Below are 57,671 nucleotides of genomic sequence, written 5' to 3' on the forward strand. Positions count from 1 at the left end.
CACCATCATAAACGAATACATAATCACCAGTTCGTGTCCATTTACCAGTAACATCAACAATATCCTTAAACTCTAACTCTTTAGAATTAAAGAACTCAGTAACGGTCACATTATGTAAATCACAATCACCAGTGTTAGTAACAACAATCATGAAACTAACGGTATTGTTCACGAATACAACATTGTCCAAAGTAACTTTTTGAACAGTCATATTAGGTTTGTAAACATCAGTAGTATTGTTTCCTGTTTTATTGTCTGTTTCGTTTGAAGTAACGTTAACAGTGTTGGTTAAAGTACCATTCACCAATGCAGTAAATACAACAGTGAAGTTAGTACTGTTACCTTTTGCCAAAGCACCATCATAAACGAATACATAATCACCAGTTCGTGTCCATTTACCAGTAACATCAACCATATCCCTGAACTCCAATTCTTTGGAATTAAAAATCTCGGAAACGGTTACGTTATGTAAATCACAATCACCGGTATTTGTAACAACAATCATGAAACTTACAGTGTTGTTTACGAATACGACATTGTCCAAAGTAACTTTTTGAACAGTCATATTAGGTTTGTAAACATCAGTAGTATTGTTTCCTGTTTTATTGTCTGTTTCGTTTGAAGTAACGTTAACAGTGTTGGTTAAAGTACCATTCACCAATGCAGTAAATACAACAGTGAAGTTAGTACTGTTACCTTTTGCCAAAGCACCATCATAAACGAATACATAATCACCAGATTGTGTCCATTTACCAGAACCATCAACAATATCCCTGAACTCTAACTCTTTGGAATCAAAGATCTCGGAAACGGTTACGTTATGTAAATCACAATCACCAGTGTTAGTAACAACAATCATAAACCTTACAGTGTTGTTCACGAATACGACATTGTCCAAAGTAACTTTTTGAACAGTCATATTAGGTTTGTAAACAGTAGTAGTATTGTTTCCTGTTTTATTGTCTGTTTCGTTTGATGAAACGTTGACTTGGTTTTGTAAAGTACCGTTCACTAAAGCAGTAAATACAACAGTGAAGTTAGTACTGTTACCTTTTGCCAAAGCACCATCATAAACGAATACATAATCACCAGATTGTGTCCATTTACCAGTAACATCAACAATATCCTTGAACTCCAATTCTTTGGAATTAAAGATCTCAGTAACGGTTACGTTATGCAAATCACAGTCACCAGTGTTAGTAACAACAATCATAAACCTTACTGTATTGTTCACGAATACGACATTGTCCAAAGTAACTTTTTGAACAGTCATATTAGGTTTGTAAACATCAGTAGTGTTATTTCCTGTTTTGTTATCGGTCTCGTTAGAGGTAACATTAACAGTGTTGGTTAAAGTACCGTTCACCAATGCAGTAAATACAACAGTGAAATTAGTACTGTTACCTATTGCCAAAGCACCATCATAAACGAATACATAATCACCAGTTTGTCTCCATTTACCAGTATCATCAACCATACCATTGTATTCCAATTCTTTGGAATCAAAGATCTCAGTAACGGTCACGTTATGTAAATCACGGTCACCAGTGTTAGTAACAACAATCATGAACCTTACAGTGTTGTTTACGAATACTACATTATCCAAAGTAACTTTTTGAACAGTCATATTAGGATTATATGGAATATGAGTGTTCATGATAGTATAATTAGCCAAAGTACTGTTAACTACAGACTTAGTGTAATTAGCAACAGGCCTCTCATCAACAGTATAAACAATCGCTTTACCATCTTTATACATGGATAAATTACTGAAACTACCCATCCAATTATTACCTTCATTCAAAACAATAGTAGCGTTCTCAACACCATCAGCATATAACACAAAGGTCACATTCTTAGGTCTGAAACCATCATGATCATCACTATCATTCCAAACTTTAGTAACATTAACACTAGTGAAATTAACCACATAAGTGTTCATGATAGTATAATTAGCCAAAGTACTGTTAACAACTGACTTAGTGTAATTAGCAACAGGCAATTCATCAACAGTATAAACAATCGCTTTACCATCTTTATACATGGATAAATTACTGAAACTACCCATCCAATTATTACCTTCATTTAAAACAATAGTAGCGTTCTCAACACCATCAGCATATAACACAAAGGTCACATTTTCAGGTCTGAAACCATCATGATCATCACTATCATTCCAAACTTTAGTAACATTAACACTAGTGAAATTAACCACATAAGTGTTCATGATAGTATAATTAGCCAAAGTACTGTTAACAACTGACTTAGTGTAATTAGCAACAGGCAATTCATCAACAGTATAAACAATCGCTTTACCATCTTTATACATGGATAAATTACTGAAACTACCCATCCAATTATTACCTTCATTTAAAACAATAGTAGCGTTCTCAACACCATCAGCATATAACACAAAGGTCACATTTTCAGGTCTGAAACCATCATGATCATCACTATCATTCCAAACTTTAGTAACATTAACACTAGTGAAATTAACCACATAAGTGTTCATGATAGTATAATTAGCCAAAGTACTGTTAACAACAGTCTTAGTGTAATTAGCAACAGGTAACTCATCAACAGTATAAACAATCACAGTACCATTACTATTCATTGTTGGTAAATCAGTGAAATTACCAGTCCAAATATTACCGGTACCGTTTAAATCAATTCTGGCATATTCTTTACCGTCAGCATATAACACAAAGGTCACATTTTGAGGTCTGAAACCATCATGATTATCACTATCATTCCAAACTTTAGTAACGTTAATTGTTATTTTATTATAGACAGTCACATTAGCACTACTGTTAGTCTCATTAGTAACATTAGACCTAGCAGTAACATTATTAACCAAAGTACCATTAGTTAACGCTTTGAAGTAAATAGTGAATGTAGCATTCTCACCTATGCCAAGATTATCTTGGTAAATGAAAATATAACCATTTTTAATCCATTTAGTTTCATCAGTATGGTTTAAATACTCAAACTCAACTCCATCTAAATAAGATTCAGTTACTATCACATTTCCGAGAACACAATCACCATTGTTAACTACTGTAATATTGAAAGCAACTACATCACCGACATACAAGATATCAGTACTATTCAATGAAACTTTCAAAACAGTCATATTAGGACTGTAAACAGTAACATTTGCTGTATCATTGGTATCATTAGTAACGTTAGACCTAGCAGTAACATTATTAACCAAAGTTCCGTTAGTTAATGCTTTGAAGAAAATAGTGAATGTAGCGTTTGCCCCTATACCAAGATCATTTCCATAGAAGAAAGTCTTATTATCATGGGAAATGGACCAATAAGCGCCAACAAATCTTAGATACTCAAACTCATTAGCATCAAAGACTTCAGTAACATTCACATTACCTAATACACAATCACCAGTGTTCGTTACCGTAATATTAAACGCAACAGTATCATTAACAACAACGAAATCTGTAATGTTTAAACTTACTTTCTCAACAGTCATGTTAGGACTGTAAACGGTAACATTTGCTGTGTCATTGGTATCATTAGTAACGTTAGACCTAGCAGTAACATTATTCACTAAAGTACCGTTAACTAAAGCTTTGAAGTAAACAGTGAATGTAGCGTTAGCTCCAACACCAAGATCATTACCATAGAAGAAAGTCTTATTGTCCTGTGATACAGACCAATCAGCACCAACAAATCCAAGATATTTAAACTCAGAATCATTGAACACTTCAGTCACATTCACATTACCCAATACACAATCACCAGTGCTCGTTACCGTAATATTAAACGCAACAGTATCATTAACAATAACGAAATCTGTAATGTTTAAACTTACTTTCTCAACAGTCATATTAGGACTGTAAACAGTAATATTCGCACTGGAATTAGTTTCATTAGTAATATTGGACTTGGCTGTCACATTGTTTACTAAAGTACCGTTGGTTAATGTTTTAAACCAAATCGTAAATGTTGCATTTTCACCAATGCCCAAATCATTTAGATAAGTGAAAACATCACCGGACTTGTTCCACAATGTCTTATTAGTGTGGTCAAAGTATTCCAACTCATTAGGATTATAAAACTCATTTACGGTTACATTTCCTAAGATCTCATTTCCTGTGTTGATTACAGTGATATTGAATGCAACAATGTCATTTACATAAATTGTAGTACCATTCAATGCATCTTTTCCAACAGTCATATTAGGATTATAACTGTCAACGACAACTATAATTGTTTCATTGCTGATTTCTGTGTAATAGGTTGTTTCATTATACCATGCTTTGACGAGATATACTCCAACGCCCAAATCAGAAAGGTCGATTGAGATACTTCCATCAATGTCAGTTCTCGCAGAGCCGTTTCTAATTAGTTTGCCGGTTTCATTATCATATACTTCATAGTATACAACCTGATTGTCTTCCAGATCATCAATATATATGTTGGTTCCGTTGAAGTTTGAATATCCTAAAACTGGTGTTAAATCTTCATTAGGTGTTGTCCTGTCTTCAACTACTCCGTTATGATAGAATGGGAATGTGATGTTTCTTATTGTTATTTCACTTTCACCATCTAGGTTATGTATTGCATTTGCAATATTGTCTCCGCCTATATGGCTGAATTTAACAATTTTGTCATCTCCCACTTCATATACAGTACCATTTTCCGGAGCTGCAAGAAGATAATAGGAATGAGCTTGGTTATCATAGAATTTTGAATCATGCACGCTTAAACCGTTAGTATCGCCCACATAAATCGCTGAACCGTTAGTTGCAGTGTTATTGTAGAAATCTGCCTGAACGTCAACATAATTTGAACCGGTAATTAGGAGACCTCCTCCTATACCGTCACCATCGGCGATATCACCTAATGCATGATTGCTGATGAATGTTGAGTTTTCAACTGTTACCTCATAACCATTTACAACTTCTGCAAAACCACCTTTTGGAGCGGTATTGTTATATCCATAGATTTGGTCTAATTTCACGGTTACATCGAGACTAGCTATTCCACCACCGCTTGATTCAGCATGGTTGGATGAAATATTGTTGTTTGTGAAATATGTAATCTCTTCACCCCAACCTTCTACATAAGCTGCTCCACCACTTGTATGGGCTTCATTGAATGTGATATTGTTGTTGGTGAAATTTGAATTTTCTCCGAATACACCGATTCCACCACCGAAGTTAGCAGTGTTATCTGATATATTGTTGTCTGAAAATGTACAGTTATTTCCAGCAGCATAAATTCCACCACCGAAACCTGATGCTTCATTAGATGAGATAGTGTTATTTATGAAACTACATTCATCACCATCGACTGAAATTGCACCACCTGCACCTGCAGTTACATTGTTGTCTGTAAAAATGGAATTTTTAACAGTAACATTGTTTCCGTGAACTTGTGTTGAACCACCGTAACTTTTAGCGGTGTTGTTTTTTGATGTGATATTATCAAAAAAGGTAGAGTTTCCTAAGACGTATACAGCACCACCTTCGGATTTAGCCTGGTTATTTGAAAGGCTTACGTTAATAAAATCACAATTGTTTCCGTAAACGGCTAATCCTCCACCATTTACCTCAGCTGTGTTATTGTCCATGACACAATTTCTAACTGTATTGTCATCACCTTCAATACAAGAGGAACCACCAAATCTAGCTGTGTTATTTACAGAAGTTACATTATCAAATACATTATTGTTTCCTATAACATAAACTGCCCCACCTTGTTCAGTAGCGTTACAGTTGGAGATGGTAAGATTTTCAAAAGTACAATTGTCACCTCCAACGTTCAAACCGCCACCTCTCAAATCGGCTGTGTTATTGTCCAGGTTACAATTTGTAACTGTAACATTATTTCCTCTGATAAATGTGGAACCTCCACGGTAAGCGGAGTTGTTGTTTGAATGAGTGTTATTGATGTAACAGTCATTACCAACAATATCCATACCTCCACCAAGACCGGAAGTCTCAGGATAAGTTTCATTGAAGGTAGCTTTATTGTTGTTGAACTCACTGTCTAAAACACGTACACCAGTACCGTTAATGAATGCAGCACCACCACGCTGAGCAGTGTTGTTATCAGCAGTGACATTAGTCAAAGTAGTACCATTAGAATTAACGTAAATGGCACCACCCATAAGGCCTGCCCTATTGTTGGATACACTTACATTTTCAACAGCACAACCGTCACCTGCAATATTAATACCCCCACCACGTAAAGTAGCGGAGTTATTGTCCAGGTTACAGTTTTGAACGGTTACATTATCACCACGGATGAATGTTGAACCTCCACGATAAGCAGAGTTATTGTTACTGTTAACACCATCAACAAGGATATTGTCACCTACAATGTCAAATCCACCACCTAAACCGGAAGCATCAGGATTGCTTTCGTTGAAACTAGCCCTATTGTTGTTTAATTCACCGCCTCTAACGATAATGTTGGTACCATTAATGAATGCAGCACCACCACATTCAGCAGTGTTGTTATCAGCAGTAACATTAGTCAAAGTAGTACCATCAGAATTAACGTAAATGGCACCACCCATAAGGCCCGCTTTATTGTTGGACACGTCAACGTTTTCTATTGTACAGTTGTCTCCTGCAATATTTAAACCACCACCACGTAAGGTAGCGGTGTTGTTGTCCAGGATACAATCTTTGATAACGGTATTGTCACCACGTACAAATGTTGATCCTCCACGATATGCTGTGTTGTTTACGGAAGTAACGTTGATGAATTTACAGTCATTACCGAATACATCTATTGCACCACCGATACCTGAATTGTCAGGGTCGCTTTCATTGAAAATAGCTTTGTTATTACTGAATGTTGAATTTGAAACAGTAATGTTATCTCCTTCAATGAATACTGAACCTCCACGGCTAGCGGTGTTGTTGACTGAGTCAATTTCGTAAATGTTTAAATCACTTGATTTGATGTAAATTGCTCCACCTTCTCTGTCCGCATGGTTGTTAGACACTTCAAGGTCATAGACTTTACAGTTGTCACCAGCGATGTCAATTCCACCACCTCTACCGGAACCTTCGGTTCCGTTAAAAATAGCTTTATTGTTATCTAAGGTACAATTGTGAACTTCAGCATTGTCCCCTATAATAAAGGTAGAACCTCCTCTGGAAGCGGTGTTGTTAATGGATGTTACATTTCTAAATGTTGCGTCATTACCTCTAACGTATACTGCACCACCTTCGGAACCTGCATTGTTATCTGATACATCAACATCATATACAGTACAATTGTCACCTAAAATGTTTAGACCTCCACCACGGAGGGTAGCATTGTTTCCATCAAAAGTACAATTGTGAACAACAGTGTTGTTACCTTCAATAAAGGTTGATCCACCAAGATTTGCAGAGTTGTCGACAGAGTGAATATCATGAATGTTTAAATCGTTGGATTTAATGTACATAGCTCCACCTTCACCATCTGCATGGTTTTCTGAAACATCCAGGTCATAGACCTGACAGTTTTCACCAGCGATGTCCAGTGCACCACCTCTTCCGGAACCCTCAGTTCCATTGGACAGAGCTTTGTTTCCGTCCAGGGTACAGTTGTGAACCAGTGCGTTATCACCTTTAATAAATGTTGAACCTCCGCGAGAAGCGGTGTTGTTTACTGAGTAAACATCCTCAAAGGTTGCACCGTTACCCAATACGTAGACTGCACCACCGTCGGTGCCTGCCTTGTTGTTGGATACGTCAACATCATATACCTTACAATCGTTACCGAAAACGTTGATACCTCCACCACGCAAGTCCGCAGTGTTGTTTTTAAGTGTACAATTGTGGATTGTGATGTTGTTTCCTAGAACGAAGGTTGATCCACCTAATTGAGCTGTATTGTTGACTGAATTGATGTCGTAGATGTCAAGATTACTACTTCTGATGTAGACTGCTCCACCTTCTCCGTCAGCGTGGTTGTTGGACACTTCCAAGTCATAAACCTTACAGTTTTCACCGGCAAGGTCCAATCCACCACCCCTACCGCTTAATCCGGTAGAAGAAGAATTGTAAGCATTGTTTCCAACCAAAGTACAGTTATGCACATCTGCATTGTCACCTTCAACAAATGTGGAACCTCCTCTGTTAGCAGTGTTGTTGAATGAATATACATCAACGAATGTTGCATCATTACCTCTAACGTATACAGCCCCACCATCAGTTCCAGCACGGTTGTTTGACACATCCACATTGGTTACATTACAGTTGTTACCCATAATATTAATACCACCACCTCTCAGGGTAGCGTTATTGTTGTCCAGGGTACAGTTTGTTACTACAGTGTTTTCACCTCTGATGAAGGATGATCCTCCAAGGGAAGCGTTGTTGTTGTTTGAAGTGACATTTACAAACTTACAATTGTCACCCAATACATCAATAGCTCCACCTCTTCCGCTTTCTTCAGTGCCGTTATAAATAGCACTGTTATTGTTGAAAGTGGAATTGGCAACCAATGTGTTTGAACCTTCAATGTAGGAGGAACCTCCTCTTGAAGCGGTGTTGTTGTTTGAGGTTACGTTGATGAATTTGGAATTGTCACCAATAACCCAAATAGCTCCACCGTCGGTTCCTGCATTGTTGTTGGAGATTACTGAATCCTTGAATGTACTGTCACTACAGAAGATCGCAAGTCCTCCACCTTCAGAAGAAGCGTTGTTGTTGACAAATGTACAGTTGTCCACATATGTAACGTTCATCTTATAAAAGTCAACTGCTCCTCCTCTGTCAGCAGTGTTGTTGATACATACACAGTCATACATGTCCACTTCCTGAATTTCGAAAATGTGGATTGCTCCACCTTCAGCTCTTCCGTCATCTATATAACGGTCACCTCTAGCGTCGTTATTGGTGAAAGTGGAATTTCTGAATTCAAGCACAAGACCATATGCCAGACCTCTATCGGTAGCTACGTCTATAGCTCCACCGTTACCGTCACGAGCAAGGTTGTTGTCAAATTCAGACTCATATATGTTGAATGGACCTCTTAATGCTCCACCGTATGTAGCATTGTTATCCTTAAAGGTACTGTTATATATATCCATAACTGCATTACAGGACCAGATAGCTCCTCCACCGAAATTGATTTCTTTGGAAGTACCGCCTGTAACAGTGTTATTGATGAATGTGGAATTGTAAATTTTCCAGCCCCATCCTCCTTGGTTTCTAATAGCTCCACCACCTACTGAAGCGGTGTTATTGGAGAATGAACAGTTTCTGATAACACCATTACTGCAGTTACCGTTAATATAAATGGCACCACCATGACCGTTAGCGCCACCAGCTGTATCAATAAAACCATTTACAAATTCAATATTTTCCAAAACGACATTAGGAACATTAGCATTAATGGTGAATATTCTAGATTCACCTTCTGCATCCAATACAGTACCATCTACACCTATTATTGTCAATGGCTTATCAATCACCATAGTTCCGGATATGTCATTGTAATAGACATCATCCATTAAATAAAGTGTATCTCCAGGACTTGCCGCATTGATTGCAGCCTGAATGCCTGAAAAGTTGCCAGAAACTATATTGTATAACTTACCATTTTTCATTATGGACGGATTGTCCTGAGAATAAACGGCATAATTATAGTCGCCAAACGGAAGGTATGAATAATCATAGATGATTTGACCGTTTCCGTCTGTCGGTGCAGTAGTGTTATTAATCAAGTTACCGTTGGAATCATAGATTTCGACAGTGACATTCTTATTTGCCAAAGGAACTATACTGCCTTCAGATAAATTGATTGGAGTTTTGGTTTTACCATCCCAGTAATATAAATTCTCTTTTTCAATGCTGCCCGCAATGGCATTTCCCAAATCTGCAGACAAAGTTATTGTTAATTGATTATTTCCTCCAACAACGATTAAATCAGATGCTCCGCCAAAGCTAGATTCTTCAACAAGTCCATTAGCACCATTGCTGAAAATATCGTTACCGTTACGATGAGCAGCATTATCTTCAAACATACATTCGTTTACAGTTAATCCTGCTCCAGTGGCATAAATGGCTCCACCATCTTCATTTCGAGCATGGTTCTGTGTGAAGTTACAATTTTCAATTTTGGCATTAGTTCCAGCAACATTAATTGCGCCTCCGCGAGCTGCTGTGTTGCTGTCAAAATTACAGTTAGTAATCTGGGTATTTGCACCACCAGTACTAATTGCTCCTCCATTACTCCATCCATTTACAACATTGTTAGTGAAGTTTGAATCAGTGATAACGACATTATTACAGTTATTTCCTATGTTAATGGCAGCACCATTTTGATCTGAAACATAACCATTTACAAAAGCGATATCTGTCAAATTCACATCACCACTGGTAATGGAAAATATTCTAGAGTATCCCTCTGCATCCAGAACGGTGCCATCAGCACCTACAATTGAAATAGGCTTGTTGATAACCATATTAGCATGCATATCATTGTTATAAGTGATATTTTTGAGATATACTGTGCCGCCCGCAGGTGTAGCATCAATTGCATTTTGGATATCACTGAATCTGTTTCCAGAAACAAAATTAAATAAAAATCCTTCATCCATTACAGTCGCATCATTTGTGTAATATGCCTTATAAGTATAGTCTCCAAAAGGAATTTGGCTGTAATCATATGTGATTTGACCATTTCCATCAGTCAAATCAGTGTAATTGTCAACCAAATTATTATTAGAATCATATATTTCAACAGTAACATTTGAATTGACTATATAAAATTTAGTTCCTTCAGTCATAACAACAGGAACTTTGGATTCACCATCCCAATAGTTTAAATCATTTAATTCGGCATTTCCACTTATAGAGTTGCCAAAATCTCCATTCAAAGTAAAGATTAAAGAATTGGTATCTCTGGAAACACTCAAATCTGATGTTCCTTCAAAACAGGAATCTGAAACCTGCAAGCCACTGCCATCTGAATAAATGGCACTTCCTTGATTAGCAGTATTTCCTATGAATGTTACGTTATCAATTTCACCATCATCGTATATTACTGCTATTGCACCACCATTGTTAGCGGTGTTGTCAGTCATTATACAATTGGAAACTTTTACTCTGTCATGGTTTACATAAACTGCTCCAGCAAATGAGTTTGCAGTGTTTTCAGAGAAATTACAATTATCAATTGTAATATCTAAACCTTCAATAACTAAAGCTCCGCCGCTTCCGGCTTTGTTTCTTTCAAATCTACTGTTAACAATGTTTGAATTTGAACCATGTATGGAAACAGCACCAGCACTTAAATAGCTTTGAGTAACCTGATTAGCTATAAAGTTACAGTTGTCTATTAAAGAGTTTTCTCCAATGATAACTAATGCTCCGCCATCCTCATTGCTAGCGCTATTGTCAGTGAAATTAGAATTAACTACATTAGTAGTTCCTCCACTGTAAACACTACCATAATTCGGTGCAGTATTTCCATCAAAATTACAGTTATCTATTAAAGAGTTTCCTCTATTAATATATAATGCTCCACAAACACCGCTAGCACTATTGTCAGTGAAATTAGAATTAATTACACTAATCGTTCCTCCACTGTAAACAGCACCATAACTCTGTGCATTATTTCCATTAAAGTTACAATTTGTAATCTCTGTAGAACAGGACAGGTACAAGGCTCCGCCCTGATTTGACCATTCTACTCTATTATTTGTAAAATTACAATTATCAATTTTAAGATTAGAAGCATTGATAAAACTGTATATTGCTCCACCATATACTCCAACACAACTCTCAAAAGCTGAATTGGATATTGTACAATCAGAACGTTGGACATCGATTGCACCTGATGTCTGGTCGTTACCATGATTACCATTAATAAATCTAATATTTGTTAATGTTATCCCTGGAGCACTTAATGTGAAAAATGGATGGCCATTTCCGTTTCCGTTTAAAGTGGAAAAAGAATCAGGATTTTCACTGCTTCCACCGATAATTGTTAACTGTTTATTCACAGTTATGGTAGAACCTGATGCAGTGAATGTTTTACCTCCCAAATATATAATGTCTCCATCAGCCGCATTGTTGATTGCGGTTTGAATATCACTAAATGATGTACCTGAAACATCATATGTGGCAGACAAATTATCATCATCAGTCAATTGCAATTTCTCATTCGATATCTGCTGCGATATCGAGTCTCCCGTATCAGTTACTGTAATATTATTCGTTGCTGAATCTTCCGATGCGCAAACTACTCCCACTAAAGATACGAACAAGAATAATATCAAAATAAATACAATCGTATTTTTAATCTTGATATTATCTCCTCCATTTGAATACAATTTTTTACTTACCCGTATAATAAATCAGATTTATCATACCAATTTAATCACAATTTATGATTAAATCATAAAAGAGCGCCTAAGATATCATTCCAAAGATTAAACATCAAATGAAAATGAAAAAATAGACCACTCCTCTACGAACTATATTTTAGTATATGAAAGTATATAAAGTTTTTATTATAATGCAAAATTGTAGATTAAATGTTAAAAAAATATTACAATTAAAATTAAGTTATAATATGTTTAAATAAATCAGAAATATGCTGAAAAAAATAATAAAAAATAGTTAAAGGGAGAATTTACAATTCTCCATTGGCTCTTCTCTCATCCAAAAGTTTAAGTCCCAAGTCGCCTAACTTGTACTTTTGAATCTTACCGCTTGTGGTGAGCGGGAACTCGTCGACGAAGAACACGTATTTAGGCACTTTGTATCTTGCAATGGAACCGATGCAGAAGTCACGGATATCCGCTTCGGTGACATCGTCAAACCCGTCTTCTTTTATGATGAATGCGCCTACGATTTCACCGTACTTTTCGTCAGGGATTCCTGCAACCTGCACGTCCTGTACGCATTCATGGGTGAATAGGAATTCCTCGATTTCACGTGGATAAATGTTTTCTCCACCACGGATAATCATGTCCTTGATACGGCCCACAATGGAGTAGTATCCGTCCTCGTCGACTGTTGCAAGGTCTCCTGAGTGAAGCCATCCGTCAGGCTCGATTGTCTCTGCGGTCTTTTCAGGCATGTTGTAGTATCCCTTCATGACGTTGAATCCCCTGCACATTATCTCACCGGTTTCTCCCGGACCCAGTTCCTCACCTGTTTCGGGATCAACGATTTTGACTTCGATATGAGGGAACTTTCGGCCAACGGTGTTGATTTTCTTCTCGAATGAATCGGCAGCATTGGTCTGTGTAAATCCAGGGCCCGCTTCGGTAAGGCCATATACGCTGGTAATTTCGGTCATGTTCATCTTGTTGATTGCATCCTTCATGGTTTCAACAGGACATGTGGAACCTGCCATGATTCCTGTTCTAAGTGAGCTCATGTCAAACATTTCAAACATAGGATGGTTCATCATTCCGATAAACATTGTAGGAACGCCATAGATTGATGTGCACTTTTCCTTCTGAATTGAGGATATCGCAAGCAATGGGTCGTATTCCTCAAGAACAACCATGGTTGAGCCGTGGCTGATAACCGCCATCACACCTAAAACTGTTCCGAAACAGTGGAACAGCGGCACCTGCAGGAGCAACCTGTCCTTTTCGGTGTAGTTCATGTTTTCCCCAATGTAATAGCCGTCATTTAAAATGTTACGGCTGGTAAGCATAACTCCCTTCGGAAATCCTTCTGTTCCGGAGGTATACTGCATATTGATTACGTCATGCTGAGTAACGGCATCCTTTACCTTCTGGAATTCGTCATCGTCATAGTTCATGCCTAAAAGGATCAGCTCGTTGGTATTATACATTCCCCGGTGCTTTTCCTGACCGACATGGAAAATGAACTTCAGGAATGGGAATTTTTCAGCCACAAGATGTCCTCTTGCACAACTCTTGAGTTCAGGGACAAGTTCGTTTATGATGTCAAAATAGCTGGTGTCCCTGAATCCGTCAGTCATGGCCAATGCTTTCATTTCGGACTGCTGCAATACATATTCAAGCTCATGTGCCTGATAGGCAGTGTTGACTGTCACTATAGTTGCGCCTATCCTTGCTGTTGCAAACATGTATGTAAGCCATTCAGGAACATTCTTTGCCCATATTCCAACACGGTCTCCGTGTTCAATTCCAATAGCAAGCATTCCTTTAGCTAAATTGTCAACCCTTTCATTAAATTCCTTGTATGTAAACCTTAAGTTTCTGTCCGGATAAACCATAAATTCATGATCCGGCTGCTTTTCAACCATTTCCTCGAAAAATTTTCCAATCGGCAATTCTGTAAATAATTCACTCATAATAATAACTCCTTAATTTTTTTAATTCAACAAATTCTGGCTCAAATAATAGTTCTGCAAACGCAACAATCCCAAATCACGAGTGAAAAATTTAATTACAGCATTATCCTTTGTCATTTGTGATATTTCAAACATATTATCAAAGCCCCTTATTAATTTAGTATGGAGTGTAGAGCACAGCAAGTATCCTTGCCTTGTCGTTGCCGCTTGCGTGCAGGTGGTGAGGCACAACTGAGTCATAGAATATTGTGTCGCCTTCCCCTATGGTGAATGTGTCCTTTCCATAGATTACTTCGATTTCCCCTTCGAGAACATAGATGAACTCTTCTCCTTCGTGGGAGGACAGTTCCTTCTCGCCTTCCTCAAACTCGATGTCGATTAAGAAAGGATCTATGTTTCTGTCAATCTTACCTGCGCCCAGTGAGTGGAACTCAAGGTTGGTTGCGTTGGTCACGTCTTCCCTTCCTGAGAAGTAAAGTGAGTTTTCGGTTACGCCGCCTCTTGTAATTACCGGTCCGAGTTCAGGAGTGTCGTCCAGGAATGTACCGAGCCTTACTCCTAATGCCCTTGCCATTTTTGTTAATGGGGTGAGGGACGGAATAACTTCTCCCGCTTCCATAGCCTGTAATACTTCAAGCTTTACGCCGCTTCTCTCGGCCAGGTCTTCAATTGACATGTCTTGTCTTTCTCTAATGTCTTTTATCTTTTTTGCAAAGTCTTCGTTTGTCATATTTTTCACTCATTTTTGAATTGTCACTTAAAAGATTTAAGTATTAATAATTATATTTTATAATATATTTAAAAGTATCCTAAAATTGATAGTTTATTTAATTTTATGGAGATTAATTTGAAAAAAGTAATTGTTCATTCAAAAAAAATCATTGGATTTATGGGGAAAAAATTGTTCTTGTCCCGTGAAACTGCAGTGAAAAAAGCATAATATTTAAATTCAAAGGTTTTAATTTTGTAAAATTGCCTTTAAGCAGTGAAATTAGCCTAAAAACAAAGAAAAATAATAAATACTTCGAGTACAAACACTATAACGTAAAGAATTTTCCCCATTCTTTACGATGAATTATGAGAAACATATTAGTCGATGAGAAAATTAAAATTGGCGGATAAGGTTGGAGCAATCTGGCCTTATTCTTTTTTAGATTTGCGAAATTCACCGAAAAACTATTTAAATTACTAAATGAAAATCTAATTACAAGGTGAAACTTTGAAAAGAAGAACAAAAATCATTCTCATTTTTCTAATTTTATTGGCCCTTGGAGGGGCAATCGCCTTTGAGGAATATCAAAAGCAGCACACCCCCTATAGGGTACTTGCAAAGAACGATTTGGGAAGTGTTGAAAGAATAATATACGGATGCCAAACTTCCGAAGAGACAATCGCATTGATTACCGGAATCCATCCACGTGAAAAGCTTTCAATAGACCCTGAAATCAAAGCGGCCAGGGAATATGCCAATGAACATTCCAAAGTCAATTTCATACATTATCAGGTCAATGTCACTAAAGACGCCGACGATTATGACAAGGGAAGGGCGAACGGGGAAAAGCTTGTTCATGACTATGTTAACCCCGACGTGACAAGATCCAATGCGAACTGCGTGATAATCAGCCATTCGCATATAGAGGACTATGGCGAGGGATACTATCTTGCCACTCCCGAAATGGATGATGCTTCAGTGGAAATAGCCAAAAAAATCCATGCAACAAGCGATTTCGGATACTATCCGAGAACAGGCAACGAGTCATACAATTCAACTTCAGCACAGCTTGTCTCATGCCCGATTGCAAAGGCAGGCTATCCGACATTCGTATATGAGATTCCCGAAAACATAACCGCACAGAATTCAACAGACTGGACAAAGGATCTCTTCAGTCTGATGGTAAAATATACAAGCTGATATTTTACCTCCCTCTTTTTTATTTGATTATTCCTGCTGCTTGCTGCTGTATTCAAGTAGCCTTCCGACATATTCATTCCCAACTTTACAGAAGTTGAGGATATTCTTGCATAATTATGATAAATATTTTCACCGGAATTAGTAAGGATTAAAAATTGAGTAATATAAATAATACAATATGGATTTAGAAGAATTTTTAGAACATGTAAATAGTGGAAAAACAATTCATTTCCCCTCAGAAGCTCAGGAGTTATGTGATGAATTCCTCAGGGAAGCAACAAGAATCAAGATGAAGCTGAACTGTGAGTACCACACTGAAGAGGAAATTCAAGAGATAATGGCCGAGCTGACCGGACAGGAAGTTAACAAAACATTGAATCTCATTCCCCCGTTCCATACAGATTGCGGAAAAAACATACATATCGGCGAAAACGTATTCATCAATTCCAACTGCACCATGCAGGACCAGGGTGGAATATACATCGGCAATGACGTTTTGATTGGTCATAACGTTTGCCTTTTAACATTGAATCATGATTTTGAGATTGAAAAGAGAGCTGAACTGCATCCAAGCCCGATACATATCAAGAACAAGGTCTGGATAGGCTCAAATGCCACAATCTTACCGGGAGTAACAATTGGCGAAGGTGCCATCGTTGCAGCCGGAGCGGTTGTCACCAAAGACGTTGATGCCAAAAGCATAGTTGGCGGCGTACCAGCAAAACTCATCAAAAAAATTGAATAGTAAAACCGACTTCCATCACCTGCAATATAATTAAAAAGAGATTCGATTAAATTGATGTTTAAAGTAATTCAATAAAAATAATGGAATCCATCTGCTGAATTTTTAAAAGATAGTTTAAACATTAATAGTTTGAACAGGTCAATCTATATCAAAAAATAAAAAAAAGTAGAAGATTTATTTTTTAAATCTTCTAATAGGTATCAATATCAGGGCCAACAACAAAGCCGCTATTGGATTTCCAGTAGCTTTCTCATCCACAATATGTTTTGAAACTGCATTTTGATTATCCTCAACAACAGTGCTTTCATGGATTTCAGATTCCTTCTTACCATCAGTAGTTTCATCGTGAGTTTCATCATCTATTTCCTCAGGAGATTCCACAGAAGTTTCCTCATCGGTTCCCTCAGGAGTGTCCTCAACAATGTCCTCTTCTGTTTCATTGTTTTCATTACCAGAAGCTGTTGGAGTCTCATTGCCTATAACATCAGTTGTATTTGTAGAATTTGAAAGAGTGGTATTGTTATAACCTGATGTAACAGTGTTTGAAAAGTTTCCAACTTTAATGGTTGTAAATAGGACTCTGAAACTGGCAGAATCATCCACTTCAAGAACTTCGGACAGGGTAAACACATGCTTACCATCTTCATTTATGCTATGCTTCCAGGTTCCCACCTCTGAAACGAAATCAACATAATCAAGCCCTGAATCGTATTCGCTTTCACAGACGAAAACGTTATCCAAATCCACATCACCTGTGTTTGTGACAACTATTTCAAATTCTGCCAAATCGCCAACATTTACCTGCGGAGTCAATGTTTTCTTTTCAACTGTCATATTTTTGACGTATGCTGTGAACCCATCACCGCTTGTTGAAACATTGACCACACCCAGACCGGAGGTAGCGTTATTGTAGAGCAAACCTTCCAAGGTCACACCGAATGTTATGATAATTGACGCTGATTGGCCAGGTTCAAGAACATCCAAAGTCCAGCGGCCGGTCTCTTCGTTGAAAGTCCAGTTTCCGACTTCAGACCTCCAGGTTTTATAAACCAAACCTTCAGAGTAATCCTTATCCTCAACCCAATTTCCATAAACCGGAGATGAACCCTTGTTGTTGATTACAATCCTGTATTCAACAGTATCTCCAAGATAAACGGTTTTGTTTATCAATGCCTCCTTTGTCAAGGTTTCATTGAGGACATCCTCATAGGAGAACTTGAAAAGGAACAGGTTCTGCTCACCTGACGGTGTAACCAATGATGAGAAATTGAAATACATGAGAGTGCCGTTAGGCAGCACTTTGCATCCGTTTTCGGTGGATACTCTGAGTCCAGAATCGTATAACCTTATTACTTCACGTACAACAGGGTCGTCTGAATTCCAATATTCCCCGTCAGTGAATGCCCATACATAATTGGAGAAGTCATAATCATGCAAATCCTCGAAATTGTCAACATAATAGTATATCAGGATTTTAAGATAATCTCCAATAGACTGATGGTTGATTGAATTTTTAAGTTTCTCCATAGAACCGTCATAGACCCCATTATATGGACTTAAGTTATATTTTTCTGAACAGTATGCGAAATAGCCTTGGTCTGTTTCCATCAATCCGCGAATATTGTGTTGATTACCTACCACATTGCCAGGGAAGTCATCGTCATATAGGAATACATCATCATCTGATACATCATTGCCCCTAAGACTTGATGAATTCAGAATATAGATTGCATTTCCGATTTGTGCTGAATTGTCAGCGAATGTTGAGTTAATGATATCTGAATCATGGATATATGCAGCCCCACCAAATATGGCGCTGTTGTTCTCAAGAGTGGAATTGATCATACTCGCATGGGTCAAGCTAACTGCACCACCATAATTTCCTGCAGTATTATCTTTGAATTCTGAATTTTCAATTGTTGCATGTGATGTTGCAGTGACACCAGCACCTCCATAACGGGCGGTGTTGTTGTAGAACCTTGAATCTCTGATGTGTCCGTTGGAATAACTGTTCGGATTAGTATCTGAGTAAACCATATACACTCCCGCACCTGATGCTGCATAACAGTTGACAAATGTGGAATTGTTTATCTCGCATCCTCTGCCTGAGGTTGTATAGACTCCTCCACCGAGGTGATTACATTTATTGGAATCAAAGTAACAGTCATTGACTTTAGCATTTGGAACACCCATCAATGCAAGAGCACCACCTGCATACTCCGCTTGATTATTTTCAAAGGTAACGTTTTCATATAAATCATAGTAACCGTCTGAGTATATTGCACCTCCTGTAGGGCCTGTTACTCTATTTGACGTAAATTTACTGTTCTTAACAGTTGAATAATAGTTCCAATAGAAATATATCGCACCTCCGTAAGCTTCAGCCTCATTCTCCTCAAAAGTCGAATGAACTACTGTTGTATAGGAAGCTCCTGAAAAAATTGAACCACCATATGTACCTGAATTATTGACAAATGAAGCGTTGTTGATTTTTAATCTAGCTCCCCCTACATATAATGCTCCACCACTTGCACGGCCTTTATTAGAATCAAAAACGGTATTGTTTATCAATCCATCAGCCCCAGAAAAGTAAACTGCACCACCATGCCCTCGGTTGGTAGTCCAGGCATCATTTGAAGTGAAACGGGAATTATCTATTACACTTCCCTTACCTCTGACAAGCACCGCACCGCCTGAAGTGTCTGCATGATTGTCATTGAAGTTACAATTGGTTATTTTAGTATAATCTGCATTGCTTAAAACAGCTCCTCCAGAACCTGCAGAACAATTTGAGAAATTACAGTTGTTTATTGTAAAGTTTTCGAATTCATTTGCTCCAATTGCTCCAGCTGATGATGCCTTTCCATTGATGAAATTAATGTTGTTCAAAATAACGTTGGATGAATTTACGATAAATATCCTAACAGAATTTGAAGCGTCAATAGTGTGGCCATTACCATTAATAGTTATAGGTCTGTCAATGACAATTCCACCCTTAGCAACAGAATCCGTAGAAGAATACTTATAATCGTCCTTTAATTCAATAACATCATCAGTACCATTAATCAATTCGGACAAATCATCAAAGGTTTGAGTTTCAGGATCAGCAGCAATGGTATCGTTTGCAGTATCGTCAAGACTTAATGCATCGTCAAAAGTGGCATTTTCATTTGCACAGACCGCAGCCATAGACATCAAAACACAAAATATGGATAATATTATCAAATTCGTCGCTTTTTTCACTCGTTTTCACCCCCTTTTAGATTTGTAAACTATACACGACAAAAATATAGTACATATATTTATGTATAATATGTTATATAAACTTTACATTTTTAGTGCATATCCACAAATAGTTGAATATGCCCTCAACTTAATTTTTAAAAAGCAAGATACATTCATGAAAAATAAGAATAACTGAATATTTAAAATATCGATGATTAATTAAAAATATATATTATGCGAAACATAGTTAAATATAATTTAAAAAGGACTGTTTTATTATGTTATCAATTAATCAATGTTATCTGGATTTTGTCGATAAAATCCTAAAGACCGGAAAGGAAACATATAAGGACTCCAATCATCACTTGTTGGAAAGCCTTGGAAATTTCTATATAATCGACGACCCCCTCAACCTAAAGTTCAGGGCAAAATACCAAAACTACACTACAGACATGATGTTGGATGATATCAAGGCAGGCAAATTCGATATGGAAGGAAACCCAATCAAAAGCGATGCTTTATACAACTATGTGCAATCTGTGGATGACCCTGCAATCATCAACAACACCCAAGGATTCGTATATACCTATCCTAATCGTATCTTCGCTCATTTTGATGTTGACCAGTTTGAAACCATGAAAAAGAGAATTCTGAATGCAACAGGTTCAAACCGTGCAGTGGCAGTTACAATCAACCCAGTGGAAGATGCCGAAGAGGAAGACATTCCATGCCTTCAGTTCCTTCAATGCCTTGTCCGTGACAATGAACTGACAATCCACTGCATCTTCAGAAGCAACGACATTTTCGGAGCGTTCTACTCAAACATGTTTTTCATTACCTATTTGGGCATTAAGATGAAAGAGGAAGTCAACAAGGAAATCGTTGGTGAAAAATTAAACTTCGGAGGAGTGCACTACCACTCAACTTCCGGACACATCTACAATACAGACATAAAGGCGGCACGCCAGCTAATCAAAGCTAACAAATAAGGATCATACTATCCTTATCTTATTTTTTATTTTAAGTGTTCCATACTTGGAAACTATTGTGTATTTTCCCCTTTTGTATTTTTTATTGATTTTTAAAATTGCAATTCCCTTCTTATTTGTCTTGACCTTATAGGTTTTTCCCTTGAAATAGAACTTTATTTTCTTGTATTTCAGGACTTTGCCCTTGGAGTTGAGAAGCTTTGCCTTGAACTTGATGGCTTTTGATTTCTTGACCTTGATGTCCTTGGTCACTATTGTTGATTTGACGGTAATCCTATTTGACACTTTAAAGCCCTTGTATTCCACATAAATAGTATATTTTCCAGGTTTTTGAGAAATCTTCAGGGAAGCATATCCATTCTTATCAGTGTAGGCATAGTGCTTCTTGCCGTTGATTTTGAAAGTCACCTTGAGCTTTTTGACTGCCTTTCCATAATCTCCGACAACCTTAACCTTATATACCTTGCCTGCACCGTAATACATTGTCAAATCCTTGTTTTGAGTTATCCTTTTGACTACAGTGATCTTTTGGGTCCTGACCTCGCCGGTGAGAGGATTTGTGACTTTAACAGTGTATGTTCCAGGCTTCAGATTAATGTTCAGTGAAATCTGTCCGTTTGAGTCACTGTTGAGATTATGGCCAACACCGTTGAAGATGATTTGAACCACCTTATTCCTTAACGGATTGCCATTTGAATCCCTTAATGTAGCTGAATATTTGGAGTTAAGGGCATATGTAGCTTTTTTGAATTCAACTGTTGATTTGACAGTGATAGAAACTGTTTTTGATGACTTTATGTACTCGTCATCACCGATGAAACTGACCTTTGCCTGATGGCTTCCAATTGGAGCTGCAATATTGAAAACGGCAATTCCCTGACCGTTGGTTCTCTTTTTGATTGTCTGGCCATTAATGGTCAAATATACATCCCGAGATGCAATAACCTTGCCTGATTCATCCTTTAGAGTGATGGAATAAGCTCCATTGTAATATAGTGAGGCATCAGATGCGATGACTTGAGTATTCTGATGGATTATGCCAAATGTTCCCTCCAAGTCATCCGCTTCATAAATCTGGCTTACCAAACTTATGGCATAACTATAGGAACCGCTTTTGAGGTTATTAAGCACAAGTGTCAGAGATCCTTTGGCAGATGATTTGGTGATTTCATAGTTGTAGTCTGTTCCATTGACTTTGAAGTGTATGCTGAAATCACGGGTGGAATTCCTAATTCCGACAGTAAAATGAGCCTCCAATTCATCAACTGAAATGTCAAAAGACAGGTTAACTTTCATTTTTGAAACATCCAGACTGGTGCTGTTGACGGATGAATTGTAGATGGCGTTTCCCCTGAATGCTGCGCTAACACTGTTGTCGCCAGCTTGAGGGAAGGTATAGTCAATGCTTGCCATTCCATCTGCCACATCCACAACAAATGATTCTCCCGCCATGTTGAATTCAACTTTTCCGATTGTTACCGGATTGCCGTTTGAATCAAGAATATGTGCAACGACGTTTACCGGATTGTTAAACTCATTGGAGGTTATGTCAAGATAAACTATTGTATTGATTAGGGACAGCTCTATTGATTTATCCGCATTGGATGAATTGTAATGGAAGATGTCAGTGTATTGGGCATGAATTATGGATTCTAATGGATATATTTCAATGTTTTCCAGTTTGGCTGTTCCGTTTGCCACAACCACACTATACATTTTACCGTTGATATCAAAAACGACTATTCCGGATTTGACAGGGTTGCTGTATTCATCCACAATGTTTGCAGTGATGTTTACAGGATTATGCTCACCTGTAACGTTCAATGTCATGTAAGTGTTGAGCAGAGGATTTCTTAACTCGACTTGAGCCATGACGGGATTATATCCCACCTCATCAAACTCGACTGTGACATTTGCGGATTCGAGATTAATCTCCCTTTTGGCGACACCGTTGGTTATCTTCAGGACATATGTCTCATCGCCGATTCTAAAGTTCAAATTGCCTGAACTGACAGGATATCCCCATTGATTGAGGACATTTGCAACGATTGTTATCCTGTCGGGTGTCTTGTTTTCATAAGTCAGCGCTATTGTGGCGTTAATCGGATTCAGGATGGTGAATGCCTTGATGCATGCAACCTGAGAGTCATAGACATGGTCGGGATATTCCCAGGATATATTAAAAATGTCTCTCCAGACCTGACCGTCATAGCTGATGAATGAGATGTTTTGCCTGTAAAAACGATTGTTCAGGCTTACAACTTCAGAAATCGGAACGCCCGCATCGCCATTGACTGTGATTTTAAACATTATTTCAAAAACGTCCCCCTCATTCAACGGTATCAGCTGGCCAAGGTCGAAAGTGAAGTAGCCCGCATGAGAATTTCCTGACTTTGTCAGCTTCAAGCCGTCATTCACCTTAATGCTCAGCTCCCAATCGGTGCTTTTTTCAAAGTAGGTTGAAACCGCCGCCAGGAATTCGCTGTCGGTTGCGGTGAAGATATTCTTGTACCAGACTGTCTTTGTGGTGTTGAAGAAGTAATCTGTTTTGGCTATATCGTACTGGTAGTTCTTATCGTATTTCATTGTGTCATTGAATATGAAAGCATATCCTGCAATATTTGAACCAGGTTTAAGGCAGGAGCTATCGAAATATGAAACGTAAAAGTAACCATTATTGCCCCAGCCATTGCCCCAGCTGTTCTTGGCTATCCATGCGCCTTTGCCGGGGGCTCCGGAAATCTGAAAGTTGTCATCCCAGCCGACCAGCGAAACAGCATGGTCGCACAGATGGGTTCCCCTATAGTATTGCACATACTCTTTGGCTGTAGAGTCATAATAGGGTGTCATGTAAATGGGAGCGTATACCGCACCATAATCCCTGATGGCTCTTTTAACCTCATTATTATCGGAATAGCTTGACCTTCCCAAATACAGTATATTCTGAACATGCATTATGCCATCTAGCATAGGGGACAATACTGTAAATCCTGTGTATCCGTCATAAGCATCAGGAACGGGACCCAGCCAGCCGGTAAGATAACCGAATGCCATGTCATCATAGCCTCCCTCATTGGTTTCCATTGACCAGCCATAATGGGAGTATAGGGCTGCCAGATTCTTCATGTTCTCTTCAGACAGGTCAAATGCATCTCCTGAAGCCTTCAATATTGCTGATTCAAGAGTTGCAATTGCACAAAACGCCCAGCAATTGCCTCCATCCTGCTGATTTTTTGCAGGAGTCACATAGCCTTCATCTATAGAGCTGTAACGACCAGGAAGCGGAGAATCATCCAATACATGATTGTACAAAGTATAGTTTCCTGTTAAAAATACTGCAGTCATGTTTTCCTGCATGTAGAGGTCGGCATACTCAAGGGCAGTATTGTTGATGTAGGTGAGATTCCTGAAATCGGAATTGTCATTTGTCAGGGAATAGAATGCCCCTCCAAGCATTGTTGCCGAATTGCTTATGAATGAAACGTTTATCACATTCAAAAGATTTGAATCATCTGCGAAGAGGCCACCTCCATTTCTGGCATGGTTTTTGCTTAACTGCGAATTGTTGACTGTCAGATTTCCATAAATCTGATAGATGACTCCGCCCTCATATATTGCAGAGTTATTAAAAGCATGAACGTTGCTCAATTTGGCATATGATTTTAAAAGAGCAAAAGCGCCTCCGAAAGTGGCTCCGCACTGGGAAATGTCTAAATCCTCCCCTGTAAATGTTCCGGATTTGATGTAGGCGGCGCCTCCGGCATCCTTAAGTGAAGTGTCATTGATGAACTTGGAACGATTAACTGTCAGCCTAGGACCTTTGGAATATTTTGGCTCCGCTGCAATGGCACCTCCATAATTAAAAGCTGTGTTGTTGATGAAAACACAATCTGTGATTTCGAGAATTCCTCCAGTCACATAGATGGCTCCGCCGCAGCCAGCATAGTTGTTGATGAATGTGCAGTTTGTCAGATATGCATTATTATTCTCGTTAACGCAGTATACGGCTCCCCCTAAGCTGTTTCCATAACCGCCTTTCTTTGCTGCAGTGGAGTTTTCAAAGATTACATTTGAAGCAACAAGATTTCCCTGATTCAATATGCTCAAATTACATATGGTGACATTTGCCAGAACAAAACGGTCAGTTACACTCAGCGTTCCTCCGTTACCCCTGATGATTGTTTTGGTGACATCCTGACCGATTATTGAAATGTTTTTATGGGAATTAGCCTGTGAAAATTCATATTCCCCGTCCTTAAGATGAATCACGGAATCATCAAGAATCCTGCCGTCCCTCAATTCCTTATAGGGATCGTCAGCCGTTCCCTGCCCATGGTCATTTGTGGCATTGCTGTCAAAGTAGACATCGCTAGAAAGAGTTTGATTGTTCAGAGTGGAGTCCAAACTGAACGTATTATTATCCGCCCCAAAAACGGATGGAATGATAAGCAATAAAATTAAAACTATTGAAAGCAATAGCAATAATCTGTTTTTAAACACAAAATCACCTATTTTTTAATTTTGACTGTATTCTTGACACTCAACTTGCCATAGCTGGTTGTAATTGTGTATTTTCCAATTTTGTATTTTTTAGTAATCTTTAATGTGGCAATACCTTTCTTATTTGTCTTGACCTTGTAGGTTTTGCCCTTGAACTTGAATGTGATTTTCTTATATTTAAGGATTTTACCCTTATTGTTTAACAATTTGGCTGTGAACTTGATGGTCTTTCCCTTCTTGACCTTGATGTTTTTGGTGACAATAGTTGATTTGACCATAATTTTATTTGATACCTTGAATCCCTTATATTCCGCTGTTATGGTGTATTTTGCAGGATTCAATGCGACTTTAAATGATGCATAACCGTTATTGTCAGTTGTCCTTGTGTACTTCTTATTGTTTATTGTGAATGTCACCTTAACATTTTTGGCGACATTTCCATCATCATCGAACACTCTGACCTTGAAGTATTTTCCGGCACCGTAATAGACTGTCAAATCCTTATTTTCAGTTATTCTTTTGACGACCTTGATTGATTGAACTTTAACCTCCCCATTAAGAGGGTTTGTGATTTCAACTGAATAGACAGCGGGACTTAATGTGATAACAACATTGCCTACACCATTTTTATCAGTGATAATCTCATAGTTTTTGGATCCGATTGTGACTAAAACTGTTCTGTTATCTAATGGATTGCCATAATTATCCAATAAAGTGAAGGAATATTTGGAATTATATGTTTTTGTAGCATCACTTGACAGTACAGTGGTCTTTACAGTAACATTTGATGATGAATCTGATGTACTATAATAATTCTCCATTCCATTAAAGGTTACGTAGACATTATTTAAACCTAAATTCTTAAAGCAATAATTCAATCGAGCTATGCCGTTAACCACATCAACAACATATGGTGTTTGATCAACAATAAAAGTGACATTGCCCATGTTTATAGGATTGCCGTATTGGTCGGTGACATTAGCAGTAATGACAACAGGATTATACTCATTATCGATTGTCAATGTGATATTAGAATCTATAAAACTAACATCAAACGCCCGGAAAGTGCTTGAAGAATTATAAGAGTAAACTGAATTGAAAACAGCTGAAACATTATGTTTACCTATTGTGAGCACTTTAATAAGTGATGCAGTACCGTTGGTAATGCCAATTGTATATGGAACATCATCAATAGTGAATGTTACATTACCATACTTTATGGCATGTCCATAATCATTAACAACATGTGCAGTGATGTTAATAGGGTTATGCTCATTTATTTCCAAGGAAATTCTGGTATTAATCAATGACGCATTGAATTCGAGTGTATCCTGTGATGAGATGTAACCTACATTATCATACACTGCTAAAATGTGATACTCGTTGAAACTCAAAGGTATTTTTAGTGTAGCCAATCCATTGACAACAGGAACAACATAATCATTTGCGTTAACACTGAATGTGACATTTCCTCCGACTACTGGAAGACCATATTGATTTAAGACCTGAGCTTGGATTTCATATAGGTCAGTGACATTGACGGAGAGATTAGTGGTTGTGTTGACCTCACTCAATATTGTAAATGCCTTTATGCAGGCCACCTGTGTTGCATAGGAATGGGATGAATATGCCCATTCTAAACCGTAGAAATCAGTCCAGTTTTCACCGTCATAGCTTATGAATGAAATGTTTTCATAGAAGAGCTGCTTGTTTATCGGGACGCCGCTTGCAATTATGTTTTCGGAAATAGGAACGCTTGCTTCCTTGTCAACGGTTATCTTGAATACGACCTCAAAGACATCTCCAAGATTAAGCGGAATGAAGCTGCTCAATTCGATTGTCGAATAGCTAGGAGTTGCAGTGCCTGATTGGACATGCCTTAAAACATCATTAACATATATTGACAGCTCCCAATCAGTGTTCTTTTCAAAATAAGTTGAAACTGCAGATAATAATTCATTGTCAGTTGCAGTGAATACGTTTTTGTACCAGACTGTATTAGATTTGTTTAAAAAGAAATCTGTCCTTCCGCTGACGTCATACTGGTAATTTTTGTCATATTTTATTGACTCATTGAACAGGAAAACATATGTGTTGTAAGGATCGTTTAAAGGAGCCAGGGATGTGTCGTAATATGAAACATAATAATATCCCTCTTCACTACCATAAGCCAAGCCCCAACTGTTCTTGATTATCCAGGCGCCGTCGCCTGGAGGGGTTGTTTTGAAGTTGTTTTTTGAATAATTGTCATCCCATCCGACAATGGCCACGGCATGGTTTGCCCCCTTGTCAAACCTGTTCCAATATATATTCTTTCCATTTCTGTACACATCAGCTCCATCGGAAGATTGATACCAGTGAATGCTTGTTGAAACAGCACCATAGCTCATTATTGCCCTTTTGATTTCATCATTATCTGTATAGCTGGTTCTCTCTAAGAACAGAATGTTTTGAACATGGAAAATGCTGTTCAAGACTGGAGACAATACCTCTCCTATGATATACCTGTCCTGAGTTTCATTGACAGGTCCAAGCCAGCTTGTAAGATAAGCATGACCCATACGGTCATATCCTCCGGTGTTTGTATCCATTTGCCATCCATAGCTTGAAAACTTAGCCATCAAATCCTTCATATTCTCTTCGGAGAGATCATAAGCGGCTCCGGTTGCCTTGAGGATGCATGATTCAAGTGAAGCCAATGAGGCAAATGCCCAGCAGTTTCCATTGGATCCCTGGTCCTTAACAGGAGTGACCAAATAATATTGCCTCAAATCATATCTTGCAGGCAAATCAGAATCATATTCCGGTCCGGAGCGTATAATCATGTAATTTTGAGAAGAGTTATAGTTAAGATTAATCGCTTCACATTCATAAACATCATTTTCAAGGCTTGCAGTATTGTTGAAAAATAAATTCATTAGGGACTCATTGAGAACGGAACCATGATTCAGATTTCTGCTGATTGCTGAGTAGACCGCACCCGCAATGCTTACTGCAGAATTATCAGTGAAACTGTTATTGAATGGAATGAAATCATTTACCTCATCAACAAATAAAGCTCCACCGTCTTTTGCGGAATTATTGATGAAAATGGAGTTGTTAATGGAAAGAGAACCGAAAAGCGCATAAATTGCACCTCCACTATACCTTGCATGGTTATTTCTGGAGGTAACATTGGCCAGGTTCAGATTTGTATACACTGAGGTTACCGCTCCACCCATTATGGATGTTGAATTGATTAATGCCACATTTTTGCCGATGAAATTAGCTTCACGAAGATAAATTGCTCCACCATACCTTTCGGCGTAATTGTTCATGAATAATGAGTCAACGATTTCCAAACTGCCCCTGTTTATGTTTATTGCACCGCCAGAGGTAGCGTGATTATTCGAAAAGGTACAGTTATCAAGATATACACGGCTATTTGAAGTGGTAATTACTGATCCTATTGTTGAATCACTGAAAATTACATTTTCAGCAGTGATGACTGCACTTGAATCGTCGGAAACGGCGAGGCTAACCAAAGTCAGATTCCTAAGAGTAAGTGAACTGACAGCAGCAAAACCTACATTATTATTATATGTAATTACAGTGTTTAGAGGATTATGACCTATGACAGTCAGGTTTCTACTATTAATCATGGAATCCAAATGGTATTCCCCGTCATTTAGATAGATTATGGAATTATCCTTAACCCTATATGATGTAAGATTCCTGTATGGATCGTCCTGAGACCCGTCTCCAGTATCATTCTCGACATTAGCGTCGAAATAATACTCTGCACTTGTCACATTACCCTCATCACTTACTTCCAAAGCTGTCTGGTTGTCCATAGCATATGTTGCAGGTATCAGAATCAACAGACACAATAATGAAAATAATGCAATTATTTTATAATTTTTCAAGCCATTTCCTCCGTTCAACAATTTAAACATGTGAAAATCGTGAAACGATTTATAATATTCCTATATTTGGCTTTAATAATATAAATACTTGTTTAGAAAAAAAAGGAAAAATTTAATTAATGAAGTTAAATTGCTCTTCATTAATTAAAAGATAATTTATCAATTCGGATGAATCCAAATCCTCACTGTTCAAATCGACAGCAGTGATTTGTGAATTATGATATGTCCTGTAATACAGGATTGCCTTGTTTGTGTTGTAGCATGAAGTATATATGGTATACTCATACAAATCAGGGTCGTCTATGAAAGTGCAGCCATTCTGCTGCTCTACAGAGCCAAGTATATGGAAAAACTGGCCCACACTGCTTGCCTCATCGCTATCGGAGTATGAATTAGCACGGGTGAACGCCACCTTTGCAAATCTTGAGGCTGAAGACAAATCCCCCGGAAGTCCGATTGCACCCATTCCTCTTGAATACTCTTCCAGATCAACGCCGAATGTGTTTTCAGGATTTTTGTTTGACAAACCCCTATAGTTGTTCAGGTAAAACAGCTGCTTATCGAAAGGAGGGTTGTTAGTCAGGACCCCAACCGGATTGTCATAGACCTTCAGGCCGTCTGCCAGCGGCTCAACCACTATCGCTTCAATCTCATCGGAAATCATCCAGTGAAGCGGAGACAGTGGAAGCTCATCGGCAAAGTTGATGTTAACGAGATTGATTTTGCCCAATGCATCACGTGCTTCAGCAACGCTGGAACATGTTCCAAGAAGATAAGGGATCAGCTCGAATGGAGTGATATTGACCATGTCTTCCTCAAATTCCCTGTAGACCGCATTTCCGGCAAAGTTCAGACCTGCAATGGCAAGTCCCTTTTCATTGCATGCATCATAATACAATGGATATCCGTCAATTCCTGCGGCTATTCCAATTATTGCATAATGGTTTTTTATTGAATCGATTTTCCTGAACTCGAATTCAAAGTTTCTTGGAGTTATTGTAACCCTTTCATTGTATGATATCTCATAGTCAAAGTTACGACCAAAATAATGGTCATCAGTTATGTAATTGCTTGCAGTACACATATTATCACCCTATAAAAAATTTGAATATTTCAATGCCCTTTGCTTGATATCTGCAAATGTATCATCAATCATCAGTTCGCCATCCCTAAAGACTGTCTGCAAATAATCATCGCCTTCGCTATCAATTGAAACTGTTTTGAATGAATTATTTTCTCTTATTAACTTAAATCTTCCGGTCTTTGATTTCTTACTTGAATCAAGTGGGTTTTTGAATATGTCATGCCATATGCCGTCACGAAATTGGGCGGAACATTTAAAGGCATTTCTTTGGGTGTCACGATTGACTGCAGTGTGCAGTCCCCCTCCCATACCGAATATGATGTTCTGCGCTGCCCAACCGGCAGATTTCATGGCAAAGAGAATATCACGGATTTTCTGATAGTTCAGACCGTCACCCCACAGAAGTCCGATGTTGAGGTCGAATACCTTATATCCCTTGTCGGTCAAATGGCTTCCAAATCCCTCGGAGAGCAGATTCAGACAGTCAATGGTTGTTGATACAGGCTCCCCGCTATCAGGTCTGAACACGACCTTGTTATCTTCGCCGTCCAGGAAATTCAAGATGGCCTCATTCAGTTCTGTTCCTGATTTTCCGGCTTCCTCGAGGAAGTTCCTGTAGTTGTATGAATCTATAACCAATGACAGGACTCCATCCTTTGCATTATCTATGACATTAAGAATCTGTGAAATTTCACCCTCCGGACCTAAAGAGGTCATGACGCTGTGTTCTGTTGCCTGGACTGAAAATCCGTATAAGTTTGAGTCATTGTAATAGTTTTCAGGAATTGTCAATGCCGCAATGGTATCGGTTCCTGAAAAGCTGAGCAGATGGGCGGATCCTGAAAGCATTGATGATTCGGTGGAAGTCGCTCCCCTGTATCCGAAATCATGAAGCATGAAATCAAGATTATCCTTTACAGATCCTGTCACTTCAAGATAGAAATTGCACAGCTTTCTGACCTCTGCAGAGAGTGTTGCAACAGTTGAAGGATACCAGACCTGCAATAGGAGAGGTTCCAGGTAATTAGGCAGCCAATATGACTTATCATCAGTGTTTTCGACTGTCATCAGTGCATTGCCCACATCAACCGGAGTACCTTCTGCAACTGCCTTTATTTCAATCGGCAAATATCCGTCATGTTCGTCCAATATATATTGCCAGCTATCCCTGTTGAAGATATCCGGACCTATATGATTGGCAATCAGGTTATCCGCTTCATCAATCTTTTCCTGAGTGACTATCTTTCCCTCAAGATATTTTTTAATGATATATTGAAGTCCGTAAAAAATTGTTTTGTTAAACTCAGCACCTACTCTACTTTCAAGGTATGAATAAATCTTTTCAGTGCCTTTTGGATAGAAATAGTGATGAGTTACCTTATAACTGTCTGTTAAAAGACAAATATTGTTTTCTATCATAATATCACTTTTTAATAGATATTAGATAGTAGTATAATATAAATGTTACGAAAAAAAAGAAAAAAGAAAAAAGAATCTAGATATAACTAGTATCTTGTTTTCTAAAGTGTGCTTGTGAGTGATCGCATAATGGACAAACTTCAGGAGCTTCTTTTCCATAATGGATGTATCCACAGTTGTTACATTTCCATGCGATTTCTTCATCTTTCTTGAACACTTTTCCTGCTTCGATTTTATCGGACAATGCGTTGTATCTGTCTTCGTGTGCCTTTTCGGTTGCACCTGCTGCATCGAATAATGCTGCAATGTCATCAAAGCCTTCTTCACGTGCAGTTTCTGCGAATTCTTTGTACATTACGGTCCATTCGTGGTTTTCACCTGCTGCTGCATCTGCAAGGTTGGTTAAAGTGTCAGGCACTCCTCCGCCATTCAATAATTTGAACCAGATTTTTGCATGTTCCTTTTCATTGTCAGATGATTCTTGGAAAATTTCCTTAATTTCAACGTAACCATCTTTTTTAGCTTGGGATGCATAAAATTCATATTTTACACGTGCTTGAGATTCGCCAGCAAGTGCTGCTTTTAAATTTTCTTCGGTTTTAGATCCTTTTAAATCTGCCATTTTATCATCTCCTTTTGTATAATATTAGTCATATGATATTTATAGTTTTAGTTACCGAATAGTAACAAATCACCAGGTTAGAACTTCCCTGTCTATTTTAAAATCTCCATACGAGATATAGGCAACATTCCGGTCGCCTTCAAAAATCTTCAATGCCAAATCCTCTTCAACGCTTGATATATAATCCTTCAGTTCCTCATATGCATTCCATTTAATCGAATGTTTCATGAACTGGTTTGCGGGAAACTCCCATCTCAGGTTATCTCCCTGGTAATATTGGATTATCCCATCGGCATACTCCTTCGCCTGTTCGTCAAACAGGTAGTCTCCATCAACCAGTCCCCTTATTGATACGTCAGTATGGCGAGGGTGTCTGATTAAAAATATGACCATTTTGTTCATTGAATCACAAAATTAAAAAAAGAAAAAAAGTTAAAGAGCTTATTTGAAGTTGGTAGCTCTTTCTTCGAAGTGTGCTTTAGGAAGTCCGCATACAGGACATTTTTCAGGTGCGTTAGGTCCTGAAAATACGAATCCACAGTTTTCACATTTCCATTCGATGTCTGCTTCTTTGTTGAATACAGCATCGTTTTCAACATTTGCGAGTAAGGTTCTGTATCTTTCTTCATGTTCTTTTTCGATTGCTCCTACTTTTTCAAATAAGAATGCAATCATTGGGAAACCTTCTTCTTTTGCGGTTTCTGCGAATTCTTTGTACATGGAAGTCCATTCTTCGTTTTCACCGTCTGCTGCTGCGTTGAGGTTTGCTATTGTGTCTGGAATTTCTTCATCGTGTAATAATTTGAACCAGATTTTAGCGTGTTCTCTTTCGTTTTTGGAAGTTTCCATGAAAATATCGTGGATTTGAACGTAACCTTCTTCTTTTGCTTTTGCAGCAAAGTATTGGTATTTAGTATGTGCTTGAGACTCACCAGCAAAAGCTGCTTGTAAGTTTGCTTCAGTTTTTGTACCTTTTAATTCAGCCATTTTATACATCTCCATATTAATAATTGAAGTATCTATTCTATATAGAATAATATAATATATAGAAATTATCATTTAAAAATTTATTGTAAAATTTAAAAAAAAATAAAAAAAAGATAGCCTAAAAAAATTTAAGCTATATCAGAATATAATAATCCTGTTGCCCTTGCGGCAAAGAACACAAGGTATGGAGTCACAATAATTGAAACAATGCGTATTCCATGAATGTAACCGTCCAATCCGCTTATAACAGCATTGATGACTGCAATTATCACAAATATCAGGATAACAACTGCAAGAACCTTTCCATAACCTATTCTTCCAATGTCCCTGAACGCTTCAGGAATGTTCAAAGCCTCTTTAAGGTCATCGGTTTTTGCAAGTCTTGATTCCGCCATGGTCTGGATAATCCAAAAGATTATAAAGAATATGAATGAAATGGCTCCTGTAATCATCAATGAGGTTGCGAAACTTAAAATCATTGACTGAGGAACAACATCACTTACGACTATAGTTGCATTGGCCGGAGAGGACATTGATGTCAGCATCATTCTGCTCACAATTGTGTAGGCCATTCCAAAGAAGTTTGTAGCCCATCCGACAATCAGAAAGACGATTGCAGGAATGATGAGGTAAACGATGTTTACAACAAAATATTTGACACCTGTAATCATGTTTGCTTTCCAAACGAATTCAGGTGCGGTTTCCGCATGATCGATTCCGGTCTTTATAATTCCTATCTGATATCCCATAATTATAAATGCTACAATTAAGCCTAAAATCAATAAGATGATTCCGACAACAATCCATGCGGCATTGCTTGCCATTCCAACACCTAAAAATACGACTCCAATAGTTGTTAAAAATCCTGTAATGATTGACAATACAATATATATTGCAAGTTTTGCCAGATCAACTGAAGGGAAAATCATAGCTTCCCGAATAATTTCCATTATTTCCATTTTTTCACCATTTCTATATTAATCACTCTTATATTTGAGCTGTAAATATTTATTATAACCATATTATATTAATATTATTGAAAAAATCAAGCGAAAAGTAATAATGGACAGGTTAAATTGATATTAAAAAAAGAAGAAAAGAAGATGAATATAACTATTCATCTATACCGAAGGACTTTTTAAGCAATTCTGCATTAACGAATCCTTCCTTATACATTTTACCAGTAGTTAAATCATTGATTACTACTTCTGCAGGAGCAAACATTCCTTTGTCGATTTGATAGAAGTCAAATCCTGCATCTTTAAATACATCGAAGAATGGTTTACCATATCCGTCAGCAGCAGAAGATGGTAATTGAGCAGCTACAGCCGCAATGTCATCGCCTTCTTCAGATTCAACATAGTAGTAAGTTCTTCCACCGAAGAGCACTGCATCGTTGGTTTTACCCATAGCCTTTAATCCGTCTGGGTCAACAGGTGCAATAGGTGCAATACCCGCTGCGTGTTTAACTTTGGTAACGTCAAATTTAATGAATTCCAACATTTTGTAAGTTCCGTTTTCAACAACTCTTCCTGCAATTTGGATGGATCCAACAAGGGAAGAAGTAGGAGCTACAAGTAAGTAAACATCTTTAACATCAACATTACATTCATCAGCAATGTATTGAGCGACTTCATCACCAGGCAAGACATCAGCTTCCAAGGTTAAGATAGCCAAATCAGCATCCTTGTCTTCATAGCCGATTTCTTCATAGGTTTCTGCTGGCTTTAATGAGATTGCCCTTGCAGGTCCAGAACCTAATGCAAAGAAATCGCCGACAGATACTGACCAACCAGCTTTTTGAGAACCTAAGGTTGAAATAGAAGGTGAGTCGGTTTTAATTTTTACTGAAGGAAGTGCGAATTTTTCAGATAAATCTCCTGGAATTGAAATTCCAACATCTGCAAGTCCACCAAGACAAACTTTAGTATAAAGTTCTCCTGCTTTAAAGCTTCCATCGACATTTACACCACAGTCGATAACAGTAGCACCATTATCTAAAGTTGCAACAGCGATGTTTAATTCATCTGCTTTTTCAATCATTACATCTACGGTTTTTTTAGCTTCTACGTTTACACTTACCATAGTTTTAACCTCTAAATAATTTAACTTAAAACATTAAGTTATTGTGTAAAAATTTATTGTTATTCTTATTTAAACTTGACTAAAAGATTTTAGCAATTATTCGATGTCAATTCTTTTGCGAGATATGACTAAAAGCTTTTCATCAGAGGACTCCTCAATAATCCTTTGAAAAGCAGCTTCGGATTGAAGTTTAGTGAAAGCAAAGAATCTGACACCCTGGGATTGTGCATTTAAAGCAATATCAACCCATATATCCTCTTTGTCAACGTATTCGCTAAGATATTCAATGCTTTTTAAAGTATGCTGGCTTTCCTTGGCGATGTTTACAAGCATGGTCTGATTCTCGATTTTCAAGAAAGCCTTTTCACGGTTGTAAAAAAATAGATTTAACTTGAGGGGATTTGAACTGTCCCTTGAAGGAAGGACCTCATAATTGTGATCATGAAGCGCAATCTGACTCAATACACCTTCATCCACAATCTTATTTAATGCTATGCCTGAAATATCCTTGAATTCACTCCTGTCAACAATGTAAGCTAAAAGAGACTGATTAGAAGTTGACTGAACAATGAAAAATTGCATATCCTTGCTCAGGTCATTCAAATTAGTATTCTTGAAGAATGATTCATCGAGATTTTCAGCAACCCTGCGGCGGGATTCGAGGTCAAAATTAGGATTCTTAACCGCTACCTCTTCAAACCATTTTGGATACTTTTCCAGCAGCTCACACTCATCAAAAATATGATCCAATACCACATCGTCGGCGAATTTCCACTCAGACAAGCTGGAAACATCAACCAGAGAATCACATTGCTTGAACATGCCTTCCATTGATTTTATTTTACTTACATCCCAATCCTTCAAGTCTGAAACATCAGTCAAATCTTCACAATGCTTAAACATGCTTTTCAATGACTCGACATTGGAGATGTCCCAGGATTTTAGGGCGGAAATGTTTGTCAGTGAAGAACAATTCTTAAACAGATACTCAAAAGAAGTGATATTTGAAACGTCCCAATTCTTCAAATCAGAAACGCTTTTAAGTGAAACGCAACCCTCAAACAGGCCTGAAATTCTATTTATATTAGATATGTCCCAATTCTTCAAAGCGGAAATGCTTTTTATGGAATAACAATATGCAAACAATGACAAAAGACTTTTGTTGTTCTCCATCTTAGACAAATCCCACTTTGACAATGCGGAAATATCCTTAAGTCTTGCACAGCTTCTGAACAGTGCAGTAATATTGAATGCATTGACCAAATTCCAATTTTTCAAGGCGGAAACATCCTCCAGTGATGTGCAGAACTCAAACAGGCATGCCGCATCCCTTACATTGCTAACATCCCACTTGGACAATGCGGAAATATCATTAATATGAACGCAATCAGCGAAAAGGTAGTGCATATCCTCAACTTGACTAACGTCCCAATTCTTCAAAGCAGAAATATCCTCAAGTGAATGGCAGCCCCTGAACATGCATGACATGTCAGTGACATTTGACATGTTCCAGTTTTCCAATGCGGAAATGTCCTCGAGGAGGGAGCATCCATCAAACATGTTGCTGGTATCGGTTACTGAAGATACGTCCCATTTGTCAAGAGACGCGATTTCAACCAATGATTCGCATCCGGAAAACATGTCTTTTGTACTTGTGATATTCCCGACACCGAAGGTAACAATAGCTTCAAGATTAACCATATCCCTGTATCTGCCTTCGATGAGTGTTTCACCGAACAAATCTTCACTTATATATAGAACGTCCTCACGATTTTTAACATCTCTCCAATTGGTCAGGTTAGTACCATCTGTTAGAATAATTAAAACATTAAATTCCCTTAACTCATAAATACTTTCAGTAGTTGTGTTTAGATGTTCAAAATCATATAAATCTGTCTTAGCCATGTTAATCCTCGTTGATAGATATAACTTTGTTCAATATTATATATAACCATATCACAAAATTTACCTATGAACATAATCATTTTTAAATTTTAAAATTAAAGGGTTTAAACTAAAAGCGGTTCAATATCTGTCAAAATGCACTTTTGCCTTATCGAAGCGCAATTTCACTTCGCTTTCACGAGCCGGCCAGCCTACACAAATTACTGAAAACGGAATGCAATGGTCCGGAATATTAAGATATTCCTTTAATTTCAATGTCCTGTCCTCAATTGGATGAAAACCCAACCAAACGGCACCCAATCCCTCATGAGTTGCCTGAAGCAATATGTTTTCATTGCATGCCCCCAAGTCCTGCTCTATCATGCCGATGACCTTTGCCTCATTGAGATTGCCTATTGTTATTATCAGATGGGAAGCCTTTTCCGCAGGCTTTGCAAACCTGTGCATCCTGGAGATTGCCAGCTTATCCTCAGGCTTTGATACGACAATGAACTCCCATGGCTGTGCATTGCAGGAAGATGGCGCCTGCATTCCCGCCTTCAGAAGGTTCTCAATAATGTCATCAGGGACTTTCTCATCCGTATAATTGCGAACACTTTTTCTTTCAAAAATCAAACTCATCTAATCACCGAACAACTCCTCTATCTCCTCTCTTACAAACGGATAATCATTAAAATCCGTAAGGACCTGAATCTGGTCGGAATATTGTATTTTGAAATCCTCAGTTGGAATGACATATTTGCCGTTTCTTATAACGGACACGACAATGGCATTTTTTGGGAAAGGAATGTCCTTGATTTTGAAATTGATATAATTGCAATCAAGGGGCACCAAATACTCTGACATGACATGCTTTGATGGCTTTTTGACATATTCCCTATTCTTCTTAAAGAGAAGCCTGTCATATAAGGACTCATAAATAGGCTCGTTTCCTAAAAGGGTTGGAACGACATAAGCTATCAGGGACACGACAATCATCGCCACCAGGCATTCGGTCGATCCGCTCATCTCAGCCAAGAGAACTATTCCTGTAATTGGTGACCTGACTGTGGCTGCGAAAAATCCTGCCATCGATATGACAATGAAACGGTAAATCAAATCGTGGTGCAAACCCAACACCGGTACAAAGATGCTTCCAAATACTGCACCTATATAAGCTCCCAATACCAAAATAGGGAGAAATATGCCCCCAGGAGCTCCTGATGAGAATGAAAACATTGAAAAGAGATACTTTAAAACAAGCAAAAATACCAAAACGCCAAGTGAAGGAATGGTCACGTCCAGCATGTCCATCATGAAGTGGCCTCCATCACTGATTTCAGGAATTGCAAGCGCCACAACACCGGATATCATGAATACCAATACAAACTTAAGCCAGGACGGAATCCTTAGATTTGCCATGATGTCACTTGACTTTATCATGCCCACATTGTAAATGTAACCTAAAACTCCAACGAACACCCCTAAAACGATGAAGATCCAATACGCTTCAAGAGGAAGAACGTTTATCGGAAATGACAATATGGTGGCCTGGCCAAAAATGGCCTTTGATATAAAATCAGACACTATGGCCGATACCAATGCAATGAAAATAAGAGTCTTGTCAAATCCGTGATTTATCTCTTCAAAAACAAATATCACACCTGCCAGGGGTGCGTTGAATGCTGCAGTAATACCTACAGCCGAACCGACAAGAATCAATCTAAGCTCATCGGTTTTTGTTCCTTTAAACAATTTGGCAATACCCTTACCGGCCATACCACCTATCTGGACTGAAGGGCCTTCCGGACCAAGTGAAAGTCCTCCAAGGGCGGTGAGAACACCTGCAACTATCTTTGAGAAAAGCACCTTTGCCCAATTAGCTTCCATATGTCCCTTTACCTCTGCGTAAACCTGAGGTATTCCGCTTCCGGCAGAGTCAACTTCCCATTTGGTCAGCCAGTCAATTAAAAGACCCATTGCTGCCAATGCAATAAAGAACAAAATAATATACAATACATTTCCATGAATTATTGCCAGATAATCCCTTAAAACTTTTTCCGAACCTGCAAGCAGGAACCTATACAAACAAACCATTATTCCTGCAAATATGCCGACCATCACTCCCTGAATGGTCAGTCTAAAGATATATTTAGGGTTTTCACTAACAGATTTGAATGTTTTTTCAAGAGATTTCATCAATTAGGTATTTGTTTTAATCATATAAGTTATTTTCATATAGAACCTAATCATTTTAACTAAAAAAGATTGGGAAATTCTTTTTCAAATCCCATATTTTTTAAAAATAAGAGAATAAGGAGATTAGCTCCTTAATTTAAACTGTTTTATTATAGATTTGTAATTCTTAGCCCCTATGTTTCTGTTTCGAATCAGAATAGGTTATTTATATCAAGAGTATCTTCCACATCGATACCATTTCTCATTTTTTCGCCGGAGTTGTATGCATCATATATCGCATAACCCCATACAAGCAGCCATGTAATCCAACCGATTACGAACAGCATCAAAGCTCCGGAAATAATGGCTAAGACGAACAATATGATTCCCTTTTTGGTCAAACCCAGATAGACCTGACCTAAACCTATTATCAAAAATGACAATATCGCCGCCAATCCGGGACTTTTATCTGTGCGCATTACACTGGATGAAGTATTGACCACCTGTGATGCCTTTGCAGTGGCAGTTCCACATTCTGGACAAAATTTAGTGGAATTAGGCATTTCAAATCCACAATTGGAACAGAATTTGGTACCTGTTTCATCCACTTCTTCATCTATAACTATCTCGGAACCGCAGTTTTTACAGAACTTTGCTCCATCTACAACTTCCTCTCCACAATTTTGACATTTGACCATAGTTTCACCTCAAAAATTGAAAGCTCATATTTTTATATAAAATTAATAATATTTAACTCTGATTGAAAAACATCCCACAACAAATTCAGTATATCCCTGCAGACAATGAGGGTATCCCTCACCTCAAGGGTAGGAACAGGAAAAATATCATGGAGTGTCCACAGCAATCTGTCTAGAAGGCCCCATAGCATGCTTTTGGATGTGGACAATGTGCATCGTCGGCGCGTCCTCCGAATTCATCGAAAGAATGATTATAAAAGCAGATAAAAATCCTGTCTTTAATGGAAATGCAATCGGACTTGATGAAGAGAACTTGATTACTGAAAATGAAGCTAATATTAAATTACTATACTGATAAATACATATATCCGGAGAGTTTCATTAGTTTTTTTGAATTCTTTAAAATAATGAAATATCTGATGGATTATTTGATGTCATGTACTCATTCATATGAAAATAATTGAAGGGATTTTAATTAAAACACATAGAAAAATATCATAGAAAAGTTATATTAAAAAAATAGAATTTGTAGATGAAAAAATCATCTACCAAACTTTGATTTTAGCATTTTTGACAACTTTTTTGTAACATTTGTCACCTTTGAATGTAATGACTGCCTTGTAGGTTCCTTTTTTGGTCAATGTCTTAAGCTTGAATATGGCCTGACCTTTCTTGTTGGTTTTTGCCGCATAGGTTTTGCCTTTGACCTTAAGATAAACCTTAACCTTTTTCATGACTGCGTTCTTGTTATTCTTTAAGGTAACCCTATAATTCTTAACAGGAGTATTTACGTTAAATTTCTTTTTGGAAGGGAAGATATAAGGTTTTGGCTTTTTAACAACAAGAGTTATATCGAATGATATAGGCTGATATTTCCTGTCGCCCAAAAATGAAATTGTTGCCTTGTAGGTTTTAGGGACAAGTGAAGAAATAGGAACCTTAATCTGTCCTTTAGAGTCTGTGGCGTACTTCCTAGTTTTGCCGTTTAGCTTAACTACAAATTCCTTATTTGCAACACCCTTTCCAGACTGGTCCTTTAATGTTACAATCAGATATTTTCCTTCATTATATACGCTGTCAAATTTGTACTTGTTTATTGAGATTTTTTCCCGTATATCATTAACTACAATAGAAACAACTGAAGAAACTGATTCATGAGTCTCATTTCCCGCAAAACTGACTGTAGCATCATAAGATCCAGGAGCCAGATCCAATAAAAATTCAGTTTGACCATTAACATCAGTCTTATTATCGAATGGAATACCATTTACCTTAAATACAAGGGTTTCATTAGCAATAGGATTTCCATTCTTGTCCTTAAAGGTTACAATAAGATACTTTTTCTCACCGTAAGTGTAGGTGACATTAACCGCAGTGATTTCGGTTGGAATCCTGTTAATGGTTACTGTTATAGGAATGCTTGAGCCAATGTACTTGTTAGTATCTTCAAATTGAATGTCCCCCTCATAAGTGCCTGCGTCCAATATGGCGAAATCAAAAACCGCTTGACCACTTCCATTGGTCTTTAACCCTTCATGAATAGGACTGACATCAAGCTTAAGGGTAGCATTGGAGATAGGCTTTCCATTAAAATCAGTTAATAAGATAGTCAAATTTCCTGACTCGCCCAGAATAAATGTAATGTTGTCTGCAGTGATGTTGGTGTTGAATCTGGAAATTTCAATATTGATATTTAAACTGGATTCATTATAGTTGTCCTTTCCCAAAAATTTAATTACACCTGTGTAGTTTCCGACATCTAAAATAGGGCGTTCCAAATCAAAATAGACTTCACCGCTGCTGTTAGTTACAAAATTTCTTTTAACTGAAGTGTCCAGAATATCCAAAGTTAAATTATAACCCTCTAACGGATTTCCATCATCATCAGTCAATTTGGCAACGATTTTTCCCTCACCAGGCACTGTAGTGACATTATCGGCTTCAATCTTGGTTGGTTTTTTATCACCATCATTTTGTATCAAGTCATCAAGGCCGCCATCCTTGGACAAATCATCTTGATTTAAATCGCTTTGCTCCAATTCAATTTCTTCATCAACAATCGTCTGTGCATCAGTTGCATTTGAATCTGCAGCACTGATAACTGAAATTGAAGAAGCAAAAATGATGAAAAATAATGATAATATCAATAATTTTCTCTTTTCAATCATAATATCCTCCAAAATTTATATTAATATAATTTATTTTACTGATAGTATATAAAATGTATATTCCATATTCCATTTTTTCAAAAAAAAATATTACAATTATAAAAAACACTAATTAAAAAAAGCAATACTACAAAATAACTGAACTTTTAAAAAAATAGAAAAAAAAGAATTTTTAAAAAAATAAAAGAAAGGAAAAAGGATAAAATAATAATTAACTATTTTTTACCTTTCCTTTGAACAAAACATAGTGTCAATAAAGAGAGCAATAAAACAAACAATGGATTTCCAGTTTCATGAATAGTGCTTTGAGCAGCAACAGAATCGCTAACTGCAGAAGCAGTATCTGATTCACCTTTAGGATTATCAGGTTCTTCATCTGGTTCATCCTCTGGTTCTGTAGGATCAATACCTGATCCTTCAGTGTCAGCTGTTCCATTAACTCCTTCTTTTATCAAAACAGTGTCAGTGTCTTCTAATGTTTCATTTGATCCACTATGACCCGCAATAGCAGTGTTGGATTTTAAACCAACAGTTAAAGCTTCGAAGAACAATTTCAAAGTAACTGATTGGCCAGCCTCAATCTTACCATTGTAGTACCATCTATTTTCTTCACTAACGTAAGTCCAGTCTTCCTTATCGGAATAGTCATAAAATTTCAAACCTTGACTGTACTCATTATCTTCGATATACGCTCCAGTTATGGTTTTATTACCAACGTTCGAATAAACGATGGAGAAACTTACAATATCACCGACTTTAGCTTCCTTAAAGTTGGAAATCTTATCTATAGTGAATTTTGCTGGTCCAACAACGGTTTCCGCTTCGTCATCCAATTCCATCTCTTCTTGGGATTCCTTAGTACCCCAATCTTTCCATGCCCAGTGAATATGAGCTTTGTTAACCAATTTTCCTAATTCAACAGCTTCGAATATAAGAGTTATGTTTAAAGTGGAACCTGGTTCCCAACCCTCCCATGTTTTATACTTGATAGTAACACGGTCAGTGGTATTCACAATGGATTCATAGTTACCTTCCCATATGACACCATTCTTATCAGGATTTAATATATATCCGACATATTTCAATCCTTCAGGGAAGATATCTTCAATTACGAGGAATTGTTCTCCATAAGCGTTAGAATGGTCAAAGTAGGTAATGTTACCTGTGTTTTCAACAAATATTTCATAATAAACAAGGTCACCTAAATTGACTGATTCGTTGAGACATTTTTTGGTCAAGTTTATTTCCGGCTCTTCCACTGTTATAGTGGCCACATCACTGGTACCCCATTCACTGAATATGAAATTACAGGTTACACCTTTCTTATGAATTGAAAAGTGAAGTGTAATGTTCAATGATGAGCCAGGTGCCCAATCCTCCAAACCGTTTTCATTCAGGTTATAGATAATGTGAACGTTATTTCTAGCAGTTACATTCTCTGTGACATGAATTTTGACCTTTTCCCCATTCGCATCAACGGAATTAACAGTATAACCTTTATAGACCAATCCGTCATGATAATAATCATTCAGTTCGATATAGTTCTTATCGGTATAGTGTAATGTTCCATTGTTTTCAAGGAAAATCTCATAGTCAACAGTGTCCCCTAAATCTTTATAATCACTGTCAGGGGTCTTGGTTAACTTGAGGCTAGGATCACCAGCATAAGCAACACCATATGCTCTTGAGGTTGCCAATTGGTCTCCGGATACTTTTGCAGTGTTTCTGAGTTTTCCATCTTCAGCAGCTGTGAATACAACTTTGAAATTGAAAGATTCCCCTGCATCAAATCCATTTGGTGATGCATAAGAAAGTTTCAGATGTCCAACACTTGAATCAGCACCTAACACATCGCCGTCAACCGCTCCCAATACAGGATTGGTTGAATCATGAGCTGATGTGTAGTAAACTGAATCTCCGCTCAAATTTGGAATATCCATAAAACCCATGTATTTGAGTTTATCTGCATCGAAATCAATATCTATAGTGAAATGATCTCCATTATACCTGGATCCTTGGTTTTTAACAACATAATCGAAAGCTAAAATATCACCGACTCTCATAGTCTTAGCACTAGGAGTGTCGGTAATAGTGATATCCACAGGTTTTGAATTGACTGTAACTGATTTTGAAACATTCGGATATTGTGTAATGGCAATACTATTTACAGAGGTTCCATAGTCCAAGACATTGAATGTGACTGTAAAGTTGAAACAGTACATATGACAGAAACCTTCTTCACTGATATTGTAAGCGAACTGTGCAAGATTATTTCTAGGATTTATCTTAGGTACAAGATAATTCTCTGCATAATAGTTTCCGTCAAAAGGATTTTTGCCTGGAGTGTAACCTGCATATTCCAATACATTGGAATTATACCCGAAGTTTATTCCAACAAAGCGATACCCTTCAAAAGGTTCCGGATAAAAAGTACCACCATAATTTGTAACAACAATGTTGAAGTTGACTTCATCTCCCTTATTTACAGTAACTGTATTTGATGGAGTGACTGTCATTCTGAAGTCTGCAACATCAACTTGAGCATCTTCTTTAGCAGAATCAAATCCTATTACAGATGCAGTGGTTTTCAGGGTTCCAGGATTTTTAACTTTAAAAGTAACTGTGAAATTAAATTTATAGTCATTTTGGAATCCTTCGCTCCATATCTTATAACCGAATTGCACAAGATTGTTTGTAGGATAATTCCTAGGATCAAGATAATTATTCGGATAAGCAGTTGGAGTATAACGAACATATTCTAATTGATTGGAATTATATTCTAAATTTAATCCAACGAAATGAACATTGGTCGCTGGGTCATACATTCCTGCATAAGTACCGCCCTTGTTCACAACATAAATCTCAAAGTTTACCTCATCACCAACATTTGCATAAGGATTTAATGCAGTGTAGGTTATAGTGAGATCTGCCGGATTCTCAACAATGGTTTGAGCTTTTGATTTAACATTATTATCATGCCACATGAATGCAGTAGTTTCCAATGTTCCAGTACTTTTAACTCTGAAACTGGCTGTGAAGTTAAAAAGATAACCGTTAGCAAATTTAAAATCAGAACAGTCATAGCCAACTAAAAGCCCATTCGGATTCATATCGAAATTTGGATTTGGGTTTGAACCAAGATTATAATGAGTAATAGCATCATACCATGGTGGTGCCTCCGAATTTATACCTGGAGTAAACGAAACAAAGTCTAATTGATCCTTATTATAATCAAAACCTATCCCTAAAGGATTACCATCAAAATCGCCACCCACATTTCTACCGAAAACATGGAAAGTAACAATATCTCCAACTTTTGCATAAGGATTTAATGCAGTGTTTGTTATAATAAAGCTAGAAGAATCTGTTAGGACATCATCGCCTTCATTACTTGCTTTGATAATATTATTGTCACTATCTTTTGCATAGATAGTGGTATCTTCATAATTAGAAACCACATTTGCTGAACCGGATTCTCCCAAACTGGAAGAACCGTTTGTTTGTTCATCAATATTACTTATTGTAAGTTGATTAGAAACATATTCATCTGCACCGGAATCGACTTCCGGAACTGCAGACAAATCATCATTCAATGTAATTGAAGCTTCTAAATTCTCGTTCAAATTGTCAGTATTCGCACTGACAGAACCGATCATTATTAACAAAGTACTTACAACAAATAATAAAACTAAAACTTGTTTAACTTTATTATTCATCTTTTACCTCTAATTTTAAATCTGTCTGTCACAATTTCATAATTTCATTATTTAAGGAAAATAATAGAAAATCTTATCCTCTTACCACCTTCCCCCATCAATAACAAAATTATTCTTCTCTATTCCATAACAAAATAATAACCCGAATTTCGAGCTAATTTTTGTTATTTGAATTAAATACTCATCTAATATTTAACTCATATATGATTTTTATTACATGTAATATATATATTATACTAAATGCTAATTTAATAAGTTTTTTTTGAAAACTGAATAGAAGCATAAAATAATTAAAATGATTTTGAATATAATAATCTATTTTTAAAAAAAAAAGACAGAATTAATGGAATATTTTCATTTTTTAACGAATGGAAATTGTGTTTAACAGCATGTGAAAAAAATTCCTAAATTCATGAACTAAAAAAAATTATGCTTAACGATTAATTAGAGCTTCTCCAGGTGTTGCCGCATTTTGCGCATCTTATGAAATTTGTCGGTGCCTCATCGGCAGATCTGGTCTGTACTGTCCACCAGTAGCCCTTTGTTCCGCCACACTTGTAGCAGGTTATTCTGGTTGTCGGCAATGCCACATTATCCCTATCAGTTACAATAACCTTCATTTCAGGATTCTTTTCTCCTTCCATATGATACTGCTCTTCAATATCATCACTGGAAAGCGATTTTTCATAGCCGCATCTGCATTTGATTTTGCCTTTGTTCGGCATAAGCATCTTACCACAATCAGGACAGAACTCCATATTAAAAAACACCGTTAAAAATTAGTAAGTAATAGTTTAGAAAAAGAGGTTTATAAATTAATCGGTTAAAAAAAAAAGAAAAAGAAGTTACCGAAGTAACTATTCTAAAATGACTGCAGGTTTAATAAGGTCACGTGGTTTGTCCCTCATGATGATCATTGCTTCATAGATGTCATCGAATTTGGTGAATCTGTGAGTGATCAGTTTGGATGAGTCGAATCTTCCGTATTCAACCAATTTCACGAGTTGTTCCATTCTGGCACGTCCACCAGGACATACTCCACCACGGATTGTCTTGTCAGCCAGACCTGCTCCCCATGCCAGTGCAGGCAATGGAACTTCTGCAACACCGTCGTAGTGGTTTACGTTACCTAATATTCCTCCTACTTTAAGCACTTCAAGAGCTTCACCAACGGTTGATGCTCCACCACCGGCTACAACAACCTTGTCGACACCTTTGCCGTCTGTGAGATCCATGATTTGCTGTACTGTGTCACCGTCATGATAATCTACAATGTCTGAAGCACCGTATTCTTTTGCAACTTTTACTGATACAGGCCTGCTTCCTACTGCAAGAATTCTTGATGCTCCCATGAAGTGTGCACCTGCCACTCCCATAAGTCCGACAGGTCCGATACCGAACACCGCTACGGTGTCACCAGGTTTGATTTCTGCAAGTTCAGCACCATAAAAACCGGTAGTCATCATATCTGATATCATTACTGCCTGGTCAAGTGAAACGCTGTCAGGCAAGTGTGCGAGGTTACCGTCAGCCTGGTTTACGTGGAAATGTTCTGCAAATGTTCCGTCCTTGAAAGTAATGAAGCTCATTCCGGTACCCATTCCGTAACAGTGTTGGCCGAATCCTGTTTGTCCAGGAACAGTTAGCCAGTCCGGAGTGATTGCAGGTACGATTACACGGTCTCCAGGTTTGAAGTCTTTTACATGGCTTCCTACCTCTTCAACAATACCGGTTGATTCGTGTCCAAGAATTCTGTTTGGCGCATCGCTCATGTATGCATTACCCCATACAATGTGCACGTCTGAAGTACATGGTGCAAGTGCAATTGGTTTTACGATTGCGTCATACGGTCCACATTCTGGTTTAGGTTTTTCAACCCAGTCCATTACATCTTGGTCTATTCTTGCTAGCCCTCTCATTGTTTTATCTCCCAAAAAATTATAAGTTGATTATGCTAAATACAAGTTACATACCAACTTAATTAAGAATATAATTATAGAATTATTTAAATGTTTTGAAAGGATATGAATATTGTTCAAGAAGTGAAATTAATCCATAGGAACTTTAACGAAACACTCATTCATAAGAGTATATGTTCCTATCCCCGAGATAGAGAATTAGGTTGCATACCAGCACGATTATTGCGTAAATCGCCAGATAGACATAAACATTAAATTGAAGGATAATATTTGTGCCGTTGAATGGCATGACAAATGAATCAGTGAAGGAAAAGACATTTCCAAAAAGAAGCGGCACTACAATCAAAAAGATCAAATCAAATATCAAGATTACCGCAATGGCTACAAGAAACCTTTGGCTGCCATTTCTAATATCTCCTGATTCTACGAGAATGTTTATTCCAAAAATTGCCAGGAATGATAATCCGAACAGATTGGCAATGTGCATCACATTAGTGAGATTGATAGTCTTTAAAAAATAGCATCCCACCAGTGAAATAATCAGTGCGGATATGAAATTTATTGATAATACTCTTGACAAGTGACTTTCCAACATCAATATTATATTGGTCGTCAATATATAAAAAAGTTTTAAAAAAAAAAGTTTGATGTGAAAGGGTCAACCTTCCACCATTATCAGCTTACCCGTAGCAGGGTCCTTGTAGACCTTACCCATCTCGGTATATCCCTGACCGGATGAGTTTGAAGTATCAGGGGTTTCATTCAGCTGTTGTCCCTGGTCAACTTCAGTCATTTTCTGCTGCATCTGTTCATGAACATTCTGGCTGGGGTCAATCATAGCCTGCATGTTCCAGCTTATGATAACAAAAACCAAAAAGCCGACTGCAATTACCAGCATCGCATCCACAAGGTTGGATGTACCGGCCATCGGGTCCTCTTCGACACGTTTAGATCTGCGCCTACCTTGTTTTCTTACCATAAAAATCACTAACTATTCATTTTGTCAAGGACAGCATCAATCAAAGCGTCCAAATCTGACAGGTATCTGTCATACCATCCTGAGCGGATTTTACCGATAACATAACACAGTGCACCTGAACCGATACCTACAATGGTAGTGTTGAATGCAACGGTAAGGGATGATGCCAACGTATTGATGTCTCCAGCACCTAAAGCGGCAAGACCAGGGCCCATCGGAATTAAGGTACCCATCAGTCCTAATGTAGGTCCGATACGTGTAATGATGTCTGTTTTCTGTAAATTGTTCATAGTCTTTTCTTCTTCAAATTCAAATAGTTTGCGCGCAAGGGCTTCCCTTGAAGAATTGCCCAGTTCACTTGAAGAAGCGATTTCAGCCAATACCTTCTTTTGAGATTTTGGTATTTTTGCATTTTCAATTACATTCTTTAAAGCGTCAATTGATTCTGCACGATTGATTTCATAAATCAAATCCCTGATTGTTCCAACAGGAACCTTACGCCTTGAGGTATACTCCGCAATAATTCCACCAAGTGTAATTATTGTAATGATTACAATAATAAGCAAAATAACCAGTACAGGTATTGTCAAGCTTTGTGAAATTACATCTAGAGAACCTGTTAGAAACTCTCCACCTGGAATATTTAAAGCCATATTTTTTCACCTTTATCTTAAAATATTTCTGCCTCTCTTATTTAAAACGATACCTCCAACAATCAAAATGGCAAACGCCAGTATAACCATCAGAATATCTTGAGGAGAACCCATTGTAATAGGACTTTGAGTTTTAGACAATACTCCTGCAATGTTCGGTATGACGATTGCTGAAAGCAGGAAATATGCACCAAGCAAAAGCATGAAATTGCCCAATACTATTGGATAAGGTCTGTTGATTACCTTGACTATTGTGTTTGATGCAAAATAGGTTACGATCATAACGCCTACAAGCGCTGCTGCCGCATACCAGCTGAGGTCAAGTGAAGTGACACCTATTGTCGGTGCAACAATCAGGACACTAGCAATGATTGAACCGAAACAGCACGGACAAGGAGCAATGATAGCCAGAGATGTTGCAGTTGAGGTATTTTTATCATGTATCTTCCATTCCCTTATGGTAAACAGGCCGGCAATAATCATGATTGAAGCCATGATAATGTAGAATATTGTATTGTAACTGTAAATTGCCTGAACCAATTGTTCCGAATATAGTGATGCAATAGCAGAAATGAGAATAACTCCTCCACCATAGGCAATGCAGATTGCAGCAAATAACTTTTTGGACAAATTGGCCAATCCTGAAGCCAGCCCTATCTTGATACCGAATACCAAAACGGAAGCGAAGATACCAACTTGCCACAATACACTCATCATATCCATAGTAATTCTCCAAATCAAATTAATTTTAATTAATTACATTTTATTATTACTCTAACAAAATATATAAAAGTTATCAAGAGTCGATATGTAGTTCCCACAATATCAATAATATTTTTAAACGAAATTATTAAAAAAGATTTAGGTCAAAAAAGTTCCATAAGTGAAAACTTTAATGTTACATAAAGATAAAATATATATTATATTGAAAATTAATGAGGCAAAATATGTTTTGGAACGAAGAAATAGAAACAATGCCAAGGGAAGACCTTGAAGAGTTACAGCTAAAAAAGCTTCAGGCGACCGTCAAAAGGGCATTTGAAAAAATACCGTATTACAATAAGAAATACAGTGAAATTGGAGTTTATCCAGAGGACATCGAAACCCTAAAAGATATCGAAAAACTGCCGTTCATCACAAAGGACGAACTGAGGGAAAGCTATCCATTCGGACTGTTTGCAGTCGATATCAAGGAAATCAAGGAACTGCATTCCTCATCAGGAACCACAGGAAAACCGGTTGTGTCAGGATATACCGAAAAAGACCTGGATACCTGGGCTGAAACAATAGCCCGTGGACTTACAATGATGGGCATCGGAGAAGATGACATCCTTCAAAACACACACGGTTACGGAATGTTTACAGGAGGTTTTGGAGTTCACTACGGATCCCACAAGGTTGGAGCAGCAATCATTCCTATTTCAACCGGCCAAACAAGCAGGCAAATCGAAATAATGAAGGATTTTGGAGCCACAGGACTCATCTTTACTCCATCATACGGGATACACGTTGCGGAAGTCGCCCTTGAGGAGGGAATTGACCCTAAGGAATTGGGAATCAAGGCAATCGGATTCGGAGCCGAAGGATGGACTGAAGAGATTAGGCAAAGGGTGGAAGAACTCTTCGGATGCAAAGCATATAACATTTATGGATTGACAGAACTGATGGGACCCGGCGTCGGAGTCGAATGCTGTGCCCAAAAGGGTCTGCATATTGCTGAAGACATTTACTATCCTGAAATCATCGACCCCTACAGCCTGCATGTATTGGGCGAAAACACCCCTGGAGAATTGGTATTGACAAACCTTGAAAGGGAAGGAATGCCTGTTATAAGATTCAGGACAAAAGACTTGACCAAACTCACATATCAAAAATGCGAATGCGGAAGGACACATGCAAGAATGAGTAGAATCACAGGCAGATCAGACGACATGCTCAAGGTAAAGGGAGTAGCTATTTTCCCATCACAAATCGAAAAGGCATTGCTTAAGGTTGGTGATGCAGAGCCTCATTATATGATTATAGTTACAAGACCTGACACCCTGGATGAAATCGAAGTAAAAGTGGAAGTGTCACAGGACATCTTCTTCGACGGAGTCAAGGAAATGATGACCATCCAGAACAAAATCGGCAAATCAATCGAAAACGAAACAGGCATACGCGTTAAAGTAACTCTAGTTGAACCTAAAACACTGCCGAGATTTGAAGGAAAAGCGAAAAGAGTTATTGATGAAAGGAACTTGCATTAGGTGAGATTATGAAAATAAAACAATTATCAATATTTTTACAAAACAAAATGGGAAGCTTATCAAAACCGTTGGAAGTGCTTAGCCTTGCCAATGTAAACATCAGGGCAATGTGCATGGCGGACACATCCGAATTCGGTATTTTAAGACTTGTAGTTGACGATCCGATTAAAGGAAAAGAAATTCTTGAGGAAAACAATTTCCTGGTTAAAATCACCGACATCATCGGCGTTGAAATGAACGATTCACCAGGCGGTTTGACTAACGTCCTGAGAGTCATAAAACAAAACATGATTGATTTGGAATATCTCTATGCATTCAGCCACGAAAAAGAGGGTAAGGCTATCCTGCTGCTGCATGCAGATGATATAGATAACCTAATAAATATTCTAAAAGGGAACAATATTACTATTGTTCCGGCTGAAGAAGTTTATAACTTATAAACTTCTTATCCTTTTTTATTTTTTTTGGATTTTAACTACACTTTTTAAACATTTTTTAGATAATATTAAATATATTTTACATCATAAATTTAACCATAAACATCATGATATCATGATTGTTTAAAAATTTAGGTGATTAAAATGGGAAAACTAGACGGAAAAGTAGCAATCGTAACCGGATCAACCTCCGGTATGGGTCGTTCTACAGCTAAATTATATGCTGAAGAAGGTGCAAAAGTTGTTGTAACTGGAAGAAACGAAGAAAGAGCAAACGCTGTAGTGGATGACATTAAAGCAGCAGGTGGAGAAGCATTTGCAGTTATTGCTGATATGGCTAATGTTGACGACATTAAAAAAATCTTTGATGAAACCATTGAAAAATATGGAACTGTCGACATTTTGTTCAACAATGCAGGACTTTTAAGCGTAACCCCTCTTTTAGAAATTACCAAAGAGGAATGGGACAAAGTATTTGCAGTTGACGTATACGCTCCATTATACTTAACCCAATTAGTAGCTCCTGTAATGAAAGAAAAAGGAAAAGGTGTTGTAATTAACACTTGTTCAGTAGCATCCTACGCTGCACACTTTGGATTTGTAGGTTACATCTCATCCAAACACGCTATTGCAGGCCTTACCAAATCCATGGCATTCGAACTTGGTCCTGAAATAAGATGTAACGGTATTGCTCCAGGTGCTATCCACACCGCTATGGTAGATAGTATTGGTGGAGTAGAAGCATTGCAGATGATGGTTGACGGAGCACCTATGAAAAGAGTAGGTCAAGGAGAAGACATTGCTGCATTAGCATTATTCCTTGCTTCCGACGAATCTGAATTCGTAGACGGCCAAATCATCAGATGTGACGGCGGATTTGAGTGTTAAGTTTTTAAAGTAGTTGGATTTTTATCAACTACTCCTATTTTTATTTTTTAATTATAAAAAAAAGTACTTATTCTATATCGTTTTTCTCTTTTAAGAGCTCAACATCATCATGCAGTTTTTCAATCTCAATCTCATACTCTTCCAAAGTATTTTCAAGTTCCATGATTTTCAACTCTTCATAACTGAGTTTATTCTCGGGTTTTACTTCCCTGAAAATCATGACACATAGAATCATACCAAGAACACCGCCAAACAGCATCAGAGGATAAATGTCATTAATGTACACTACTGAAACGTATGCCGGAGTCAGCCAAATAATGAGAGCCATCTCAAATCCGACATATAAAAACATCAAAATAACCACAGATCTTCCTTTCGGGAATTTTCCATCATTCAAAATATAGATTAAACTTCCAAGAAATCCTGCAATCACGGTAGCAAGAGAGCATGGCAGTGCAGTGGTACCGCCTTCAAAAAACCTGAATCCTGCGGAAACTATGCATGCGGGGATTCCGACATAAGGTCCTCCGAACAAACTTGCAATCATTATTATCAGATTTCTGACATTGGCAAAAGAGTTGTTCACCGGAATTGTATACCTTGATGCAAGACATCCGAGAACGCTGAAAAACACGAAAGCGAAGAACAGATCCCTTCTAGTGGCCTTCCGATGCATTATATTATAAAAGAACCTTGTTTTGGTTGCAAGGAGCATGAAAATCAGCACGACGGATAATACCTTAAACATGTTTAAAAACGGCATGAAAAAGGCTCCGGAGTGGGTACTCTGATTAAAATAGGAAATGAGTATGCTGAAAATTCCTATAATGACAAGATATCCCATCTCATAAATCGAGCTGTCCCGCAAATCCCTGAATTGAGGCAGCCTTGTTGAAATGAATCCGAAGATTATGATTGCCGCACCCATAGTCAATAGATTATTAACTACAGCAAATGGAACATTGACTATATGATGGCCAAAATAATGTTTGAAAAATGAGTAATAAAGAAGAATATTGGCTATAAGCAATACAAAAAAGATTAAAAGAAACACCATATTTTTTCTTTTTTTGATTGTTTCTTTAATGTTATTGCCCATACCAACACTCTCTTAAAAAATTAATTGTAATGTCTACTTTTCAATGACGAAACCGTGGTTTTGTGCCTTGGTGACAAATACTGTACCCTTTTCGCCAATGATTTCCTTGGTTTTCTCTACAATATCTGCGTTTGATTCATCAAACATGGTGTAGAGAACCGGCCCGAATGATGAGATTCCGACACCATATGCGCCCGCATCTTCAATGGCCTTCATTGTAGGCAGATAACTTGCATCAAGTGAGTGCTCCAACTTGTTGAATCCCACTTTTTGAAGTTCGCTTACAGCCCATCCGAAGTTTTTGATGTCCTTTTCAAGCATGAACGGAACAAGATTCATTAAAATAAGGTGAGATACCTGCTCCACTTCCTCTTTTGGAATAGGACAATATGTCTGGAACACATCCACCTCATCATCCCCTTCCATGTGCTTTTCGATGTATGGAATTGCAATCAGAATGTTCCATTCTTCCGGAAAATCATATCTTGCAATCAATGTTGCAGGCTTTGCCTGTGAAGCGCCTGAAGGCAAGAACAACGGCTTTTCCTCTTTGCTGTGTCCGCCATCAAGGATGAATCCTCCCAAATCGTGGGTGTATGTTCCGATACCGGAGGTTCCTCCTCTTCCAACAATCGCACTCAATTCACGGCTTTCCACTTCAATGCCCATTGTTTCAGTAATCAAATGAGCTGTTGAAACGGCTATTTGGGTTCCGCTTCCAAATCCTGAATGCGGAGGATAAGTATTATGTACAATAAATCTGAAACCTGAATCTATATCAAAGTGTTCAATGGTCTTTTGAGCTGCATCAGGGATTTTTTCCTGACATTCCAAAATAGCTTCCTCATCTGTTACGGTATCTGCAAATTCAAGCTCAACACCGCTTTCAATCTGTTCAACTTCCAATACAAACTGTGGATCAGCTAATGCTAGACCAATACCACCATCGACTCTTCTATATGACCCATTCAAATCAATAAGGGACATATGTATTCTTGAAGGTGCTCTTATAATCATTTTTTCACATCCTTAAATATTCTATAAAATATTTGTTTTTAAATATATATAACATTTTGTAAAAAAAATCTACCTTTTACTCATTTCATCAATTTTTTCGTTCAATTTTTCAACCTCAGAGGTCAGATAATCAATCTTGTATTCGAGGTCTTTGCGCTTATCCCTGTTCAGCCTTGACACGTATGCCGATGAGATTATTGCAGTGATGAGGGAAAATATTATAATGCCTCCAACCATGGCAACTATACCTATCAGCCTGCCTGAACTTGAGGCCGGAACAACATCACCATATCCTGTGCTTGTCATTGAAACAAAAGTGTACCAGATGGCTGTTCTAAAGTCGACGATGTTTGAATCGACCTGCCAAACGAGAATGGTGACAATGACAATGAATACAATTGTTATTGCAATTATCTTGTCCAGATAGGTTTTTTTCAAAAAGTCCGCAAATATCTTTTCGTCATCGCGAATCAGAATGAAAACCTTTATCAGCTGGGCAAGCTTGACGAATCTCAACGCTCGCATAAACACCGAATTGAACGGAAGCATTCCCAGAATGCCAAGGGAATTGTTTTTAAGATATTCCTTCCTATCATCTGCTCTTTTGAGATTATATAAAAATTCAATCCAGAAACATGCGCACAACAACAAGTCAAAGGCAATCACATTAACCTTGAACGAAGTGTCAACGGGATAGAATGTAATGTATAACAAAAATATTATGTCAAAAATAGTTAATACTATTCCGCCTAAGTACACAAGTTGCTTTTTCATAATTAATAGTATATGTGCAATAGTATATATTAACTACACTAAAACAGATCGTCCACAACACTGACCAGCTTCTCAGCAAGCATGCAGGTGAAGTCAAAGTCCTCTGAAGAATAGCATTCATAGACCAGTGTAGGTATTCCTGCCTTTGCTGTCGGTTCTGTTATGTATGGTGGGCTTGAGCGGAATTCAGGAGCATAATATACGATTTCATCCATATTGCCAATAATCTGATTCATGTATTCGGATGAATTATCGTCAAAGCCCGGCGCAAAGACGAAATTGGTTATCTGATAGTCTCCCGGACCCTGAGGTCCACGGTTTGAGTGGATATCCAAAAACAAATCGTATTTCTTGTCTATTATGTCATCTCTGATGAATTCCTGTGCAAGGAGCTGTCCCTCAAGACGTCCCTCCGTTTCTGAGGAATCGTCATTGACATTTATGTTATACAGGTAATAGCAATTTTTTAAATCGCTTTTAGAGGTTAACTTTTCAAACAAAGCTCTGTGGGACTTGCTTTCCAGAGGATGCATTCCAATCACATAAGCTATTTTAACCTTCGAGTCTTTATCTCCAAAAGGACCGTGCAGATGTACGCTGCCTAAATCATTCCTGCCTAAAAGTTCGCACTCGTATTCTGTTGAGTCAACCTGGGCCTCGCTTGTCGGTTCCTTCGGATAGTTCATTTAAACACCTAAAAAAAAATAAGATAAGACTAGAATAATCTAGTCTTCGGATGGTGAACGTGCACCTAATTCCTTGTTCAATTCGTAAATCAATCTGTTGTCGCCATCAGCCAATTTGATTTTGGCAACTAATTCCATAGCATTTTCTTCCTCTTCGACTTGCTCTTCGACAAACCATTGTAGGAAGTTGTTGGTTGCATGGTCTTTTTCTTCGATAGCTAAATCTACAAGATCATCAATTAATCCTGATACTTTTTTCTCATGTTCTAAGACATGCTCGAATGCTGCAACTGGAGAGTCCCATTCAGTTTGAGGTCCTTCGATTTCAGTCAAGGTTACTGAAGCCCCTCTTCTGATAATGTAGTCATAGAATTTCATTCCATGCTCTAATTCTTCTTCTGCTTGTACTCTCATCCAGTTAGCAAATCCTGCTAAGTCTTCATCTTCAAAGTAAGCTGCCATGGATAAATATAAATAACCTGAGTAAATTTCAGCATTTAATTGACCATTTAAAGCTTTTTCCATATTTTCAGATACCATTAAATATCACCATTATAATCTTTGTATTTGATTTCT

Annotated in this window: 37 protein-coding genes; 7 read left to right on the plus strand and 30 right to left on the minus strand. The window is 37.7% G+C overall.

The genetic code is table 11. The features are described from left to right. The 3 genes from E7Z79_RS00555 to E7Z79_RS00565 form a co-directional block, all read right to left on the minus strand. Nucleotides 1–12,310: Cna B-type domain-containing protein (locus E7Z79_RS00555; RefSeq protein ID WP_303738032.1), on the minus strand; the 12,310-nt coding region annotated here is incomplete at its 3' end. A 302-nt stretch (nt 12,311–12,612) separates the two neighbouring features. Then, nucleotides 12,613–14,277: an AMP-binding protein gene (locus tag E7Z79_RS00560; RefSeq protein WP_303738033.1), complete on the minus strand. Its 1,665-nt coding sequence runs from the start codon at nt 14,275–14,277 to the stop codon at nt 12,613–12,615. Nucleotides 14,278–14,434: 157 nt separating this feature from the next. Further along, a complete protein-coding gene (locus E7Z79_RS00565) occupies nt 14,435–15,007 on the minus strand; it encodes an XRE family transcriptional regulator (RefSeq protein WP_303738034.1) in 573 nt (190 codons plus the stop codon). Between the two features lie 489 nt (nt 15,008–15,496). Between E7Z79_RS00565 and E7Z79_RS00570 the strand changes: the two genes are divergently transcribed. Beyond that, nucleotides 15,497–16,189 (plus strand): hypothetical protein, encoded by a 693-nt coding sequence (locus tag E7Z79_RS00570; RefSeq protein WP_303738035.1) that lies wholly within the window; start codon nt 15,497–15,499, stop codon nt 16,187–16,189. Between the two features lie 178 nt (nt 16,190–16,367). After that, entirely contained in the window at nt 16,368–16,934 is a 567-nt protein-coding gene (locus tag E7Z79_RS00575; RefSeq protein ID WP_303738036.1) for a sugar O-acetyltransferase, read from the plus strand. Between the two features lie 174 nt (nt 16,935–17,108). On the opposite strand, the gene E7Z79_RS00580 is transcribed toward E7Z79_RS00575, so the two are convergent. Beyond that, nucleotides 17,109–20,177, minus strand: a complete 3,069-nt coding sequence (locus E7Z79_RS00580; RefSeq protein ID WP_303738037.1) for a hypothetical protein — start codon at nt 20,175–20,177, stop codon at nt 17,109–17,111. Between the two features lie 260 nt (nt 20,178–20,437). Between E7Z79_RS00580 and E7Z79_RS00585 the strand changes: the two genes are divergently transcribed. Beyond that, a complete protein-coding gene (locus E7Z79_RS00585) occupies nt 20,438–21,148 on the plus strand; it encodes a thymidylate synthase (protein WP_303738038.1) in 711 nt (236 codons plus the stop codon). A gap of 3 nt (nt 21,149–21,151) precedes the next feature. On the opposite strand, the gene E7Z79_RS00590 is transcribed toward E7Z79_RS00585, so the two are convergent. The 13 genes from E7Z79_RS00590 to E7Z79_RS00650 all read right to left on the minus strand — a co-directional run bounded on the left by E7Z79_RS00590 (nt 21,152) and on the right by E7Z79_RS00650 (nt 40,510). Continuing rightward, nucleotides 21,152–25,648, minus strand: coding sequence for an Ig-like domain repeat protein (locus E7Z79_RS00590; protein ID WP_303738039.1), 4,497 nt, complete (start codon nt 25,646–25,648; stop codon nt 21,152–21,154). Nucleotides 25,649–25,656: 8 nt separating this feature from the next. Beyond that, complete coding sequence (locus tag E7Z79_RS00595; RefSeq protein ID WP_303738040.1) at nt 25,657–29,553, minus strand: Ig-like domain repeat protein; 3,897 nt, start codon at nt 29,551–29,553, stop codon at nt 25,657–25,659. 112 nt (nt 29,554–29,665) lie between these two features. Next, on the minus strand, nt 29,666–30,637 hold the full coding sequence (gene bsh / locus E7Z79_RS00600; protein ID WP_303738041.1) for a choloylglycine hydrolase: 972 nt from the start codon (nt 30,635–30,637) through the stop codon (nt 29,666–29,668). A 9-nt stretch (nt 30,638–30,646) separates the two neighbouring features. After that, nucleotides 30,647–32,056, minus strand: coding sequence for a nicotinate phosphoribosyltransferase (locus E7Z79_RS00605; protein ID WP_303738042.1), 1,410 nt, complete (start codon nt 32,054–32,056; stop codon nt 30,647–30,649). A gap of 76 nt (nt 32,057–32,132) precedes the next feature. After that, a complete protein-coding gene (gene rbr / locus E7Z79_RS00610; RefSeq protein ID WP_303738043.1) occupies nt 32,133–32,678 on the minus strand; it encodes a rubrerythrin in 546 nt (181 codons plus the stop codon). A 69-nt stretch (nt 32,679–32,747) separates the two neighbouring features. Continuing rightward, complete coding sequence (locus E7Z79_RS00615) at nt 32,748–33,080, minus strand: hypothetical protein (RefSeq protein ID WP_303738044.1); 333 nt, start codon at nt 33,078–33,080, stop codon at nt 32,748–32,750. 39 nt (nt 33,081–33,119) lie between these two features. Continuing rightward, on the minus strand, nt 33,120–33,665 hold the full coding sequence (gene rbr, locus E7Z79_RS00620; protein WP_303738045.1) for a rubrerythrin: 546 nt from the start codon (nt 33,663–33,665) through the stop codon (nt 33,120–33,122). Nucleotides 33,666–33,793: 128 nt separating this feature from the next. Continuing rightward, nucleotides 33,794–34,624: a DUF4013 domain-containing protein gene (locus E7Z79_RS00625; RefSeq protein WP_303738046.1), complete on the minus strand. Its 831-nt coding sequence runs from the start codon at nt 34,622–34,624 to the stop codon at nt 33,794–33,796. 154 nt (nt 34,625–34,778) lie between these two features. Beyond that, nucleotides 34,779–35,750 (minus strand): methenyltetrahydromethanopterin cyclohydrolase, encoded by a 972-nt coding sequence (gene mch / locus E7Z79_RS00630; RefSeq protein ID WP_303738047.1) that lies wholly within the window; start codon nt 35,748–35,750, stop codon nt 34,779–34,781. A 96-nt stretch (nt 35,751–35,846) separates the two neighbouring features. Further along, on the minus strand, nt 35,847–37,655 hold the full coding sequence (locus tag E7Z79_RS00635; RefSeq protein ID WP_303738048.1) for a BspA family leucine-rich repeat surface protein: 1,809 nt from the start codon (nt 37,653–37,655) through the stop codon (nt 35,847–35,849). Nucleotides 37,656–37,775: 120 nt separating this feature from the next. Next, nucleotides 37,776–38,276: a nitroreductase family protein gene (locus E7Z79_RS00640; RefSeq protein WP_303738049.1), complete on the minus strand. Its 501-nt coding sequence runs from the start codon at nt 38,274–38,276 to the stop codon at nt 37,776–37,778. Then, nucleotides 38,277–39,833, minus strand: coding sequence for a ClC family H(+)/Cl(-) exchange transporter (locus E7Z79_RS00645; protein WP_303738050.1), 1,557 nt, complete (start codon nt 39,831–39,833; stop codon nt 38,277–38,279). 191 nt (nt 39,834–40,024) lie between these two features. Then, entirely contained in the window at nt 40,025–40,510 is a 486-nt protein-coding gene (locus E7Z79_RS00650) for a zinc-ribbon domain-containing protein (protein ID WP_303738051.1), read from the minus strand. Nucleotides 40,511–40,709: 199 nt separating this feature from the next. Here E7Z79_RS00650 and E7Z79_RS00655 point away from each other — a divergent pair, with 199 nt between their 5' ends. Beyond that, on the plus strand, nt 40,710–40,865 hold the full coding sequence (locus tag E7Z79_RS00655; protein WP_303738052.1) for a hypothetical protein: 156 nt from the start codon (nt 40,710–40,712) through the stop codon (nt 40,863–40,865). 190 nt (nt 40,866–41,055) lie between these two features. On the opposite strand, the gene E7Z79_RS00660 is transcribed toward E7Z79_RS00655, so the two are convergent. The 8 genes from E7Z79_RS00660 to E7Z79_RS00695 all read right to left on the minus strand — a co-directional run bounded on the left by E7Z79_RS00660 (nt 41,056) and on the right by E7Z79_RS00695 (nt 50,668). Beyond that, on the minus strand, nt 41,056–42,678 hold the full coding sequence (locus E7Z79_RS00660) for a hypothetical protein (RefSeq protein WP_303738053.1): 1,623 nt from the start codon (nt 42,676–42,678) through the stop codon (nt 41,056–41,058). Nucleotides 42,679–42,893: 215 nt separating this feature from the next. Further along, nucleotides 42,894–46,394, minus strand: a complete 3,501-nt coding sequence (locus tag E7Z79_RS00665) for a hypothetical protein (protein WP_303738054.1) — start codon at nt 46,392–46,394, stop codon at nt 42,894–42,896. Between the two features lie 440 nt (nt 46,395–46,834). Continuing rightward, entirely contained in the window at nt 46,835–47,152 is a 318-nt protein-coding gene (locus E7Z79_RS00670) for a transcription factor S (RefSeq protein WP_303738055.1), read from the minus strand. A 99-nt stretch (nt 47,153–47,251) separates the two neighbouring features. Beyond that, nucleotides 47,252–48,313 (minus strand): NAD(P)-dependent alcohol dehydrogenase, encoded by a 1,062-nt coding sequence (locus E7Z79_RS00675; RefSeq protein ID WP_303738056.1) that lies wholly within the window; start codon nt 48,311–48,313, stop codon nt 47,252–47,254. A 157-nt stretch (nt 48,314–48,470) separates the two neighbouring features. Continuing rightward, nucleotides 48,471–48,908, minus strand: a complete 438-nt coding sequence (locus E7Z79_RS00680) for a hypothetical protein (RefSeq protein WP_303738057.1) — start codon at nt 48,906–48,908, stop codon at nt 48,471–48,473. A 63-nt stretch (nt 48,909–48,971) separates the two neighbouring features. Then, a complete protein-coding gene (locus E7Z79_RS00685; protein WP_303738058.1) occupies nt 48,972–49,292 on the minus strand; it encodes a DUF2149 domain-containing protein in 321 nt (106 codons plus the stop codon). A gap of 8 nt (nt 49,293–49,300) precedes the next feature. Continuing rightward, a complete protein-coding gene (locus E7Z79_RS00690; protein ID WP_303738059.1) occupies nt 49,301–49,945 on the minus strand; it encodes a MotA/TolQ/ExbB proton channel family protein in 645 nt (214 codons plus the stop codon). Nucleotides 49,946–49,957: 12 nt separating this feature from the next. Continuing rightward, a complete protein-coding gene (locus E7Z79_RS00695) occupies nt 49,958–50,668 on the minus strand; it encodes a DUF2162 domain-containing protein (RefSeq protein WP_303738060.1) in 711 nt (236 codons plus the stop codon). Between the two features lie 224 nt (nt 50,669–50,892). Between E7Z79_RS00695 and E7Z79_RS00700 the strand changes: the two genes are divergently transcribed. The 3 genes from E7Z79_RS00700 (at nt 50,893) to E7Z79_RS00710 (ending at nt 53,519) form a co-directional block, all read left to right on the plus strand. Continuing rightward, nucleotides 50,893–52,194, plus strand: coding sequence for a phenylacetate--CoA ligase family protein (locus E7Z79_RS00700; protein WP_303738061.1), 1,302 nt, complete (start codon nt 50,893–50,895; stop codon nt 52,192–52,194). Between the two features lie 8 nt (nt 52,195–52,202). Further along, a complete protein-coding gene (locus tag E7Z79_RS00705) occupies nt 52,203–52,634 on the plus strand; it encodes an acetolactate synthase (RefSeq protein WP_303738062.1) in 432 nt (143 codons plus the stop codon). Nucleotides 52,635–52,775: 141 nt separating this feature from the next. Next, nucleotides 52,776–53,519 (plus strand): SDR family NAD(P)-dependent oxidoreductase, encoded by a 744-nt coding sequence (locus tag E7Z79_RS00710; protein ID WP_303738063.1) that lies wholly within the window; start codon nt 52,776–52,778, stop codon nt 53,517–53,519. Nucleotides 53,520–53,586: 67 nt separating this feature from the next. Here E7Z79_RS00710 and E7Z79_RS00715 read toward each other — a convergent pair whose 3' ends face one another. The 5 genes from E7Z79_RS00715 to E7Z79_RS00735 form a co-directional block, all read right to left on the minus strand. Further along, on the minus strand, nt 53,587–54,618 hold the full coding sequence (locus E7Z79_RS00715) for a LytS/YhcK type 5TM receptor domain-containing protein (RefSeq protein ID WP_303738064.1): 1,032 nt from the start codon (nt 54,616–54,618) through the stop codon (nt 53,587–53,589). Between the two features lie 33 nt (nt 54,619–54,651). Further along, on the minus strand, nt 54,652–55,635 hold the full coding sequence (locus tag E7Z79_RS00720) for a beta-ribofuranosylaminobenzene 5'-phosphate synthase (protein ID WP_303738065.1): 984 nt from the start codon (nt 55,633–55,635) through the stop codon (nt 54,652–54,654). 69 nt (nt 55,636–55,704) lie between these two features. Further along, a complete protein-coding gene (locus E7Z79_RS00725) occupies nt 55,705–56,409 on the minus strand; it encodes an ion channel (protein ID WP_303738066.1) in 705 nt (234 codons plus the stop codon). 38 nt (nt 56,410–56,447) lie between these two features. Further along, entirely contained in the window at nt 56,448–57,095 is a 648-nt protein-coding gene (locus E7Z79_RS00730; RefSeq protein ID WP_303738067.1) for an adhesin, read from the minus strand. A 39-nt stretch (nt 57,096–57,134) separates the two neighbouring features. Beyond that, the gene (locus E7Z79_RS00735) at nt 57,135–57,635 is read right to left on the minus strand and encodes a ferritin (RefSeq protein WP_303738068.1); all 501 of its coding nucleotides are present in this window, start codon (nt 57,633–57,635) and stop codon (nt 57,135–57,137) included. Between the last annotated feature and the right edge of the window lie 36 nt (nt 57,636–57,671).

Origin of the sequence: Methanobrevibacter thaueri (genome assembly GCF_015062905.1) — an archaeon.
GTDB classification, from domain to species: Archaea; Methanobacteriota; Methanobacteria; order Methanobacteriales; family Methanobacteriaceae; genus Methanocatella; species Methanocatella thaueri_A.

Bases quoted from the DNA above. Each gene is read 5' to 3' on its own strand.
- E7Z79_RS00560 (WP_303738033.1), bottom strand. From the start codon at position 14,277: ATGAGTGAATTATTTACAGAATTGCCGATTGGAAAATTTTTCGAGGAA.
- E7Z79_RS00565 (WP_303738034.1), bottom strand. From the start codon at position 15,007: ATGACAAACGAAGACTTTGCAAAAAAGATAAAAGACATTAGAGAAAGA.
- E7Z79_RS00575 (WP_303738036.1), top strand. From the start codon at position 16,368: ATGGATTTAGAAGAATTTTTAGAACATGTAAATAGTGGAAAAACAATT.
- E7Z79_RS00585 (WP_303738038.1), top strand. From the start codon at position 20,438: ATGTTATCAATTAATCAATGTTATCTGGATTTTGTCGATAAAATCCTA.
- bsh (WP_303738041.1), bottom strand. From the start codon at position 30,637: ATGTGTACTGCAAGCAATTACATAACTGATGACCATTATTTTGGTCGT.
- E7Z79_RS00605 (WP_303738042.1), bottom strand. From the start codon at position 32,056: ATGATAGAAAACAATATTTGTCTTTTAACAGACAGTTATAAGGTAACT.
- rbr (WP_303738043.1), bottom strand. From the start codon at position 32,678: ATGGCAGATTTAAAAGGATCTAAAACCGAAGAAAATTTAAAAGCAGCA.
- E7Z79_RS00615 (WP_303738044.1), bottom strand. From the start codon at position 33,080: ATGAACAAAATGGTCATATTTTTAATCAGACACCCTCGCCATACTGAC.
- rbr (WP_303738045.1), bottom strand. From the start codon at position 33,665: ATGGCTGAATTAAAAGGTACAAAAACTGAAGCAAACTTACAAGCAGCT.
- E7Z79_RS00625 (WP_303738046.1), bottom strand. From the start codon at position 34,624: ATGGAAATAATGGAAATTATTCGGGAAGCTATGATTTTCCCTTCAGTT.
- mch (WP_303738047.1), bottom strand. From the start codon at position 35,750: ATGGTAAGTGTAAACGTAGAAGCTAAAAAAACCGTAGATGTAATGATT.
- E7Z79_RS00635 (WP_303738048.1), bottom strand. From the start codon at position 37,655: ATGGCTAAGACAGATTTATATGATTTTGAACATCTAAACACAACTACT.
- E7Z79_RS00640 (WP_303738049.1), bottom strand. From the start codon at position 38,276: ATGAGTTTGATTTTTGAAAGAAAAAGTGTTCGCAATTATACGGATGAG.
- E7Z79_RS00645 (WP_303738050.1), bottom strand. From the start codon at position 39,833: ATGAAATCTCTTGAAAAAACATTCAAATCTGTTAGTGAAAACCCTAAA.
- E7Z79_RS00650 (WP_303738051.1), bottom strand. From the start codon at position 40,510: ATGGTCAAATGTCAAAATTGTGGAGAGGAAGTTGTAGATGGAGCAAAG.
- E7Z79_RS00655 (WP_303738052.1), top strand. From the start codon at position 40,710: ATGTGGACAATGTGCATCGTCGGCGCGTCCTCCGAATTCATCGAAAGA.
- E7Z79_RS00660 (WP_303738053.1), bottom strand. From the start codon at position 42,678: ATGATTGAAAAGAGAAAATTATTGATATTATCATTATTTTTCATCATT.
- E7Z79_RS00665 (WP_303738054.1), bottom strand. From the start codon at position 46,394: ATGAATAATAAAGTTAAACAAGTTTTAGTTTTATTATTTGTTGTAAGT.
- E7Z79_RS00670 (WP_303738055.1), bottom strand. From the start codon at position 47,152: ATGGAGTTCTGTCCTGATTGTGGTAAGATGCTTATGCCGAACAAAGGC.
- E7Z79_RS00675 (WP_303738056.1), bottom strand. From the start codon at position 48,313: ATGAGAGGGCTAGCAAGAATAGACCAAGATGTAATGGACTGGGTTGAA.
- E7Z79_RS00680 (WP_303738057.1), bottom strand. From the start codon at position 48,908: ATGTTGGAAAGTCACTTGTCAAGAGTATTATCAATAAATTTCATATCC.
- E7Z79_RS00685 (WP_303738058.1), bottom strand. From the start codon at position 49,292: ATGGTAAGAAAACAAGGTAGGCGCAGATCTAAACGTGTCGAAGAGGAC.
- E7Z79_RS00690 (WP_303738059.1), bottom strand. From the start codon at position 49,945: ATGGCTTTAAATATTCCAGGTGGAGAGTTTCTAACAGGTTCTCTAGAT.
- E7Z79_RS00695 (WP_303738060.1), bottom strand. From the start codon at position 50,668: ATGGATATGATGAGTGTATTGTGGCAAGTTGGTATCTTCGCTTCCGTT.
- E7Z79_RS00700 (WP_303738061.1), top strand. From the start codon at position 50,893: ATGTTTTGGAACGAAGAAATAGAAACAATGCCAAGGGAAGACCTTGAA.
- E7Z79_RS00705 (WP_303738062.1), top strand. From the start codon at position 52,203: ATGAAAATAAAACAATTATCAATATTTTTACAAAACAAAATGGGAAGC.
- E7Z79_RS00710 (WP_303738063.1), top strand. From the start codon at position 52,776: ATGGGAAAACTAGACGGAAAAGTAGCAATCGTAACCGGATCAACCTCC.
- E7Z79_RS00715 (WP_303738064.1), bottom strand. From the start codon at position 54,618: ATGGGCAATAACATTAAAGAAACAATCAAAAAAAGAAAAAATATGGTG.
- E7Z79_RS00720 (WP_303738065.1), bottom strand. From the start codon at position 55,635: ATGATTATAAGAGCACCTTCAAGAATACATATGTCCCTTATTGATTTG.
- E7Z79_RS00725 (WP_303738066.1), bottom strand. From the start codon at position 56,409: ATGAAAAAGCAACTTGTGTACTTAGGCGGAATAGTATTAACTATTTTT.
- E7Z79_RS00730 (WP_303738067.1), bottom strand. From the start codon at position 57,095: ATGAACTATCCGAAGGAACCGACAAGCGAGGCCCAGGTTGACTCAACA.
- E7Z79_RS00735 (WP_303738068.1), bottom strand. From the start codon at position 57,635: ATGGTATCTGAAAATATGGAAAAAGCTTTAAATGGTCAATTAAATGCT.